Below are 42,614 nucleotides of genomic sequence, written 5' to 3' on the forward strand. Positions count from 1 at the left end.
CGCTGCGTTGCTCGCTGGAAGATTTATCCCAGTTGGCTTTCCACAGATGTTTGCGATGGTTGCCCTGATCGCGGGTTTCATGGGTTTCAGTCGCGGCGTTCACCAGCAGGTCGGCGCCGCTGTTGACACGTAAGGCATTGCCCGCTTCGACTTGGCTGGCCTTGATCTCGGCCTTGGCGCCGGAAGACAGCGTTGCATCCTGCTGCGCTACGACCTTGTTACCGTGCTGGCGCGAGTCTTTATCAGTGGTGGTGCGGTCGTAGGTTTCGTAGGTGAACAGGAAGTTGCTGTTGTCCCACTGTTCACGTTTTTCCTGGAGTTTGCGGCTTTCCAGGCTACTGAGGGTCAGGTTGCGACCGGCGTCGAGCTTGACGTTGCGCCCACTGACGTCGGTGGCGGCCAGGTTCAAATCCTTGGCGCTGTGCAAGTCCACATCGCCATGCTGGCTTCGCACGCCGGCACGGGTGGCGTCCAGGCTGTTGGCGTGGACCTGGCCGCTGATGTCGAGGTCGCCGGCCGAGCTGACGTTGACCCCGTCACGACCTTCCACCTGCACCGCGCCTACGCGCACGCCAGCACCTTCGGCCGTGCTGATGATGTTGATGCGTCCGGCCTGCATCGCCCCAAACAGGCTGGCGTCGATGCGCTGGTCCTGGGTCTTGCTGGCGGGGTCGACCTGGCGCACTTGCCCACTGGCGAAGTCGACCTGGTTGCGGCCTGCGGTGAGGTTCAGTTGATCGCGGGCACTCAAGCGCCCGTCGCTGTCGATGCGCGGCGCGATCAGGTTGATCGAGCCCGCGCGGTTTTGCAGGCCTTGGCCGTGCACCGTCAGTTGGCCGCTTGCGTCGCGGGTGTCCAAGGCTTGCAGCTTGCCGTCATTGAGTTCGGGGCGGCCCACCACCAGGTTGGCGTTCGGGGTGTTGATGAAGCTCCCGCCATTCACCGAAATACCGTTGGGGTTGGCCAACACATAATCGGCCGCCTTACCGAAAATCTCTTGGGCGCCGTTTAAGGTCGAGGCGTTGCGGCTGATCACTTCGTTGAGGATCACGCTCGCCGCCTGGCCCTGGAACTGCGGGTTCGCCGCCAGTTGCCCGGCGAGTTGCGACTGGCCGGCCTGCAGGGCGTTGTTCAGCACCACGCCCTGGCGGTCGACGTTGTAATCCAGGAACTGGTTATGGGACAGGCCGCCGGCATTCGGCGCGACGATATTGACGATGGGCACGCCCTGCTGGTTTTGCAGTTGCGGTATCCCGCCAGGCCCTTCGACCACGGTGATGCCGGCGGCCAGTACCAGTTGCGGCAGCAGGAACAGGCTGGCGATGGCCCAGCGCAGTTTGCCCTGGGGTGAAAGGTGAAACGTGTGGGTGTCAGTCGGCATAAGTAAGTTCGCTCTATGTTGGCTGAGCCGCCTCGTGCGTTGTTCGTTGCAACGCTACTGGGGTGGTCAGGTACGGCGGTTGTTTCAGGCTAATCGGGTGTTGGTTTAAATCTGCACGCTCATATCTGCACGCTCATATCTGCACACTCATATCTGCAAGCTAAGGCGCGTCAGCCAGACCTCCGGCTCCTGGCCAAAGCCTGTTGGCGTGTGCAAATTGCGTTGGTAATCGACGTCGAGCTGCACGTTCTTCCAGCTCAGGTTGAGCCCGGCACTCGCGCCGCTCAGGCGTTGGCCCGGGGCGCCGTGTTCGCGCTTGACCCAACCGTTGTCCAGGCCCAGGCGCGGGGTGATTTTTACCGGAAGGTCGCTGTTGAGCGGCAGGCGCAAGGTGTTGCGCCACACCGCACCGATGGCGCCCGAGGCACTGTTTTCGCGGTAGCCACGCACAGCCGAATCGTCGGTGCCCAGCAGTTGCTCAATGGCAGGCAAACGGTCCGGGCTGTATTGCGCAGACAGCTGGCTCTGCCACTGCCAGGGTTGCGTGCGCCATTGGCCGTTGCGCCATTGAGTGAGGTTGGCGCGGTATTTGTGAAACTGCGCCTGGGGCAGGTTTTTCTGCACTTGGTCAGCGTCGCGATCAGCGCCGAACCAGGTCAGGCCCTGGGCGTAATTGACGTCCAGGTTCCACACCGCGCTGTTGAGCCAGAACAGGTTCAAACCGGCCTCGGCCACGCTCAGCGTTGGGCTCTGGATGCCCAAGCGGACCTTTTGCAGGTAGCTGTCGACGTCCTTGTAGGCCAGTTGCAGGTTGGCGCTGAGTTGATGGCCCTGGTCGCGCCACAACACGCGGTCGGTGCGCAGGCTGATCTGATCGGTACGGCCGCTGTTGTACAGCGTGGTGTTGCTGACCTTGAGCGGTGAGCGGTATTCGGCATGGCTGGCGAACAGGCTGTAGGTCCAGTAGCCGTAGGGGATCGAATAAAACAGGCTGTTGCTGCGGCTGTAACGCGGGCCGTGGTTGAGCGTGTCGCTGAAGCTCAGGTTGAGTGAATCGTTGAGCTGCAGCGGGCTGTCCAGGCTCAGGCTGATGGCGTTGCGATCACGGCCGGTGCCGGCGCTGCCAAGGTTATCCACTCCCAGGCCCAGCCCCCAACGTGAGGCGCTACTGCGCGAACGCAGGATGATGCGCGAGGCACCAGGTTCACGGCCAGGGGCGATATCCGCGGTGAGGTCCACCGAGCGCAGGCGGTTGAGCTGGTCCAGGCCTTGCTCCAGGTCGCGCAGGTTCAGTGGCTTGCCGAGCAGCCCGGGGAAGGCGCCGGCCAGGGACACGGGCAAGCTTTGGTCGGCCAGTTCGATGGCTTCCAGGTAGCCTTCTTCGACATGGATATCCAGCGGTTGCCCGGCAGCCGGGGTGCTGATCAGGTACGGGCGGCTGGCGATATAACCGGCCTCGACGTACAGGCGAGTGATCTCGGCCAGCAGGCGGTTGATCTGGGTGACGCCCATGCACGGGGCGACATAGGGCTCGATGTGTTTATTTAGCTCGGCCCTGCTGAACAGCGTGACACCGGCCAGGCGTGTGCCGCTCAGCGGCCAGCAGCGTTCATCTTTGACATTGTCTGCTGGCACAGTGGGGGCGGCCGTCGGTGTGCCGAAGCTGCCTTTCTGGAGCTGGCGCTGGCGTTGCTCCAGCTGTAATTGCTGCAGGTCGCGCTGCTGCTGTTGCTGCAAACGCAGGGCTTCCTGGCCTGGCTGCGGGCCGTCGGCGGCGGACGCGGGCAGCGCGCACACGCAGAGCAGGGCGATACCCAATGGGTGGAGATGGCACAAGCGTTTGAGTGAGGGCAGGTTCGGCACTCGACATCCTTAACGTAGAAATACACACGATTCATGCCCCGGAGCCAAACCGTGAGCTCGGGGGGCTTGCCGCTCTTGAGTCATGATTAAACGGATTGTTACATCGTCTGTAGGATTTATTACATAAAACGTGAGGAATGCCGCGTTATTCAGCAAATAAATGCACAAAATCAGTGCAAATTGACTGATGGGGGCTATCAGGTCCCTGAATTTACGGGGTGGGTATGTGGATCAGGCGATGTGGGAGGGTTTTGATTGTTGCAGCAAGATGACTTAATCGGCGTGTTTATAGAGATGCACGCATCCCATGTCGTCAACGTGGCTATCCAGGGGTATTTGCGTTCAAATTGACAGCTTTACGACGATGAAACCAGGCAGTCACGATCCGGTTAAAAAGTCATAAAAAGACACGGAAAATCAGGCGAAGTCTTTGAAAATACTGAGATTGTCCGACAATCAAAAGCATGAAAAACTCTTCATAAACGCCTCGCTCGAACGTTGGTAGTTTCCCCAGCGCTGCCCAATAATTCGAGTCCTAATAATGAATAACAAAACTCTTAAAAGCGCCTTGGCGCTCTCCATTTCGCTCGCCTCCACACACCTGTTCGCCGGTGGTTTTGCCCTCAATGAGCAAAGTGTCAGCTCAATGGGTACAGGCTACGCCGGGCGTTCTTCCTCGGCGGATGACGCCAGCACGGTGTTCGGTAACCCGGCCGGCATGTCGCGCATCAAGCACAATGAAGTCAGCATCGGCGCCACCTACCTCGATGCCAAATCCAACATCAAGGACGCCAGTTCCTCTCAAGGCGGTGTCGACAACCCTGGCACCAACAAAGGCGACATGGTCCCCGGCATTGCCGTGCCGATGGGTTACCTGGTGACGCCGATCGATGAACACTGGGCCTTTGGCCTGGGGGTCTACGCGCCGTTCGGTCTGGTGACCGACTATGAACACGGGTTCCAGGGCAATGGCTTTGGTAACAAAAGCAAGATTCAGGTCATCACCGTGCAGCCGACGGTCAGCTATGCGTTCAACGACAAGGTCTCGGTAGGTTTCGGCCCGACCTTCAACAAAATCAGCGGCGAGCTGGACTCCAAAGTCCCGGCGTTTGGCTTGGGCACCGAGACGGCCAAGATCAAGGGTGACGACACCGCGATGGGCTTCAACGCCGGTATCCTGGTGCAGGCCCTGGACAGCACCCGCGTCGGCGTCACCTACCACTCGCAAGTGGTCTATCACCTGAGCGGCCATACCAACGCCTCCGGCGTGCTCTCCGATGTGCTGGACGGCGGGGCGCAGAAGTATGACGCCAAGCTGAATGTCACCACGCCGTCGTCCGTGGACTTCTCGGTCACGCACCAACTGACCGACGCCTTGACCCTCTACGTGGGTAGCACCTACACGCGCTGGAGCCAGTTGAAGAAGATCACGGTCAACAACGCCGGCGTGTCGGACATTACCGCTGAGCTGGCCGGCCTGGGCTCCATCACCGAAGAGCAGCATTGGCACGACACCTGGTCCCACGCGATAGGCCTGTCGTACCAGCTCAACAAGCAGCTGGTGCTGCGTACCGGCTTCTCGGTGGACCAGACGCCAACCAACAACACCGACCGTTCGGTGCGTATTCCGACGGGCGACCGCACCGTCTTCAGCCTCGGTGCCGGCTGGACGCCTGTGGATAACCTGACCTTTGACGTGGCCTATTCCTACCTGAAGGAAGAGCCCATCAAGGTGCGCGACAACAATCCTCAGTTGGCGCTGACCTACGACGCCAAGTATGAAAACAGTGCCAATGGTTTTGGTGGTTCGGTGACTTACCGCTTCTGACCTGTGGATAACGGCAAAGGGCCGGTTTTTTGGCGTGGTCCTTTGCCGTAAGTTTTGACCTCAATGCTGTCAATCGCGGCGTGTCTTGGTTAGATTGAAGGCTAATCAGCTTTTAGGACACGGACTGTCATGACTACGCTAACGCCGATCATCGCGACCAATCCCCTCATTCTTCGCGCCGCCACGACCTCACCGCCGGCAGCGCTTGCGAACACCCTCGACGTCTCACCGGCCCGGCCGTCTTCCGTGGTCAGCCTCGGAAATCCCGTGGCCGACGTTATCGATCTCTATTCCAAAAACGGGCAGCTCCCCGGCCGCGAAACCGTGTGGGCCTGGGAAAACGATAATCAGGACGCAGTCACCCAGGCGATCAGCCAACGCTTCGGTTCAATCTCCACGACCAGCCGTTACAGCGGCCTCGGTGCTGCGTTGGTGGATCAGTTCACCGGGGGCGGCGGGGCGGGGATTTCACAATCGGTACTCAACACCACGGCAGAGCGTGCCGGTGATACGGGCGGGATCAAGGCCGACCAGGCGGTGTTGCACAGCAAGGCCGACAACCAAATCAGCCTCAGCATCAAGACCGCCAGCGGTAAGACGGTGACGTTCAGCCTGTTCAGTCAGAAAGACGGCTTGGGCGTGCAGGCCACCGTCGACGGCGGCGATTTGACCGCGGATGAACTCAAAGCCGTCGGCCAATTGGGGAAGGCGTTCCAGGCTTCGGTCGATGGGTTGACCGCCGTACCGCCGAAACTCGACCTGAGCAAACTGACCCAGTTCGACACCAGCGTGTTGGCGTCGGTGGACCTCAACGCCAAAGTCAAAACCCAGGGGGGCGAGGACATGAGCCTGGCGTTCCACGCCGACAGCCAAAGCCGCACCACACGTATGAGTGGCCCGGCCGGCGACGTCGACCTGTCTGTGGACCTGAAAAACCGCGCAATCCTGGGTGACTCCAAACAGCAGGCCAATGCGATGAAAACCTACCTCGCCCAGTTCGACCGGGTGCAACAGCGCGGTAGTGCCAATGCTGATTTGATGGCGATATTCAAGGATGCGTTCAGCGCCATGAACAGCAACTATCCCCAAGGCGCTGGCGCAACGAATGCATTGAGCAACAACCCGACCGACAAAGGTTTGCTGACAGGGCTGGCGGACTTCAAGGCTTCGATCAAGCAGGCCGTCGGTGCGTTCAACGCAATGCGTCCTACGGAAGTCGACAGCTTCTCCTACACCGTGTCGCAGAAGACCCAGGTCAATGGCCGCAGCAGCGCGGACCGCAGCGTGACCCAGAACCAGCAGTCGGTGCTGTCGGCAAACTTCCACAAAAGCCTCAGCGGTGGCGAGCCACCGGTGTTGGATGGCACCCGCGAATCGCAGAACTACCTGTATGTGCAAGTGCAGGACAAGGCCAGCAGCACCGCGAGCTTCTCCTATAAGGATGGCCAACTGGCGAGTGCTTCTGTGTCGCAGTCGGCGGTGCAGAACACCCGGACCCAGAAGTACGAGATGGCCCAGTTGGTGTCAGACACGGTGGTGCCGAAAGAAGGCTCGTCCAAACGCGACTACCTGGCGTTGCTGGAGCACGCAGCCCAGGAGGTTAAAAAGTCCAAGGACGCGCTGGAGCAATCAACCTTGAAGGACGCCCTGGCGGCCATGCAGGATTCGGTGCTGCTAAAGGACTATCCCGCTGTACTGATGCGCTGAGGTTGCGCGCCATGAAAGCGGGAAGGCTCATCACGGGGCCTTCCCGTTTTTTTTGCCCGACAGGCGTGCGCCTGGATGCCAGATTAGGCTTTTGAATCGATTCGATATTCTGTAGCCTTGCGCAGCTTCAACCGTGCTTGATGAACACAATCACTTCGTCCGGCGGCGCCCGAAGGGCTCCAGAGCCGGTGGTACACTCGACTTTCGCGCTTACTGCGCTTGCAGGTCTTGCGAACATGACGCAAATTTCCGAACGCCTACTGGTTCAAGCCCACCTCGACGCCAAGCAGCCCAAGGCCCTGAGCGCCGATGAAGAGGCGAGCCTGCGCAGCGCCATCGCCGCCGAGCTCAAGGCTCAGGACGCGGTGCTGGTTGCCCACTTCTATTGCGACCCGGTGATTCAGGCCCTGGCCGAAGAAACCGGAGGCTGTGTCTCCGACTCCCTGGAAATGGCCCGCTTTGGCGCTGCCCACCCGGCCAAGACTGTGTTGGTGGCCGGTGTACGTTTCATGGGCGAGACCGCCAAAATCCTCACCCCCGAAAAACGCATCCTCATGCCCACCCTGGAAGCCACCTGCTCCCTGGACCTGGGCTGCCCGGTGGAGGAGTTTTCAGCGTTCTGCGACCAGCACCCCGAGCGCACGGTGGTGGTTTACGCCAACACTTCGGCGGCGGTCAAAGCCCGTGCCGACTGGGTTGTTACCTCCAGCTGCGCGCTGGAAATCGTCGAAAGCCTGATGGACAACGGCGAGACGATTATCTGGGGGCCGGACAAGCACCTGGGCACTTACATTCAGCGCCAGACCGGCGCAGACATGTTGCTCTGGGACGGCGCGTGCATCGTCCACGAAGAGTTCAAGTCCAAGCAGCTTGAAGACATGAAGGCGCTGTACCCGGACGCTGCGATCCTGGTGCACCCGGAGTCGCCGACGGCGGTGATTGAATTGGCTGACGCGGTGGGTTCCACCAGCCAACTGATTGCCGCAGCCCAGCGCTTGCCGAACAAGACCTTTATCGTCGCCACCGACCGCGGCATCTTCTACAAGATGCAGCAGTTGTGCCCGGATAAAGTCTTCGTTGAGGCACCGACCGCCGGCAACGGCGCGGCGTGCCGCAGTTGCGCGCACTGCCCGTGGATGGCGATGAATACGCTGGAGCGCACACTGCAGTGTTTGCGTGAGGGCAGTAATGAGATCTTCGTCGAGCCGTCGGTGATCCCGCACGCCGTGCGCCCGCTCAAACGCATGTTGGACTTTACCCAGGCTGCGCGCCTCAAGCTGGCTGGCAACGCCTGACCTGAAGTTGAACACATAAACAAAATGTGGGAGCTGGCTTGCCTGCGATAGCGGTCTATCAGTCAATGCTGCTGTGACTGAACGATCGCCATCGCAGACAAGCCAGCTCCCACACTTGATCTCTAGTGTTCTTGGGTTACTTTTTCTGCTTTGGAATGTGCACCAGCTGCGTATCCGAGTAGATGTCATGCCAGCTGCGCTTGCGCTTATCAAACACCGACCAGACAAACCCCAGCCCCACGCACAACCACGATGCAATCGCCACCACAAAGCGCAGCAGCGCCTGCCACAGGCTGATGCGCGAGCCGTCGGCGTTCTGCACGCGCACGCCCCACACCTGCATGCCCAATGTCTGCCCCGAATGGGTCCAGAACTTGGCGAAGAAACCAAACAGCACAAAAAACAGGATCGTCGACAGCAGCGGGTCGCCGTCCAGCGCGCCGGACTCGGTGAGCGTGCGCATCCTGGCTTCGCCGATAAACGCCATCCACACCAGCTTGTAGATAAACGCGGTGACGATCAGCAGCGCGGTGCACAACAGGAAGTCATAGAACATCGCTGCCAGACGACGGCCCAGGCCAACGGCGGGGAATTCGCCTTGGGGGCTCAACAAAGGTTTGGGCATGGCCGTCTCTCTTGAGAAAAAAGCCATTTTACGAGCAAACGCACATAAAAAAGCCCCTGATGTTACCATCAGGGGCTTTTTGTCGCAGTAAGGATCAGCCTTCTGCTTGTACTTCGTCAGCCTGCATGCCTTTCTGGCCTTGCACGGCGATGAAAGACACTTTCTGGCCTTCTTTCAGGCTCTTGAAGCCATTGCCCTGAATAGCGCGGAAATGCACGAACAGATCCGGACCGCTTTCTGGAGTGATAAAACCAAACCCTTTCTCGTCGTTAAACCACTTGACGGTACCGCTCTGACGATTCGACATTTCTTATTTCCTTTGACGCTAAAAATTAATGACAGCCCCTTTCACATGAAAGAGTACTGGGCTGGGTTGCAGGAAAGTAAGAGACGTCGAACGGGTTGTAGCAAACTTATGGCTACTGCCCAGGTCCAGGTTCAAAGCGACCCATGCAAACACAGTGGCTAAACTCTACGTCAACTAATATGGAAAAAACAAGCCCCGGAGAATCCCCAGGTTTTGCTCGGCCATATGACACTTCGTTGACTAAAAGTGGATCCCACATATTCGATAGCGTTGCTCACTTGTTATAGGTTTGCGCCTATTAAAATGACTATCGTCAATGCACTCTTTTATGGCGGTTGCGTTACAAATTAGTGCGCGTTAACGCAACCGCGTTACTTATAGGAACAGTCAATCAGCCACGGTAGTAACGTTGCGGTACAAATGGCATTTTACTTACACGTAGTGGCACCTTTTTCCCACGTACCAACGCAGACACTTCGGTGTCCAGTGCGACAAATGCGCTGTCCAGGTAACCCATGGCCAATGGGCCGCCCAGTGTCGGGCCAAAACCGCCGCTGCACACGCTGCCGATCACCGTGCCGTGTTCGTCGACGATTTCTGCGCCTTCACGCACCGGGGTCCGTTCCTGTGGCAGCAGGCCCACGCGCTTGCGGCTTACGCCGGCTTGTTGCTGGGTGAAGATGCGGTCAGCGCCCGGGAAGCCGCCAGCACGCGCGCCATCGGCACGACGGGCCTTGGAGATCGCCCAGAGCAGGCTGGCTTCGATCGGCGTGGTTTCGGTGTTCATGTCATGGCCATACAGGCACAGGCCGGCTTCCAGGCGCAGGGAATCGCGGGCGCCCAGGCCGATGGCTTGAACTTCGGTTTCGGCGAGCAGGCTGCGCGCCAGGCTCTCGGCATTGGCCGCCGGTACGGAGATCTCAAAACCGTCTTCGCCGGTGTAACCCGAGCGGCTCACGTAGCACTCCACGCCCAGCAGGCGCAGGGTGGCGAACTGCATGAAAGTCATCTTGGTCACTTCCGGCGCCAGGCGCGCCAGCACTTTCACTGCCTCCGGGCCTTGCAAGGCCAGCAGGGCGCGCTCTTCGAACAGCGGTTCGATGCTGCACTGCTCGCCAATGTGTTTGCGCAGGTGGGCCAGGTCCTGGTCCTTGCAAGCCGCGTTGACCACCAGGAACAGTTCGTCGTTGCCCAGGTTGGCCACCATCAGGTCGTCAAGGATGCCGCCCTGGTCATTGGTGAACATGGCGTAGCGCTGCATGCCCACGGGCAGGTCGATGATGTCGACCGGCACCAGGGTTTCCAGGGCCTTGGCGGCGTTGGCGCCGGTCAGGCGGATCTGGCCCATGTGGGACACGTCGAACAACCCGGCTTGATCACGGGTGTGCAGGTGTTCCTTCATCACACCCAGCGGGTATTGCACCGGCATGTCGTAGCCGGCGAAGGGCACCATGCGCGCGCCCAACTCGATGTGCAGCGCGTGCAATGGGGTTTTCAACAGGGTTTCGGTGGACATGTTCAGCTCCTGAAAAACGTGCGGACGCGCTTGTAGGCGTCAGCACTCGATAATGTTGACGGCCAAACCGCCACGGGCGGTTTCCTTGTATTTGCTTTTCATGTCGGCGCCAGTCTGGCGCATGGTGCGGATGACCTTGTCGAGTGAGACAAAGTGCTGCCCGTCACCACGCAAGGCCATGCGCACGGCATTGATCGCCTTGACCGAGCCCATGGCGTTGCGCTCGATGCACGGTACCTGCACCAGCCCGCCAATCGGGTCGCAGGTCAGGCCGAGGTTGTGTTCCATGCCGATCTCGGCAGCGTTTTCCACTTGGGACACGCTGCCGCCCAACACTTCGCACAAAGCGCCTGCGGCCATGGAACAGGCCACGCCGACTTCGCCCTGGCAGCCGACTTCGGCGCCGGAAATCGAGGCGTTTTCCTTGTACAAAATACCGATGGCGGCGGCGGTGAGCAGAAAGCGCACCACGCCGTCCTCGTTCGCGCCGGGGATAAAGCGCATGTAGTAATGCAGCACCGCTGGCACGATCCCGGCCGCACCGTTGGTGGGCGCGGTGACCACGCGCCCGCCGTTGGCGTTTTCTTCGTTGACCGCCAGCGCATACAGGTTGACCCAATCCAGCACCGACAACGGGTCGCGCAATGCCGATTCGGGGTTCTTGCACAGCTGCCGATGCAGCGCCGCTGCACGGCGCTTGACCTTCAAGCCGCCGGGCAAGATGCCTTCGTTGCGACAACCGGCATCCACGCAGTCCTGCATCACCTGCCAGATGTTCAGCAAGCCGGCGCGGGTTTCCGCCTCCGGGCGCCAGGCACTTTCATTGGTGAGCATCACCTGGCTGATGGACAGCCCGTAGGTGGCGCAATGGCCAAGCAAGTCCTTGGCGTGCTTGAAAGGGAAGGTCAGCGGCGTGGTGTCTTCGACAATCCGGTCAGCGCCGGCAGCGTCTTCATCCACCACAAACCCACCGCCGACCGAGTAATACTCGCGGCTGCGGATCTGGATACCGGCGGCGTCGAAGGCACGAAAAATCATACCGTTGGGGTGGTAGGCGAGAGGCTTGCGAATCATCGCCAGGTGCTCTTTCTCGTTGAACGCAATGCTGTGTTCACCGAGCAGGTTCAAGCGACCGTCACCGCGCATTTGCGCAAGGCGTGCGGCGACGGTTTCAGTATTCACGGTGTCTGGGTGTTCGCCTTCCAGGCCCAGCAACACGGCCTTGTCGCTGCCGTGACCTTTGCCGGTGGCGCCCAGCGAGCCATAGAGCTCCACCTTGATGCCGCTGGTGGCGCTCAGCAGGTTGTCACGCTTGAGGCCTTCGACGAATCGAGCGGCGGCGCGCATCGGGCCGACGGTATGGGAGCTGGAGGGGCCGATGCCAATCTTGAACAGGTCGAACACGCTAAGGGACATGGTTGTTCTCCGGTTTCTTATTATTTTGGAAGACTTGCTCGCTCAGTGTAGAAACCGGGCTTGTGTGGGAGCTGGCTTGCCTGCGATAGCATCACCCTGGTCTACCTGATAGACCGAGGTGCCTGCATCGCAGGCAAGCCAGCTCCCACAAAAACCAGCTCCCACATTGACCGAGTTCAGTCAGGGTTACGCGTAGCTCTCGATCGACGGGCACGCACACACCAGGTTACGGTCGCCAAACACGTTGTCGACCCGGCCAACCGGCGGCCAGTATTTGCCCTCGATCAACGACGCCACCGGGTACACCGCCTGTTCACGGCTGTACGGGTGGCTCCATTCACCGACGATTTCAGCCGCCGTGTGCGGGGCGTTTTTCAGTGGGTTGTCGTCTTTGTCCAAGGTGCCGTTTTCGACTGCGCGAATTTCCTCGCGGATGGCAATCATGGCGTCACAGAAGCGGTCCAGTTCTTCTTTGGATTCGCTTTCGGTCGGCTCGATCATCAAGGTGCCCGCTACCGGGAACGACATGGTCGGCGCATGGAAACCAAAATCGATCAGACGCTTGGCCACGTCATCCACGCTGATGCCGCTGCTGTCTTTCAAGGGGCGCAGGTCCAGGATGCACTCGTGTGCCACCAGGCCGTTGCTGCCGGTGTAGAGCACGGGGTAATGCTCTTCAAGGCGACGGGAAATGTAGTTGGCGTTCAGGATCGCCAGCTGCGAGGCGCGCTTGAGGCCCGCGCCGCCCATCATGCTGATGTACATCCAGGTGATCGGCAAAATGCTCGCGCTGCCAAATGGCGCCGCGCACACCGCGCCTTCCTTGCGCTCCATGGCCGCGTGGCCTGGCAGGAATGGCGTGAGGTGGGATTTAACCCCAATCGGGCCAACGCCCGGGCCGCCACCGCCGTGCGGAATGCAGAAGGTTTTGTGCAGGTTCAGGTGGGACACGTCGCCACCGAACTTGCCCGGTGCGCACAGGCCGACCATTGCGTTCATGTTGGCGCCGTCGATGTACACCTGGCCGCCGTTGTCATGAATGATCCCGCAGATTTCGCGGATGCCTTCTTCAAACACGCCGTGGGTGGACGGGTAGGTGATCATCAGCGCAGCGAGGTGCTCGCGGTGCTCGATGGCTTTGGCGCGCAGGTCTTCGATGTCGACGTTGCCGCGTGCGTCGCAGGCGGTCACCACCACGCGCATACCGGCCATGTTGGCGGTCGCAGGGTTGGTGCCGTGGGCCGAAGACGGGATCAGGCAGATGTCGCGGCGTTCTTCGCCACGGCTCTGGTGGTAAGCACGAATGGCCAAGAGGCCGGCGTATTCACCTTGGGAACCGGCGTTCGGCTGCAGGGAGATCGCGTCGTAGCCGGTGGCCGCGCAGAGCATGGCTTCCAGGTCGGAAGTCAGCTCCAGGTAGCCGGCGCTTTGTGCGGCCGGGGCGAAGGGGTGCAGGGCACCGAATTCGGCCCAGGTCACCGGGATCATTTCGCTGGCGGCGTTGAGTTTCATGGTGCACGAACCCAGCGGGATCATGGTGCGGTCCAGCGCCAGGTCCTTGTCGGCCAGCTTGCGCAGGTAGCGCATCAGCTCGGTTTCGGAGTGGTAACGGTTGAACACCGGGTGGCTGAGGATCGGCGACTGGCGCAACAGCGCGGCGGGCAAGGTGCTTTCAGTCGCAGCAAAGGCGGGCAGTGCCTTGCCGTCGGCGAAGATCGCCCACAGGGCTTCGATATCGGCCTGGGTGGTGGTTTCGTCGACCGACAGGCCAACGCGTTCAGCATCGACCACACGCAGGTTGATGCGCTGGGCGCGGGCCTTGTCGTGCAGGGCGGCGGTGTTGGCGCCCGTGTTGAGGGTGATCGTGTCGAAGAAGTTTGCCTGCTCAACCTTAAGGCCCAGGGCGGTCAAGCCTTTGGCCAGGATCGCGGTCAGTTGGTGAATGCGCTGGGCGATCTGGGTCAGGCCTTTAGGGCCGTGGTACACGGCGTACATGCTGGCGATGTTAGCCAGTAGCACTTGCGCGGTGCAGATGTTGCTGGTGGCTTTCTCGCGACGGATATGTTGCTCGCGGGTCTGCATGGCCAGGCGCAGGGCCGGCTTGCCGAAACGGTCGACCGACACACCGACCAGACGGCCGGGCATGTCGCGCTTGAACGCATCCTTGGTGGAGAAGTACGCCGCGTGCGGGCCACCAAAACCCAGCGGTACGCCGAAGCGTTGCGCGCTGCCGATGGCCACGTCGGCGCCGAACTCACCCGGCGGGGTCAGCAGGGTCAGGGCCAGCAGGTCTGCGGCCACGGCCACCAGTGCGTTGGCGGCGTGGAAGCGCTCGGTCAGTTCGCGGTAGTCGAACACGTCACCGTTGCTCGCCGGGTACTGCAGCAGAGCGCCGAAGAACGCGCTGACGTCAGTCAGTTCACGCTCATCGCCCACTACCACGTCGATGCCCAGCGGCTCGGCACGGGTGCGCAGCACGTCAAGGGTTTGCGGGTGGCTGTGGACCGAGGCGAAGAAGGCATTGCTGCCCTTGTTCTTGCTCAGGCGCTTGCAGAAGGTCATGGCTTCGGCGGCGGCGGTGGCTTCGTCGAGCAAGGAGGCGTTGGCGATCGGCAGGCCGGTAAGGTCGCTGATCAGGGTCTGGAAGTTCAACAGCGCTTCCAGGCGGCCTTGGGAAATTTCAGGTTGATACGGGGTGTAGGCGGTGTACCAGGCCGGGTTTTCCAGCAGGTTGCGCAGGATCGGCGACGGCGTGTGGCAGTTGTAATAGCCCTGGCCGATGTAGGTCTTGAACAGTTGGTTCTTGCCGGCGATGGCCTTGATCTTGGCCAGGGCCTGGGCTTCGCTCAGGCCGTCTTCCAGGCCGAGCACGCTGGTGCCCTTGATGCTTTCCGGGATCACGCTGGCGCTGAGGGCTTCGAGGGAATCAAAGCCCAGGCTTGCGAGCATGTGCTGCTCATCTTCCTGGCGAGGGCCGATGTGGCGGGCGATGAATTCATTGGCGGTGGTCAGATTAACGGTCATGGCGCGCTCCTCAGGCTTCAGCGTTGGCTTTGATCAGGCGGTCGTACGCATCCTGATCCAGCAGTTTAGCTACCGCCTCGGCGTCGGCCGGTTTAAAGCGGAAGAACCAACCTTCGCCCATCGGGTCTTCGTTGACCAGTTCCGGGCTGTCGCTGAGTGCTTCGTTCACTTCGAGCACTTCACCGGTCAGCGGCATGTACACGCCGCTGGCGGCTTTTACCGATTCCACGGTGGAGGCTTCGGCGCCCTTGTCGTAAGCCTGCAACTCCGGCAGTTGCACGAAAACCACATCACCCAGCGCATTCTGCGCGAAAGCGGTGATACCCACGGTGACGCTGCCATCGGCTTCGGCGCGCAGCCATTCGTGATCTTCAGTGAAACGCAACTCGCTCATGGAAACTCCTCAGGGCCAGATTCGTCTGGTGGACGGGATTGGAATAATGGGGAGTTGCTTAGCAATATTGCGGCCAATGTTATTAAGTCGTTATAAATCAGCTACTTAACGATTTTGGTTATGACGATATGATTTTCAGCTGTAGCGATTTCGCTACACTCGGGCACACCAAAAAAAGCCTATGCGGATCAAAGCCTTGCATGGCGCGCAAAAAACAGGGTTGTAGCGATATCGTTACGCTGTAGCGCTTTCAGTACAGCGGATGTCGTTCTCAGACCAAAACTTGGATGCCCTCCATGGGGGAGGGGGCTTGTGTGGGAGCTGGCTCCCACACAAGCCCCACATTTTGATCTCTACATTTTCAGGTTTTGTTTGGAATGCCGTACTTGCGCAAGCGATGGGCGATCGCCGTGTGGGACGTTTGCAAGCGGCTGGCCAGTTGGCGGGTCGAGGGATAACTGGTGTAAAGCGTTTCCAGCAGGTTGCGCTCGAAGTCTTCCACCGCTTGCTCCAGGCTGTCGACTTCACCGTCGCTCTGGCGCGCCACTGAGGTGCCGGCGATGTCGAGGTCACCGATGTCCACCAGGCTGCTTTCGCAGATGGCGGCGGCGCGGAAGATCACGTTCTGCAGCTGGCGCACATTACCCGGCCAGCGGTTGCCCAGCAGCGCCGGATAAGTGCCAGGCGCCAGGCGGCACACCGGGCGCTGGATCTGCGCACAGGCCTGCTGCATGAAGTAGCGCGCCAGCAGCAGAATGTCCTGGCCGCGCTCGCGCAGCGGCGGCACTTCGACGTTGAGCACATTAAGGCGGTAGAACAGGTCTTCGCGGAAGGTGCCCTCGCTGACCATCTTTTCCAGGTCGCGGTGAGTAGCGCTGAGAATACGCACATTGACCTTCACTTCGCGGTCGCCGCCCACCCGGCGAAAGCTGCCGTCGTTGAGAAACCGCAGCAGCTTGGCCTGCAAATACGGCGACATCTCACCGATCTCATCAAGGAACACCGTGCCCTGGTTGGCCAACTCCATCAGCCCCGGCTTGCCGCCACGCTGCGCGCCGGTAAAGGCGCCAGGCGCATAACCGAACAATTCACTTTCGGCGAGATTTTCCGGTAGCGCCGCGCAGTTCAACGCTAGAAACGGCGCACTGTGCCGCGCACTGATCGCATGGCAGGCGCGTGCGACCAGCTCTTTGCCGGTGCCGGTTTCGCCCTGGATCAACAGCGGTGCATCCAGCGCCGCCACCCGTTGCGCCCGCGCCTTGAGCGTGCGAATCACCGGCGACTCGCCCAGCAGCGCATCAAAACCTTCGGCATGGTCATGGTGCAGCGCCGACAGCTGTTCGCCGATGCGGTTGGGTTGGTACAGAGTGAGCAGGGCGCCGGCGTCAGTGATCGGCGTGGCGTCGAGCAAAAAGGTCTGGCCGTTGACGCTGATTTCGCGCAACGGCAAACGAAAGCCCTGTTCGAGCAAGGTTTCCAGCAACGCCGGGTCATTGAACAACGCGCTGATGCTTTCACCCGCCGGTTCGCGGCCATACAGCGCGATCAGCGCCGGGTTGGCCAGCAGGATCTTGCCCGCGCTGTCCAGGGCCAGCACCGGGTCGGTCATGGCCGCGAGCAACGCGTCGAGTTGCAGGTGGCGGCGTTGGCCGGGAAGGATATCCACCACGGTGACCGCCTGTACGCCGTGCACGCTGAACAGCGCATCGCGCAGCTCTTCGAGCACCTCGGCGCTCAGGGTCGGCGCGTCGATGTACACGTTGGGCGGCACCATCTCCACCGCATCCAGGTTGAGATTGCGCCCACCGAGCAGGGCCAGGACTTCCTGGGTAATGCCGACGCGGTCGATGAAGCTGACGTGGATACGCATGGGGCTGGCAATTCTGGGGAACTGGAGGCGGCAAGTATGCCTTGGAGCGCAGGGAGATCAAAATGTGGGAGCTGGCTTGCCTGCGATAGCATCACCTTGGTCTACCTGATACACCGAGGTGACCGCATCGCAGGCAAGCCAGCTCCCACACAAGCCAGCTCCCACATTGGACTTACGGTGTTGTTACTCCAGGTGTTCCGGTTTGACCGGATCGCCGGATTTCACATCCAACTGATGCCGCACATCCTCAAACATCAAGTCGTACTGCTTGTGCATCTGGCCGTTAAGCGTCGCAGCCTTCGGCATTCCATATTTCTGCGCGATGTTCATCGCATGCCGGGCAAAGTCGAAGGCCTGATCCTTGGGTAAAAAGAATTCCTCCTTGAGGTCCTTGCCCTGCACCGAGCCGTGCAGCTTGAAGAGCATTCCCTTGCCTTCCTTTGGATCCTGGCTGACCTCGTAGTCGATGCACAGGTTGTAGCTGTAGTCATCCTTGTTGAGCGCGTGACGTTCGATGTGCAGGTGACCGGGTTCAAAGGTGGCCATAGGCGTTTCTCCTCTACTTCACAGGTAGGTGATGCCAGGTTTAGCCGTGCTGATACGCGTGCCGGCGCTGCCCTGGACGATGGCTTCGATATCCGAGAGTGAACCGATGACGGCAGTTTTGCCAGTCTGGCGGGCGAACTCGCAGGCCGCTTGTACCTTCGGCCCCATGGAGCCGGCGGCGAAGCCGAGTTTCTCCATGTCATCGGGATGGGCCTGGCCGATGGCCTTTTGGGTCGGCTTGCCGAAGTCGATAAAAGCCGCATTGACGTCGGTGGCAATCACCAGCAAATCCGCGTCCAGTTGTGATGCCAGCAAGGATGAGCACAGGTCTTTGTCGATCACCGCTTCAATGCCGCGCAGCGTGCCGTCGTCGCCATACATGGTCGGGATGCCGCCACCACCGGCGCAGATCACAATGGCGCGTTTTTCCAGCAGCCACTTGATCGGGCGGATTTCGAAGATGCGTTTCGGGCGTGGGCTGGCCACCACACGGCGGTATTTATCGCCATCGGGCGCGATGGCCCAGCCTTTTTCGGCGGCGAGTTTTTCGGCTTCGGCTTTGGAGTACACCGGGCCGATGGGCTTGGTCGGGTTCTGGAAGGCCGGGTCTTTGGCGTCGACTTCCACTTGGGTGAGCAAGGTGGCGAACGGCACCTCGAAGTCCAGCAGGTTGCCCAGTTCCTGTTCGATGATGTAGCCGATCATGCCTTCGGTCTCGGCACCGAGCACGTCCAGCGGGTACGGCGAAACCTGGGTGTAAGCCGCTGCCTGCAACGACAGCAGGCCGACTTGCGGGCCATTGCCGTGGGCGATCACCAATTCGTTGCTGGGGTGGATTTTGGCGATCTGTTCGGTGGCGATACGGATATTGGCGCGTTGGTTGTCCGCCGTCATGGGTTCACCACGGCGGAGCAGGGCGTTACCGCCCAGGGCTACGACGATGCGCATAATGCATTCCTTTTAGAAGGATCGTTCCCACGCTCTGCGTGGGAATGCCTCACTGGACGCTCTGCGTCCGCTCTTGTGACGCAGAGCGTCACTGGCTGCATTCCCACGCAGAGCGTGGGAACGATCAGAGTGGGGTTAGATATCCGCCAGCGCCGACACCAGAATTGCCTTGATGGTATGCATGCGGTTTTCCGCCTGCTCAAACGCGATGTTGGCTGGCGACTCGAACACTTCCTCAGTCACTTCCACACCATTGGCCAGGTTCGGATAGCGCGCGGCGATGTCCTTGCCCACCTTGGTCTCGCTGTTATGGAACGCCGGCAGGCAGTGCATGAACTTCACGCGTGGGTTGCCCGAGGCTTTCATCATCTTGGCGTTGACCTGGTACGGCAGCAGTTGCTCGATACGCTCGTCCCACGCTTCCACCGGCTCACCCATCGACACCCAGATATCGGTGTGGATGAAGTCGACGCCTTTGACCGCTTCTTTCGGGTCTTCGGTGATGGTGATGCGCGCGCCGCTTTCTTCGGCAAACGCCTGGCACTGCTTGATGAAGTCTTCGTGTGGCCACAGCGCTTTCGGCGCGCCGATGCGCACGTCCATGCCCAGTTTGGCGCCGATCATCAGCAACGAGTTGCCCATGTTGTAACGTGCGTCGCCCAGGTACGCGTAGCTGATGTCATGCAGCGGCTTGTCGCTGTGCTCGCGCATGGTCAGGGTGTCGGCGATCATTTGGGTTGGGTGGAATTCGGCGGTGAGGCCGTTGAATACCGGCACACCAGCGAACTTGGCCAGCTCTTCGACGATTTCCTGTTCAAAGCCACGGTACTCGATGGCATCGAACATGCGGCCCAGGACGCGGGCGGTGTCTTTCATGCTTTCTTTGTGGCCGATCTGCGACGACACTGGGTCGATATAGGTGACGTGGGCGCCCTGGTCATGGGCCGCCACTTCGAACGCGCAACGGGTGCGAGTCGAGGTTTTTTCGAAGATCAGCGCGATGTTCTTGCCTTGCAGGTGCGGACGCTCGGTGCCGGTGTACTTGGCGCGTTTGAGGTCGCGGGACAGGTCCAGCAGGTAGTTCAGCTCGCGGGTAGTGTGGTGCATCAGCGAGAGCAGGCTGCGGTTGCGCATATTAAAAGCCATGATGGATCTCCTTAGGTTTCGGTTATCCCCCTGGTCGCTGCTGGATAAGCAGCGGCCAAGGCCAAAAAATTAATAGTCGATGGGGTCGCGGATGATCGGGCAGGTCATGCAGTGGCCACCGCCACGGCCTCGGCCGAGTTCACCGGCGCTGATGGTGATGACTTCCACACCGGCCTTGCGTAGCAAGGTGTTGGTGTAGGTGTTGCGGTCGTAGCCGATCACCACGCCGGGCTCCACGGCCACCACGTTGTTGCCGTCATCCCATTGCTCGCGTTCGGCGGCGAAGCTGTTGCCGCCGGTCTCGACCACTCGCAGCGTCTTGAGGTTGAGGGCTGCAGCCACGGTTTCGAGGAAGTTGGTTTTCTCGCGCTGGATGTCGATGCCGTGTGGTTTGCTTTCATCCGGGCGCAGGGTGAAGGGCACGATCTGGTTGACCACTTCGGGGAAGATCGTCACCAGGTCGCGGTCGCAGAAGCTGAACACCGTATCCAGGTGCATCGCCGCGCGGGACTTCGGCAGGCCGGCAACGATCACGCGTTCCACGGCTTTGTTTTTGAACAGGTTGCGCGCCAGTTGGCCAATCGCCTGGTGCGAAGAACGCTCGCCCATGCCGATCAACACCACGCCATTGCCAATCGGCATCACGTCGCCGCCTTCCAGTGTGGCGGCCCCGTGTTCCTGGTCGGGGTCGCCGTACCAGATCTGGAAGTCGGCGTTGGTGAACTCGGGGTGGAATTTATAGATGGCGCTGGCCAGCAGGGTTTCCTGACGTCGCGCCGGCCAGTACATCGGGTTGAGCGTCACACCGCCGTAGATCCAGCAGGTGGTGTCGCGGGTGAACTGAGTGTTGGGCAGCGGCGGCAGGATGAAGCTTGAGTGGCCGAGGAAGTCGCGGAACATCTCGATGGTCCGGCCGCCGAAGCTGCTCGGCAGGTCATCGGCCGACACGCCGCCAATCAGGAACTCGCTGATTTTGCGCGGCTCCAGGCTGCGCAGCCACGAGCCGACTTCATCGACCAGGCCCAGGCCCACCGTATTGGCGGTGATCTTGCGCTCCAGAATCCAGTCCAGCGCTTCGGGGATGGCGACGATATCGGTCAGCAGGTTGTGCATTTCCAGCACATCAATGTCCCGCTCGCGCATCTTGGTTACGAAGTCGAAGTGGTCGCGCTTGGCCTGGGCCACCCACAACACGTCATCGAACAGCAGTTCATCGCAGTTGTTGGGGGTCAGCCGCTGGTGGGCCAAACCTGGGGAGCACACCATGACTTTACGCAGTTTGCCGGCTTCGGAATGTACGCCGTACTTCACTTTTTCCGTGGTCATTACAGATCCTCCAGTGAACAAAAGTTACAGAGTCAGGAAGCCGGCGTAGAGGCCATAAGCAGCCACCAGGGCGCCAATGACTACCGCGGCGAAAATCAGCTTCTCGACGTTGGTGAAAATCGGTTTGCCCAGTTCATGCTTGGCCTTGGCGAACAGGATCACGCCGGGGGCATACAGCAGGGCGGAGAGCAGCAGGTACTTGGTGCCACCGGCGTAGAGCAGCCACACCGCGTAGATCAACGCGATGGCGCCGATGAACAGGTCTTTCTTGCGCTCGCGCAGGGCGTTTTCGTAGGTCTCGCCGCGCACCGCCAGCAGCAGTGCATAGGCCGCCGACCACAGGTAAGGCACCAGGATCATCGAGGTGGCGAGGTAGATCAGCGACAGGTAAGTGCTGGCCGAAAACAGCGTGATGACCAGGAATACCTGCACCATCGCATTGGTCAGCCACAGGGCATTGACCGGCACGTGGTTGGCGTTTTCCTTACGCAGGAACTCCGGCATGGTGTGGTCCTTGGCGGCGGCGAACATGATCTCCGCACACAGCAGCACCCACGACAGCAGCGCACCCAACAGCGAGATGATCAAGCCGACGCTGATCAACACCGCGCCCCAGTGGCCCACCACATGCTCCAGCACGGCAGCCATCGAAGGGTTCTGCAGTTTGGCCAGTTCCGGTTGGGTCATGATGCCCAGGGACAGCACGTTCACCAGCATCAAAAACAGCAGCACGGTGATAAAACCGATTACGGTGGCCTTGCCGACGTCGCTGCGTTTTTCCGCACGGGACGAGAAGATGCTCGCGCCTTCGATGCCGATAAACACCCACACGGTGACCAGCATCATGTTGCGCACCTGGTTCATCACGCTGCCCAGGTCGGGGTTTTTCACGCCCCAGATGTCAGCGGTGAAAATGTCCAGCTTGAACGCGAACACAGCGATCAACACGAACAGCACCAGCGGCACCACTTTGGCGACGGTGGTCACCAGGTTGATGAACGCCGCTTCCTTGATGCCGCGCAGTACCAGAAAGTGCACGGCCCACAGCAGCACCGAGGCGCCAATCACCGCAGCGGGTGTGTTGCCTTCGCCAAAGATCGGGAAGAAGTAACCGAGGGTGCTGAACAGCAACACGAAGTATCCGACGTTGCCCAGCCAGGCGCTGATCCAGTAGCCCCAGGCCGACGAGAAGCCCATGTAGTCGCCGAAGCCGGCTTTGGCGTAGGCGTATACGCCGCCGTCGAGGTCAGGTTTGCGGTTGGCCAGGGTCTGGAACACGAAAGCCAGGGTGAGCATGCCGATGGCGGTAATGACCCAGCCGATCAACACCGCGCCGACATCGGCGCTGGCGGCCATGTTTTGCGGCAGTGAGAAGATCCCGCCGCCAATCATTGAGCCCACGACCAGCGCAACCAGGGCGCCGAGTCGAAGTTTTCCGGGAGTGTCAGACATTGCATGACTCCAATGCAGGAGAAGAGAGAGCACAGAATAATTCCGTGCGCTGATCAAACAGCTGACTTAGATCACGTCATTGGCACATTCCATTGTGAATTAATGACTTAGGGGTAAGATCCCGGGGCAATAGTTTGCCCCGCAAAGGCGCTTTCCAGAGCGGCTCCTGCGTTTTGATCAAGCATTTAGTCCGAGGTGTGGACGTTTGACCCTGGCCCGCTTTGTCGAATGTGCAAACTTTTCTCAATTAACGGGTTAAGTCTGCAAAAACTGGCCAAGTGCCTGCTCTATTTAAAATCTAAATAAGCTTAAACTTTATAAACTGTCATGCCGTTGCGTTATGAGCGTGACGGTTTTATCGCTGTCTTTAATAAACGCTGCACTCGCTGATTTAATTAGTTGAGTGCGCGCTTGTTCTCTCAAACTATTTTATTTCAGGAGTTTGCATGTCCCAACCGGCCGAGAAACTACGTCTCAGCGCGCTGATTGCCCTGGTGGTGGGGTCGATGATCGGCGGCGGGATTTTCTCTTTGCCGCAGAACATGGCCGCACGCGCCGAAGTGGGCGCGGTGTTGATCGGCTGGGCCATCACCGCCGTCGGCATGCTCACCCTGGCGTTTGTGTTCCAGACCCTGGCCAATCGCAAACCTGAACTGGATTCCGGCGTGTACGCCTACGCCAAGGCCGGGTTCGGTGACTACATGGGGTTTTCGTCGGCCTGGGGCTACTGGATCAGTGCGTGGATGGGCAACGTCGGTTACTTCGTGTTGCTGTTCAGCACCCTCGGCTACTTTTTCCCGGTGTTCGGCCAGGGCAATACACCAGTCGCCATCGGCTGCGCCTCACTGCTGCTGTGGGCCGTGCATTTTCTGGTGCTGCGCGGCATCAAGGAGGCGGCGTTCATCAACCAGATCACCACAGTGGCGAAGATCGTGCCGTTGCTGATGTTTATCGTGATCGCCGCCGTGGCGTTCAAGGCGGATATTTTCACCCGTGATATCTGGGGCCTGGGCAACCCGCAATTTGGCAGCGTGGTCGATCAGGTGCGCAACATGATGCTGGTCACCGTGTTCGTGTTTATCGGCATCGAGGGCGCCAGCGTGTATTCGGCGCGCGCCGAGAAGCGCTCGGACGTGGGCCGCGCCACCGTGATCGGCTTTCTCGGCGTGCTGGCACTGCTGGTGCTGGTGAATGTGCTGTCCCTGGGCATCATGAGCCAGCCGGAGCTGGCGCAATTGCAAAACCCGTCCCTGGCAGGTGTGCTGGAACATATCGTCGGGCCGTGGGGCGCGATGGCGATCAGCATCGGGTTGGCCGTGTCACTGCTCGGCGCCTTGCTCTCATGGGCGCTGCTGTGTGCGGAAATCCTCTACGCCACTGCCCATGACAAGACCATGCCGGCCTTCCTGAAAAAGGAAAACCCCAACCGGGTGCCGGTCAACGCGCTGTGGCTGACCAACCTGATGATCCAGGTGTTCCTGGTGATCACGCTGTTTTCCCACAGCACTTACACCACCCTGATTTACCTGGCCTCGTCGATGATCCTGGTGCCCTACCTGTGGTCGGCGGCCTACGCGGTGCTGTTGAGCGGGCGCGGTGAAACCTATGCCGGTGCCCAGCGCCAGCGCTATAAGGATTTGCTGGTCGGCCTGATCGCTCTTGGCTATGCCGTCTGGCTGCTGTACGCCGGCGGCTTGAAGTACCTGCTGCTCTCGGCGCTGTTGTATGCGCCCGGCGTGATCCTGTTTGCCCTGGCCAAGCGCGAGCAGGGCCAGCCCTTGTTTACGCACATGGAAAAGGGCATTTTCAGCTGCGTGATCGCGGGCGCGGGGCTGGCGGCTTATGGGCTGTATAGCGGGGTGTTGTCGTTGTGAGATTGGCGTATGAGCCGCCCTATGACTGGGCGGCAATGCTGGGTTTTTTATCGGCGCGGGCGATCACCGGGCTGGAGACCGTTGAGGCCGGCGTGTATCGGCGCAGCATCAGCGTGAACGGGCAGCACGGCTGCCTCAGCGTGGCACCGGGTGCGGGCGATTGGCTGGAAGTGGGTGTTGAGTTCCCCGACGCGGCGGCGCTGCCCGAGATCGAGCGGCGCCTGCGGGCCATGTTCGATCTGGACGCCCGGCCTGGGTTGATCAATGCGCAGCTGGCCGCCGACCCGTTGATGGCACAACTGGTGGCTGCGCGCCCTGGCCTGCGTGTACCGGGGACGTGGGACGGTTTGGAACTGGCGATTCGTGCGGTGCTGGGCCAGCAGATCACGGTGGTCGCGGCCATTCGCCTGGCGGGTAAATTGGTGGCGCAGTATGGCCAGCCGCTGCAAACGCCCTATGCCGGTATTACCCATGTGTTTCCTGTTGCCGAAGTCTTGGCGGCGGCGGACCTCGCGACCTTGGGCATGCCCAAGGCGCGGGGCCGTACTTTGTCAGGTGTGGCTCAGGCGTTGCTGGAAGATCCGCAGTTATTTGCACCCAAGGCCAACCTCAAGGACGGCGTGGCGCGGCTGGTGGCCTTGCCGGGAATCGGCGACTGGACCGCGCAGTACATCGCCATGCGTCAGTTGCGTGAGCCGGATGCGTTTGCGTCGGGGGATATTGGCTTGATCAATGCGCTGGCGGCGCTGGAAGGCGGGCCGGTGTCGGCGCGGCAGTTGTTGGCGCGTGCCGAGGCGTGGCGGCCTTTAAGGGCGTATGCGGCGCAGCATTTGTGGACGTCGTTGAGTCGGGGGGATTGAGGGTGGCTGTCAGGGCCTCATCGCAGGCAAGCCAGCTCCCACATTTGACTGTGGCCACACGTTCAATGTGTGAGAGCCAGCTTCCACATTTGACTGTGACCACACTTTCAATGTGTGAGAGCCAGCTTCCACATTTGACTGTGACCACACTTTCAATGTGTGAGAGCCAGGTCCCACATTTGACTGTGTTCACACATCCAATGTGGGAGCTGGCTTGCCTGCGATAGCGATCTCAAGTCACCACTGAGCCCGATGTGAGCCCAATTCGCCGGCGGGCAAATCCCACTGCAACGGCGTGCCACTGATGGTCACCGGCGCCAGCAAACGATGCGCCTGGCCCCACGCCGTTTGCTCCACCACCAAGCCCTGATCGCCCGGTTCTTCAGCCCGCAACGCCGGCTGCTCCGGCACGTGCCCGGCCTCCACCAGCAATTTCGCCGTGCGCGCCAATGACAATTGCGCCGAACCACCGCGCCCGGTTTCAAACCGCTCACTCAACGCTTGAATCGCACTGGCCGCCATCAAATACCCGGTCGCATGATCCAGTGCCTGCAACGGCAGCGGCACCGGTTTATCTGCCTGTTTCCACGCCATGCCAGCGTCGGCAATCCCGCTGCTCATCTGTACCAAACTGTCGAAGCCGCGACGGTTACGCCACGGGCCGCTCCAGCCGTAGGCGTTGAGGCTCACGTCGATCAGGCCGGGGGCGAGGTTTTGCAGTTCAGTGGCGGTGTAGCCCAACTGCTCCAGTGCGTCGGCGCGGTAGCCGTGGAACAGGATGTCGGCGTCCTTGAGCAAGCTTTCGAACACCTGGCGGTCTTCAGCACTTTTAAGGTCCAGGCGTGCGCAGCGTTTGCCCAGGGTCATTTCCGGTACTACGCCGGGCTCGTTCCAGGTCGGCGAGTCGATGCGCAGTACATCTGCGCCCAAACCTGCGAGAAAACGGCTGGCCACGGGGCCGGCCAACACGCGGGTCAAATCCAGCACCTTGATGCCGGCCAGTGGGCGTGCCACCGAGCCGAGCCAAGGTTTGTCGCAGGGGGTGTCGAAGGCCTGGCGCTGCACCAATGCCTCGGCGTTCACCGCCAACCCTTGCGGATGGGTTTGCCAGGCCTGCCATGTACGCATCTGCGCCGCGCAACCGCCGGCATCGACGATCGCCTGTTCCAGTTCGGCGGCGTTCCAGGTCGCGACTTTACTGGCCATCTCGGCGCGGTCCTTGACCTTGCCCAGCACGCGCTCGGCAGCGGCACGGTGGTGGGGCGCATTGGTATGCAAACGGATCCAGCCGTCGGCGCTGGCGTAGTCGCCGGCTACCGGGTCCCACAGCGGCGGTACTTGCCAGCCCACCGGGCGAATCGAGGAGGAGAACCAGAAGGAAGCGAGGCGCCGGTCCACGCTTACGCTGGGCAAGCGTCCGGTCTGTTGCTGGATAAGTTGAGCAACCGCCTGGCCGGCAGCGCCGAGGCTGGCGCTGGCCAGTTCGGTTACGGCAAAGGTCGAGGGCAGGGCGCCGGCCTCGGTAAACGTCAGCGGGGTTTGCGGTAGATCGAGTGCGGCTTGGATGGATGTCAGCAGGTCAGTCATCAAAGGCCCTCCGTTAGAGAAGGGCCACTATAGAAGATCCTCACACGGCTGTGACCACTCCCGGCTCCAACGGCAAGTCGATGCTGGCGATAAAACCGCCGTCCGGGTGATTGCCCAGGATCAGGCTGCCGCCATGGCGTTCGGCGGCGCGACGGGCAATCGCCAGGCCCAGCCCGTGGCCTTGTGCGGCCTGGCCAGGCGCGCGATAAAACGGCTCGCCCAACTGGCTCAGGTGTTCGGCTTCAACGCCGGGGCCGTGGTCGCGCACGCTGATCAGGATGCGCTCGCCCTGGTGCCGGGCGCTTAGCTCGATCGGCTGGCCCACGGGGTTAAAGCGCTGGGCGTTACGCAGCAGGTTGTCCACGGCGCGCTCGATCATGGTCGGCCAGCCCTTGAGGTGCAGCTCGGGCTCGGCGCTCAGTTGCACCATCTGTTCCGGCGCACTGAGTTGGGCATCCTTTTGCAAGGTCCTGAGCAGTGGGGTGAGGTCGACGTCTTCGGCGCTGGCGTTGTCGGCATCCACGCGGGCCAGCACCAGAATCTCGCTGATCAGCGCTTCCAGGCGGTCGCACTCGCGGGTCAGGCGCGGCCACAGCCGTTCGCGTTCTTCCGGGCTGGCGCGTTCGGCCAGGGCCAGGGCAATACGCAGGCGGGCCAGCGGTGAGCGCAGTTCGTGGGACACATCGCGCAGCAACTGGCGCTGGCTGCCGATCAGGCTTTGCAGGCGCGCGCCCATGCGGTTGAAGTCGGTGGCGAGCACGCCGAACTCATCGCGGCGGTTGGCCAGTTGCGCCAGGCTGTTTTGCTGATAGGTGGTCTGGCCCAGGTCATGCACCGCACCGCGCAGGCGGCTGAGTGGGCGGGTGATGGACAAGGTCACCAGCAGGCTGAACAACGTCAGTACCACCAGGGCAATCGCCAGCGCGCTAAACGGCCACAGCAGGCTGCTGCGGTGCCAGGCGTCCAGTTCCGGGTTGGGGATGCGGTAGATCAGCAGGTACGTGTCCCCGGTTTTTTCACTGGTGTACTCGGCGGTCAGGCGGCGCCAGGGCAAGTGGCTGTCCTGGTTGTCATTCTGGCGGGCTTCGAAGGCGGCGGCGCGACGTGGGAACGTGCCGCGTACCACCGGGTCGCCGCTTTCGTTGAGTACCTGCACGTCGATGTGGTACTGGCGTTTGCGTTGTTGCAGCAAATCCTGGGCGGCGTCCTCACCTTGGGCTTCGTAGAGTTGCGTCCACTCTTGCGCCAGGTTGTTGAGGCCGGGATGGCGGCTGAGAATCCAGGCGTCCTGGTTGAGCATGTGCCCAAGCAGGATCGACAGCCCGGCAACCAAGGCGATGGCCAGCCAGAAACTGGCCAGGATGCGCCAGAACAATGAACGCACAGGAAACCCTCAAGCAGGAAAAGCCCAGCGGCGTGAGCCACTGGGCTGGGGAGGTAACGCTAGAGCATTATTGCGCTTTTTGCGGCTGTTGCGCTTTCCAGGCCTGGAATTCCTTCCACTCGGCGCGGCGCTCGGCTTGCTTCTTGACGATCTCGTCGAATTTCTTCTGTTGATCGGGTTTTAGCACGGCACGGATGTCAGCCTGGGTTTTCTGTTTGCCGGCGGCGATTTCATCCTGCATGGCTTTCTGGTCAGCAGCCGGCAGCTTGTCCAGGTACTTTTTGACCAGGTCTTTGCGGGCGTGCCATTGGTCACCCATCAATTTGCCGATTTGCTGGCGCTGTTCCTTGGTCAGGTCCAGCTGGCTGAAGGGGCCGCCTTTGCCACGCGGACCGTGTTCACCGCCGTGGCCCGGGCCACCCATCATGTGGCCTTCTGGGCCGCCCATCGGGCCTGGGCCTTCTGGCATTGCGGCCATGGCAACGGTCGGCAGGGCAGCGGCGAACATCAGAGCGATAAGGGTCTTGCGCATGGTGTTTCTCCTGTCTCTATTCCGGTGAGTCCGGATGTGAGTAGGTTACGCAGCGCAAGGTCAGCGGCGGTCAGGGGAGGGTAAAGCTTGGGTAAAGAGGGTTTTGATGTGAACTGACAAAACTGTCGGATTGATGCGATCAAGTGTGGGAGCTGGCTTGCCTGCGAATGCGGCGGGTCAGCTACATAGATGCAAGCTGACCCTGCGCTATCGCAGGCAAGCCAGCTCCCACAGGGCAATTGATCGTTCCCACGCTCTGCGTGGGAATGCATACCGTGACGCTCTGCGTCACCGGCGTACACAGCGGGACGCAGAGCGTCCCCGGCGGCATTACCACGCGGAGCGTGGGAACGATCTTTAAACGATCATTAAAGGCTGTAGTAGTAGCCGCGGCTGCGCAGCGCCACGATCCGTGGCCGACCATCCGGGTGTGGGCCGATCTTTTTGCGCAGGTTGCTCACGTGCATGTCCAGGCTGCGGTCGTACAGAGTGAGCTTGCGGCCCAGGGCGATCTGCGCCAGTTCCTGCTTGTCCAGCGGCTCGCCGGGCTGGCGCAGCAAGGCTTCGAGCAGGCGGCTTTCGGACACGGTGAGGGTGAATTCCTGCTCGTCGATGCTGACCACACCGCGCACCGGGCTGAAGCACAAATCGCCCAGTTCCATCTGCGTCGACACGGCGGCCGGGTGGCTGCGGCGCAGCACGGCGCGCAGGCGCGCAGTCAGCTCGCGCGGGTCACAGGGCTTGGCCAGGTAATCGTCGGCACCCAGTTCCAGGCCGAGGATACGGTCCAGCGGTTCGCCACGGGCCGAGAGCATCACCACCGGCAATTCCGGGTGGTCATTGCGCAATTGCTTGAGCAACTCCAGGCCACTGCCATCCGGCAGCATCACGTCAAGCACGACGGCGGCGGGTGCGGCTTCGGCCAGGGCTTTGCGCGCGCTCACGCCGTCGTGGCAGGCGCGCACCTGGAAACCTTCCTGGCTCAGCCAACTGGTCAGCAGCTCACAGAGCTCCTGGTCATCATCTATCAGTAACAGCTCGCTCATGACTCACTCAATTTAGCCATTGTCGACGGCGACGGTGCCCACCACTGGCGAAGATCCCGCACAGCAGGGCGATCAGTGCGACGGCCGCGCCCGTGACAAACCACTGTTGTTGCTCGGTCAGCCAGCGGGTCAAGGCGCCGCCTTGTGTCTCTTTGAGTTGCTGTACCAGGCGTTGGTTCTCCTGGCGCAAGCGACTCAGTTGGGCGCTTTCGCGAGCAGTATCTGCACTTTGCAGTTGTTTGCTCAGTTCTTCACGCAGCCGTTCGCTTTCTTTCAAGCGTTGCTGCAACTCGGTGATCTGGCTGCCGACACTCAGGGACAAGGGCGTGGAGCTGCCGGTGTTTGAGGTTTCTTCCGCATGGGCGCTCGCCCCGATCATTAACACTGCCAACAGACACAACGGACGTAAGCGCATCGGAACTCCTGATTCCACACGAATATTCAGAACGTTGTCGGCAGGTTACCGAGAATAATGAGCAATTAGGAGCGCGCCGAACCGATTAGGTTCAGCGCAGCCGGGCTTAAGGCAGGACTTGCTTGAACGGCTTGATCACTACATCAGCGTAGACGCCCGCGGCGATGTACGGGTCGGCGTTGGCCCAGGCCTTTGCGTCGGCAAGGGAGGCGAACTCGGCAATGATCAGGCTGCCGGTGAAGCCGGCGGCGCCTGGGTCATTGCTATCGACGGCCGGGTGCGGGCCTGCGATCACCAGGCGACCTTCGGCTTGCAGGGTTTTCAGGCGCTCAACGTGCGCCGGGCGTACGCTCAGGCGTTTTTCCAGCGAATCGGCAACGTCGGTGGCAATGATGGCGTAGAGCATGTCAGTCCTCGGTTTTCGGCGTGGTAGGGGCGGTGTCATGCAGATGGCGCGACAGGTAGATACCTTGGCCGATCAGGAACAATACGGTCATGCCCAGGCTACCGAAGACTTTGAAGTCGACCCAGTAATCCTGGAAGGTAAAGGCCACGAACAGGTTGGCGGCGCCGCAGAACAGGAAAAACACGATCCAGGCCACGTTCAAACGCGTCCATACCGGCTCCGGCAGGGTCAGCGCGTGGCCCATGATGCGCTTGATCAACAAGCGGTCACCAATGAAGTGGCTGCCGATAAACACCAGCGCGAACAGCCAGTTCACTACCGGGGCTTTCCATTTAAGGAAGGTTTCGCTGTGAAAGGCCAGGGTCAGGCCGCCGAACACCAGGCAGGCAACCAGGGTGAGCCATTGGCTTTTTTCCAGTTTGCGCTGGGAAATGAAAATGGCGCCGTAGACTACGATAGAACTGACGATCAGCACGGCAGTGGCGCTGTAGATGCCCCCGAACGAGAGCGGATGACCGGCGATATCGATGACCCTGGGGTCGAGTTTGGTAACGATGAAAAACAGCAACAGCGGGATGAAGTCGATGAATTGTTTCACAGTAAGAGCCAGAAGCTGGATGTGGCGGCATAATAACAAACATCCTTGGTAGCGAAAGCGCCAGCTGACTTGAGGTTACACACTCCCGTGAATGTTGATTTGCACTGCCACAGCACGGCCTCCGATGGCGCCCTGGCGCCCGCGGTACTGGTTGCGCGTGCGTTTGAAAAAGGCGTGCGAGTCTTGTCGTTGACCGACCACGACACCCTCGAAGGCCTCGACGAGGCCCGCACGGCGGCGCATGCCTTGGGCATGCAACTGGTCAACGGCGTGGAATTGTCCTGTACCTGGGGCGGCGCCACCATTCATGTGCTCGGCTACGGCTTCGATCAAAACGCCGCGCCTTTGGTGGCGGCCATCGCCCAATTGCACGATGGCCGTTGGCTGAGGTCCGAAGAAATAAGCCGCAAGCTCAGCCTTAAAGGCATGCCCAATGCGCTCGACGGCGCCCGCGCCATCCAGCAAGAGCTGGGCGACAGCGGCAACGCACCGGCCCGCCCGCACTTTGCCGACTGGATGGTGCGTGAAGGTTTCGTCAAGGACCGCGCCGAAGCGTTTCGCAAATGGCTGGGCGCCGGCAAGTTGGGTGATGTGAAGCAACACTGGCCGACGCTGGAAGATACAGTCGGCACATTGCGTGCCTCCGGAGCCTGGGTGAGCCTGGCGCATCCCTGGCATTACGATTTCACCCGCAGCAAGCGCCGCAAGCTGATTGCCGACTATATTGGAGCGGGCGGCCACGCAATCGAAGTGGTCAACGGGCATCAACCCGCTGAGCAGGTGGGCAGCCTGGCGATTCTTGCTCGCGAATTTGGTCTGCTGGTCAGCGCCGGCAGTGATTTTCATGGCCCAGGCGGCTGGTCCGAGATTGGCGAGTACCGCCAGGTCCCGGAAGACTTGCCGCTGTTGTGGGGGCGATTCAAGCATGACCCCATTATTGCCACCGTCTGAACAGGTAGAACACGTGAGTCAATTCTTCCAGATTCATCCGGAAAACCCTCAAGCGCGCCTGATTAAACAGGCCGTGGAGATCATTCGCGCCGGTGGCGTGGTGATCTACCCAACGGATTCGTCCTACGCCATTGGTTGCCAGATCGGCGACAAGAGCGCAGTTGAACGGGTCAGACGCCTGCGTGACCTGGACAAAAACCACAACTTTGCGCTGATCTGCAGCGACTTGTCGCAACTAGGGCTGTTCGCCAAAGTCGACACCGGCACCTTCCGCCTGCTCAAGGCGCACACGCCGGGGCCGTACACCTTTATTCTGAATGCCACCCGCGAAGTGCCGCGCCTGTTGCTGCACCCCAAAAAGCGCACCATCGGCCTGCGTGTGCCCGAGCACCCGATTGCCCTGGCGTTGCTGGCAGAACTGGGTGAGCCGTTGATGAGCGTGTCGCTGATTTTGCCCGGTGAAGAAGAGCCGCTGTACGACCCTTACGAGATGCGCCGCCTGCTGGAAAAACACGTCGATCTGATCATTGACGGCGGTTACGGCGGCAACAAGGCGTCCACTGTGATCAACCTGGCCGATGGCGAGCCGGAAGTGGTGCGCGTGGGCTGCGGCGACCCGACGCCGTTTATGGTCGAGGCCTGAATGTCGGCCGTGGAAACCGCTGATCCCCAGGCGGGCGCCCAGCAGGAACTGCCATTTGCCATGGTGTATGGCCAGGCGGTCATGGAAATGCCGCTGGACCTGTATATTCCGCCGGATGCGCTGGAGGTCTTTCTTGAGGCCTTCGAAGGCCCGCTGGATTTGCTGCTGTACCTGATTCGCAAGCAGAACATCAATATCCTCGACATCCCGGTGGCAGAAATCACTCGCCAGTACATGGGGTATGTCGAGTTGATGCAGTCGGTACGCCTGGAATTGGCCGCCGAGTACCTGGTGATGGCCGCCATGCTCGCCGAGATCAAGTCGCGCATGCTGTTGCCGCGTTCCGAGACCATTGAGGCCGAAGAAGACGACCCGCGGGCCGAGCTGATCCGCCGTCTGCAAGAATATGAACGCTTCAAGGCCGCCGCCGAAGGCATCGACGGCTTGAGCCGCGTGGGCCGTGATGTGGTGGTGCCCAAGCTCGATGCCCCGGAAGCCCGGGCGCGCAAGCTGTTGCCGGATGTGAGCCTGGAAGAATTGCTGATGTCCATGGCCGAGGTGCTGCGCCGGGGTGACATGTTTGAAAGCCACCAGGTCAGCCGCGAAGCGCTGTCGACCCGCGAGCGCATGAGCGATGTGCTGGAGCGCCTCAAGGGCGGCGGCTTTGTGCCGTTTGTCGAGCTGTTTACCAAAGAGGAAGGGCGCCTGGGGGTGGTGGTGACCTTTATGGCCATCCTCGAACTGGTCAAGGAATCCTTGGTCGAGCTGGTCCAGAATGAGCCTTTTGCGGCTATCCACGTGCGGGCGCGAGCCGAATAAAGAGCTGAATCGATGAATCTGACTGAACCCCGCGAACTGGCGCCCTTGCTGGAAGCCTTTCTCCTGGCCTCGGGTAAACCGCAATCCCTGGAACGCTTGTTCGAGTTGTTTGAAGAGGCCGAGCGCCCTGAACCACCGGTGTTCAAGAAGGCGCTGGAGATTCTGCGCAAGTCCTGCGACGGCCGCGCCTTTGAACTGCGCGAAGTGGCGTCAGGTTATCGCTTGCAGATCCGTGAGAAATTTTCCCCGTGGGTCGGCCGCTTGTGGGAAGAGCGCCCGCAGCGTTATTCCCGCGCGATGCTGGAGACCATGGCACTGATTGCCTACCGCCAGCCCATCACGCGGGGCGAGATTGAGGATGTGCGGGGTGTGGCGATCAACAGCCATATCGTCAAGACACTGCTGGAGCGCGAGTGGATCCGCATTGTCGGCTACCGCGACGTGCCCGGCAAACCGGCGATGTTTGCCACCACCAAGGTGTTTCTCGACCACTTCAACCTGAAAAACCTCGACGACCTGCCGCCGCTTGCCGAACTTCGCGAGATGGAAGCCGAGCCGGTGCTCGACTTCGACGACGCGCCGGTGCCGGCCAGCTTGCAGGAGCTGGCCGACGCCACCGCCGAGCCGGAAGAGCCGAAGGACGAAACCAGTTTCCATACCTTGCTGCTTGAACTGGATGATATGGAGCAGGGCATCAAGACTGACTTTGATGACTTGCTGCGTGATGGCGCGGCTGAGCCTGAAACCCAGGTGAACGTTGAGGGTGAGCCGCAAGTCGAACCGGAACCTGAGCCTGAACCCGAAGAAGACATCCTCGGCGTGGCCGAAGCCCGTGAAAAGCTCCTGGCCGCTGTTGCCGCCCTTGAACAGCCGCCTTTGAGCGATGAAGAAGACGAAGCCCGGGCGCTGGCTGAAGCCATCGAAGCCGAACGGCGCCAGTTTGAGGACTGACCCGGTCTGCCAGACACATGGAAACCCTGTGGGAGCTGGCTTGCCTGCGATGCGGGCGCCCCGGTCTGTCGGTTGTACCGAGGTGATGCCATCGCAGGCAAGCCAGCTCCCACAGAAAAGCCAGCTTACTGGGAGGATTCAAATGAGTTCCACCAAAGACCCTTGCATCAGCATCTGCAAATTCGCCGATGACATCTGCGTCGGCTGTGGCCGCAGCAAGCGCGAAATCCGCGCCTGGAAGAAGCTCGACAAAGCCGACAAACGCACCGTTCTGGCCGAAGCCGAACTGCGCCTGCTGGCCCTGGGCGCCACCGGTCGGCGGAAAAGCAGATGACTTGGGCCTTATCGACTAGTCTGTGATGCGAAACCCGCGCCATGCGCGTATGATTCGCGACCCTTTGCCGATCTATTCGGCCAAAGCCCCGCTTTCAATACTCTTCAGGCCACGCCTGAATCGACCCACCGGGAGGTGCTTAAGATGAACGACCAAGACCAGAACGACAGCCAGGAAATCGGCCCAGCAGGCGAAAAACTGCAAAAGGTGCTGGCGCGTATCGGCGTGGGCTCACGCCGCGACGTCGAAGCCTGGATCACCCAGAAGCGCATCAAGGTCAATGGCGTCGAGGCTACCCTCGGCCAGCGCGTCGACCTGCACGATGCAATCACCATTGATGGCAAAGTCATCAAGCGTGAAGAGGCCGCCGAATCGGTGCGCCGCGTGATCATGTACAACAAGCCCGACGGCGAGATCTGCACCCGTGACGACCCGGAAGGCCGTCCGACCGTGTTCGACAAGATGCCCAAGCCCAAAGAAGGCCGCTGGATCAACATCGGCCGCCTGGACATCAACACCACTGGCTTGCTGATGTTCACCACCGACGGTGAGCTGGCCAACCGCTTGATGCACCCGTCCTACGAGATGGACCGTGAGTACGCTGTACGTGTACGCGGCGAAGTCGATGACGAGATGATCGAACGCCTGAAGGCTGGCGTGGTGCTGGAAGACGGCCCGGCCAAGTTCACCGACATCAAGCAGGCGCCCGGTGGCGAAGGTTTCAACCACTGGTACCACTGCGTGGTGATGGAAGGCCGTAACCGTGAAGTACGTCGCCTGTGGGAATCCCAGGGCCTGGTGGTCAGCCGCCTGAAGCGCGTGCGTTTCGGCCCGGTGTTCCTCAACTCCGACCTGCCGATGGGCCGCTGGCGCGAAATGAGCCAGTACGAAGTCGACATCCTCAGTGCCGAAGTCGGCCTGACGCCGGTGGCCATGCCGCAGATGAACGCCAAGAGCAAAGACAAGCTTGAGCGTATGCAGCGTAAATCCTCGCGTCCTGTGGCGCGTACCGAGCGTGTTGCACGCACCTTGCGCCCTGCGCTGAATGCACCGGCGACCGGTGGGCGTATCTCCCGTGAGCCGCACATCGAAGGCGAGCGTCGCCCAACCGCGCCATCGCGTCAGGAAGGCGAGCGTGCGCCACGCACTCCGCGCCCTGCCCGTGGTGAAGCGCCAAGCGGCGGCCGTAGCAACCGTGGTGAAGCGGACCGCCCAGCGGACAACGCCAGCACCAAGCGCCCAGCCAAGCCCGCGGCGAACAAGCGCCCTGGTCCGAAACTGGTCGCCGACGAGCCGTCGGGCAAGCGCCGTGGCGCGCCGGCCGGTTCCGGTCAGCGTCCGGGTTTTGGTCGCAAGAAGCCGCAGTGATTTAACCGCTGTATAAAAAAACGCCAACCTTAGGGTTGGCGTTTTTTTTTGCTCTGAAAGTTGGTAACCCAATCAAGTGTGGGAGCTGGCTTGCCTGCGATGCGGGCACCTCGGTTTACCAGGCAAACCGCAGTGATGCTATCGCAGGCAAGCCAGCTCCCACAGGGATCCGCTTTGTTTCAACGAGGTGTGTTTAGAACGCAAATCTGCCATCAAACACCGGCTTGTCATCCAGTGCCAACACGCCACTGGCGAAGATCAGGTCCAGGTGATGGCTGCCTTTCTGCCCGCCACCCAAGCCCAGGTGCAGGCCGCAATGGCGCTCCTCGAAGCCGGCATTGCGTGCATACAAGTCTTTTACGCCCTCGTTGGTGCCAATCCCCAATTCCTCCACACGGCGGTTGGACGGGTTGGCATTCAGGTATTTGTTGAAATCATCCGCCAGCCCTGGCACCTCGCTGGCCACGCTGCAAACCGTCGAGTTCTCGATCCACAGCTCCAGCGGTGATTGCAGCACGCCGTATTTGCGCGCAAACGGTATGGTGCTGAGGAAGGTGCCAACAAACCGCACCTGGCCATTGATGGCTTCGCTGTGGGTGGCGATTTCGCCTGGTGCCAGGTCGTGGTTGCCGACCCCGTTGATATTGGTCCACTTCTTGATGCTGCTCAGCGGCGCCTCAAGGCGGGAGCCGTGTTTGTCGGTAAAGCTCAGCACGTTGGCCTGGGACATGCGCCGGATCAGCGTAGCGTTGAGGTCGGCGATGCGCTGCGGCTCGACGCTGAAGGTGTCGTAGAAATAGTCGCCATAATCCTTGAACAGCAGGGATTTCTTCCAGTGTTCGGCCATCACGCCTTGCAGGGCGCGAATAAAATCCGGGCCTTCGGCACGTGGGTTGGGCAGGGTCGAAGAGTCATACAGAAACAGGTACAGGTCGCAGGCTTCGATGGCGTGGGCCAGGGTGTCGCTGGGCGTGAGGTCCAGGCGCTGGCATTGGAAGTTGAAGCGTGCGGCGCTGCTGTGGGTGATTGCTTCGGCGATGGCGTCGTAGCGCTCGGTATGGCCCAGCAACACCGTCGGGCGGCTCAGGCCGTTGAGTGCCGGGTGGTGTGCGAGGTAGTAGAGGAAGTGTTCGACGGCGCGGGCCTTGTCCATGACGGGTGTCCTTCTGTGCCTTGGGTAAGGGGGCAGGTGCCGTGCACAGCACCTGCCGGATGCCTGCCGGGTGTTAGAAAGGCCACATCGCAGTGCCAAAGGGCACAACGGCATCGGCTTGCATCATTTCAACGGCGGCCTCATGGGTCGGCGCTTCAAACCAATCGTCGAGTTGCAGTTCGGTTTCCAGGTCGTTTTCCAGTGCTTGCATGGTATTTCTCCTAGAGGACGTTGTTTGAGAACGGCTTGCCAACGGGCTTCGCTGGCAAGTGAAAGAACCTAGGAGAGAGTGTTTGGAAATGCAAAATATTTATTGACACGGTCTCATTTGAATTTTTTCTTCTGTTTTTTCAGTGTGTTTTTTTATCCAGAAAAAACAGCAAATTGGCTGAACCGATTTTTCAAAAACTTCCCACTGACAGTTTTCCGTTAGCTGACGAAAAAGTCTGCCTGTAACGCTGGTTTTCCGGGGTGTAACGTTTAATTTACGAGTTTGTCCGGGTGTTACTGAGTGCCGTCCAGCTGTAAGGATTAGCTTACAGTTTGGTGTGTGCACTCTGTTGGGGCGTGCTGAAGCTGTCGAGCGGTGTACAATGCGCCGCGTTTTACTGTGACCCCCTTGCGTATCCACGCAAAAGGCCAAGACCTCAGGGTTTACCCACCCTGATCACTCCGTGCGGCCACGAGTCGGACGGGTTCGATTTCGTCACAGATAAAAACAAACAGGTGACGCATGACCGTTAGAAAGACGCTGTACTCCTGGTGCCTGCGCTGGGGTTTGAGCGGCGCTGCTTGAGTCGGTAATTCAAGGCAGCAACCTGCATTCGACATTCTCAAACCTTGCGTGAGACCCTTTTCATGAGTGGACCCCAATCTTCTTCAGGCGAGCTGAAACGCGGCCTGAAAAATCGGCATATCCAGTTGATCGCCCTCGGTGGCGCCATCGGCACCGGCCTGTTCCTGGGCTCGGCCGGCGTGCTCAAATCCGCCGGCCCTTCGATGATCCTGGGTTATGCCATCTGCGGCTTCATCGCCTTCATGATCATGCGCCAGCTCGGCGAAATGATCGTCGAAGAGCCGGTCGCCGGTTCCTTCAGCCACTTTGCCCATAAGTACTGGGGCGGTTTCGCCGGCTTCCTGTCGGGCTGGAACTGCTGGATTTTGTACATCCTGGTAGGCATGTCGGAGCTGACTGCGGTCGGCAAGTATGTGCACTACTGGTGGCCAGAGATCCCGACCTGGGTCTCGGCGGCGGCGTTCTTCGTATTGATCAACCTGATCAACCTGGCCAACGTCAAAGTCTTCGGTGAGGCCGAATTCTGGTTCGCCATCATCAAAGTCGTGGCTATCGTCGGCATGATTGCCCTGGGCAGCTATTTGCTGGTCAGCGGCAGCGGCGGTCCGCAAGCGTCGGTGAGCAACCTGTGGGACCACGGTGGGTTCTTCCCCCATGGCGTCGGCGGTTTGGTGATGGCCATGGCGATCATCATGTTCTCGTTCGGTGGTCTGGAAATGCTCGGTTTTACCGCTGCTGAGGCCGATCAGCCACGTACGGTGATCCCCAAGGCGATCAATCAGGTGATCTACCGCATCCTGATTTTCTACATCGGCGCCCTGGTGGTGCTGTTGTCGCTGACGCCGTGGGACAGCCTGCTGGCGACCCTTAACGCGTCCGGCGATGCCTACAGCGGCAGCCCATTCGTGCAGGTGTTCTCGATGCTGGGCAGCAACACCGCCGCGCACATCCTCAACTTTGTGGTGCTGACGGCGGCATTGTCGGTGTACAACAGTGGCACCTACTGCAACAGCCGCATGCTGCTGGGCATGGCTGAACAGGGTGATGCGCCCAAGGCATTGGCCAAAATCGACAAGCGCGGCGTGCCGGTGCGCTCGATCCTCGCCTCGGCAGCGGTCACTCTGGTGGCGGTGTTGATGAACTACTTCATCCCGCAACACGCGCTGGAGTTGTTGATGTCGCTGGTGGTTGCCACCCTGGTAATCAACTGGGCGATGATCAGCTTTTCGCACTTCAAGTTCCGCCAACACATGAACCGCACCGGCCAGGTGCCGCTGTTCAAGGCGCTGTGGTATCCGTATGGCAATTACATCTGCCTGGCGTTCGTGGTGTTTATCCTGGTGATCATGCTGATGATTCCGGGGATTCAGGTGTCGGTATACGCAATCCCGGTGTGGGTAGCGTTCATGGCGGTGTGTTACTGGATCAAGAACAAGCGCAGTGCTGAAGCCGCATTGACCACGGCAAATGCAGCGCTGAAGTAAGCGACGCTCCATCGGCGATTAATACCCCTCTATTGAGGGGTATTTTTTTGCGATGCGATTCATCGGCTGTTTGCAATAACGCCACTCATGTAGGCGTTCAAGTCGCGAAAATCCTTGACGCTCCAGGCATGCGGCGCAATCTTCACGCCATTGTCTTGCAGGGTTTTTGGGATCAGGTTGCCATTCGGGCGAAGGATCACCGAAGACACAATAACGCCCGGATAATCCGCCAGCCGTTTTTTGAAAGCAGGCGTTGTGAGGTCCGGCGTGGGCGGGCTGCTTTTCCTGGCCAATGGCCCGGAGGCCTTGAGGTCCGGGCCGTGGCACATGGCGCATCGCTGTGAATACAGGTTTTTGCCGTTGGCAGTGTCCGCGACGGACAGTGGCGTTTGAATGAGTGATAAAGTGCCGAGCACAGTGATGAATAGCCTTTTCATATTGCTGCGTCCTTGTTGTTTATGTTGTTGTGGCCCGTTGCCTAAGGTTTTTGATTGATGCTGGTAATTTCCAACAACGTGCACTTGCCCGATGCCGAGATCGAGTTGACCGCCATTCGCGCCCAGGGCGCCGGTGGGCAGAACGTCAACAAGGTGTCGAGCGCGGTGCACCTGCGGTTTGATATCCCGGCTTCATCGTTGCCGGCGTTCTATAAGGAGCGTTTGCTGGCGCTGCGTGACAGTCGTATCACCAGTGAAGGTGTGTTGGTGCTCAAGGCTCAGCAATACCGCACTCAGGAACAGAACCGTGCCGATGCGCTGGAGCGCCTGGTGGAGTTGATCCTCAGCGCCACCAAGGTCGAAAAAAAGCGCCGCCCGACCAAACCCACCCTGGGTTCGAAAAAGCGTCGCCTGGAATCCAAGACCAAGCGCGGCAGCATCAAGGCCGGGCGCGGCAAGGTCGACTTCTAGGCGCCTCTCGCCTCGCGGGCCTTGGGGGCTTGCCGGTACAGGTAAACACTCAGCAGCAGACCACCGACCGACGCGAGGGCGGCAAACAGGAATATCGACGCAAAGCCGAAGCCTGCCGCCACCGCCCCGGCCAGTGGGCCGGTGATACCCAATGACAAGTCGATAAACAGCGAATAAGCCCCCACCGCCGCGCCACGGCTGGAGGCCGGCACCAGGTTGACGGCTTCTACGCCCAGTGCTGGAAACACCAGCGAAAAGCCAAACCCACTCAACGCCGCACCGGCCAGCGCCCATTGCGCGTCGGGTGCCAGCCATAGCAACAACAGGCCAAGGGCTTCTACCGACAGGCAGGCAATCGCCACACGAAAGCCGCCGATCCGGTTGATCAAATTGCCGAACAACAGGCGCGCGCCGATAAAACTGGCGCCGAACAGGCTCAATGCCCACACCGCGTTGTCCCAATGCTGGGTGGTGTAATACAGGGTGATAAAGGTGGCGATGGTGCCAAAACCAATCGAACCCAACGCCAGGGCACAGCCGTGTGGCAACACGCGGCCCAGCACATTCATGAAGGGCAGGCGCACGCCGGCCACAATTGGCGCGGCTTCCTTGTTCCAGGCCAACAGCACGCCGAGCACCGCCAGCAGGATGATGCTGACGCCCATGCTCCACAGCCCCAAGTGGCTGACCAGCAGCACACCCAGCGGCGCACCGATGGCCAGCGCGCCGTAGCTGGCGATGCCATTCCACGAGATGACCTTGGCCGTGTTGGCGGCGCCGACCCGGCCGATGCCCCAGCCGATGGCGCCAGAGCCCACCAGGCTTTCCGCGCTGCCCAGCACCAGTCGGCCAATCAGCAGGCTGATCAGGCTGATGCCCGGCAGGCTGGAAAACCACGCCGCCAGCAACATGAACACGCCGCTCAGGCCGCAACCGACCAAGCCGATCAGCACCGCGCGCTTGCTGCCCAGGTTATCGATGATTTTGCCTGCATACGGACGGCTCAGCAGGGTGGCCAGGTATTGCACGCTGATTACCAAGCCCGCGATAACTGCGCCGTAGCCCAGTTGGCTGTGCACATAGCCCGGCAATACGGCCAGGGGAATACCGATGTTGAGGTAGCCGATAAAGGTAAACAGCACGATGGAAACGACTTGCAGCGTGACCGCCATGGGGCGCTGGGTATCTGGCATGGGGGAGGTCCACCGTCGCAGCAGGTAAAGATAGGCTGCTAATGATACCGATGCTTTGGCTTGTGCAGGGCGGTAAAAAGCAAAACGTCAGCTCAAAAAGACATCAGGCTTGAGGCGGGGCCAGCATTTGCGTGGTCACCAGGGCGGCCAAGGCGTTTTCCTGGGTGCCAAAACGCTTGAGCAGCAGGGCTTGTTTGTCGGCGCTGAGGCGGTTCCAGACTTCGATCATCTGCAAGGCAGCGTCCAGTACTGCGGCGTCGGGGGTGTCGGGGAGGGTGTCGGTCATGGCGGGGGTCTCGATGATTCAGGCAGTGTGGAAAGCGCTTGAAGTGCGCTTTCCACACGGTCTGGTACGGCGTCAGTCCTGGCGTTTGCTGTCGACTGGTTTTGCTTCTTTGGCTTCAGGCTGTTTGTCACTGGCCTGCTGCGGTGTTGGCTGCTCAGTTGGGTGCAGGCTTGGGAAGGGGAGATTAGGTATCTCGTGCATCGTCGTCGCTCCTCGCAAGATCTGTTTTATCAATCGCAGGTGATTCCGCGCTCTCAAAAAGCCTTGGCAGGATACAGCACTGAAAATGACAAAAAGAATTTTATGTCGGCGGATGTGCGAATTTTTATTTTTTTGCGCAAGTGGCATGGGGTCGCAGGCTGGGTGGCTGGGTGGCTGGGTG

The 42,614-nt window shown here is 60.5% G+C and carries 40 protein-coding genes (1 of these 40 only partly in view); 14 read left to right on the forward strand and 26 right to left on the reverse strand.

From position 1 onward, the window contains the following. Together AOA62_RS18715 and AOA62_RS18720 are read right to left on the reverse strand one after the other, a co-directional pair. Positions 1 to 1,381 carry the beginning of a hemagglutinin repeat-containing protein gene (locus AOA62_RS18715; RefSeq protein WP_099549397.1) on the reverse strand. 3,539 nt of this gene lie to the left of the window's left edge, so 1,381 of the gene's 4,920 nt are visible here — the first part of the coding sequence; the start codon lies at positions 1,379 to 1,381; its stop codon lies off the left edge, out of view. A 147-nt stretch (positions 1,382 to 1,528) separates the two neighbouring features. Continuing rightward, positions 1,529 to 3,217 carry a ShlB/FhaC/HecB family hemolysin secretion/activation protein gene (locus AOA62_RS18720; protein WP_256592412.1) on the reverse strand — a complete coding sequence of 563 codons (1,689 nt, stop codon included), beginning with the start codon at positions 3,215 to 3,217 and terminating at the stop codon, positions 1,529 to 1,531. Between the two features lie 568 nt (positions 3,218 to 3,785). Here AOA62_RS18720 and AOA62_RS18725 point away from each other — a divergent pair. From AOA62_RS18725 to nadA, 3 genes are all read left to right on the forward strand, one after another. After that, on the forward strand, positions 3,786 to 5,072 hold the full coding sequence (locus AOA62_RS18725) for an OmpP1/FadL family transporter (protein WP_017139139.1): 1,287 nt from the start codon (positions 3,786 to 3,788) through the stop codon (positions 5,070 to 5,072). Between the two features lie 267 nt (positions 5,073 to 5,339). Further along, on the forward strand, positions 5,340 to 6,779 hold the full coding sequence (locus tag AOA62_RS18730; protein ID WP_099549399.1) for a lactate dehydrogenase: 1,440 nt from the start codon (positions 5,340 to 5,342) through the stop codon (positions 6,777 to 6,779). A gap of 236 nt (positions 6,780 to 7,015) precedes the next feature. Further along, the gene (nadA, locus tag AOA62_RS18735; protein WP_017139141.1) at positions 7,016 to 8,074 is read left to right on the forward strand and encodes a quinolinate synthase NadA; all 1,059 of its coding nucleotides are present in this window, start codon (positions 7,016 to 7,018) and stop codon (positions 8,072 to 8,074) included. 136 nt (positions 8,075 to 8,210) lie between these two features. On the opposite strand, the gene AOA62_RS18740 is transcribed toward nadA, so the two are convergent. The 12 genes from AOA62_RS18740 to arcD (AOA62_RS18795) form a co-directional block, all read right to left on the reverse strand. Further along, a complete protein-coding gene (locus AOA62_RS18740) occupies positions 8,211 to 8,699 on the reverse strand; it encodes an RDD family protein (protein ID WP_099549400.1) in 489 nt (162 codons plus the stop codon). A 94-nt stretch (positions 8,700 to 8,793) separates the two neighbouring features. Then, a complete protein-coding gene (locus AOA62_RS18745) occupies positions 8,794 to 9,006 on the reverse strand; it encodes a cold-shock protein (protein WP_017139143.1) in 213 nt (70 codons plus the stop codon). A 391-nt stretch (positions 9,007 to 9,397) separates the two neighbouring features. After that, complete coding sequence (gcvT, locus tag AOA62_RS18750) at positions 9,398 to 10,522, reverse strand: glycine cleavage system aminomethyltransferase GcvT (protein ID WP_099549401.1); 1,125 nt, start codon at positions 10,520 to 10,522, stop codon at positions 9,398 to 9,400. A gap of 39 nt (positions 10,523 to 10,561) precedes the next feature. After that, the gene (locus AOA62_RS18755; RefSeq protein WP_017139145.1) at positions 10,562 to 11,938 is read right to left on the reverse strand and encodes an L-serine ammonia-lyase; all 1,377 of its coding nucleotides are present in this window, start codon (positions 11,936 to 11,938) and stop codon (positions 10,562 to 10,564) included. 186 nt (positions 11,939 to 12,124) lie between these two features. Continuing rightward, the gene (gene gcvP / locus AOA62_RS18760) at positions 12,125 to 14,962 is read right to left on the reverse strand and encodes an aminomethyl-transferring glycine dehydrogenase (protein WP_099549402.1); all 2,838 of its coding nucleotides are present in this window, start codon (positions 14,960 to 14,962) and stop codon (positions 12,125 to 12,127) included. A gap of 10 nt (positions 14,963 to 14,972) precedes the next feature. Further along, positions 14,973 to 15,356: a glycine cleavage system protein GcvH gene (gene gcvH / locus AOA62_RS18765; RefSeq protein WP_099549403.1), complete on the reverse strand. Its 384-nt coding sequence runs from the start codon at positions 15,354 to 15,356 to the stop codon at positions 14,973 to 14,975. A gap of 361 nt (positions 15,357 to 15,717) precedes the next feature. Further along, complete coding sequence (locus tag AOA62_RS18770) at positions 15,718 to 17,226, reverse strand: sigma-54-dependent transcriptional regulator (protein WP_099549404.1); 1,509 nt, start codon at positions 17,224 to 17,226, stop codon at positions 15,718 to 15,720. Between the two features lie 183 nt (positions 17,227 to 17,409). Next, complete coding sequence (locus AOA62_RS18775; RefSeq protein ID WP_099549405.1) at positions 17,410 to 17,772, reverse strand: DUF5064 family protein; 363 nt, start codon at positions 17,770 to 17,772, stop codon at positions 17,410 to 17,412. A gap of 18 nt (positions 17,773 to 17,790) precedes the next feature. Further along, complete coding sequence (arcC, locus tag AOA62_RS18780; RefSeq protein ID WP_099549406.1) at positions 17,791 to 18,720, reverse strand: carbamate kinase; 930 nt, start codon at positions 18,718 to 18,720, stop codon at positions 17,791 to 17,793. Between the two features lie 135 nt (positions 18,721 to 18,855). After that, positions 18,856 to 19,866 (reverse strand): ornithine carbamoyltransferase, encoded by a 1,011-nt coding sequence (locus tag AOA62_RS18785; protein WP_015885593.1) that lies wholly within the window; start codon positions 19,864 to 19,866, stop codon positions 18,856 to 18,858. Between the two features lie 69 nt (positions 19,867 to 19,935). After that, a complete protein-coding gene (gene arcA / locus AOA62_RS18790; protein ID WP_017139151.1) occupies positions 19,936 to 21,192 on the reverse strand; it encodes an arginine deiminase in 1,257 nt (418 codons plus the stop codon). A 24-nt stretch (positions 21,193 to 21,216) separates the two neighbouring features. Next, positions 21,217 to 22,644, reverse strand: coding sequence for an arginine-ornithine antiporter (gene arcD, locus AOA62_RS18795; protein ID WP_017139152.1), 1,428 nt, complete (start codon positions 22,642 to 22,644; stop codon positions 21,217 to 21,219). A gap of 446 nt (positions 22,645 to 23,090) precedes the next feature. Here arcD (AOA62_RS18795) and arcD (AOA62_RS18800) point away from each other — a divergent pair, with 446 nt between their 5' ends. Beyond that, a complete protein-coding gene (gene arcD, locus AOA62_RS18800) occupies positions 23,091 to 24,518 on the forward strand; it encodes an arginine-ornithine antiporter (protein ID WP_056858596.1) in 1,428 nt (475 codons plus the stop codon). Next, entirely contained in the window at positions 24,515 to 25,378 is an 864-nt protein-coding gene (locus AOA62_RS18805; protein WP_099549407.1) for a DNA-3-methyladenine glycosylase, read from the forward strand. The genes arcD (AOA62_RS18800) and AOA62_RS18805 overlap by 4 nt, the downstream gene beginning before the upstream one ends. 237 nt (positions 25,379 to 25,615) lie before the next feature. Here the strand turns inward: AOA62_RS18805 and AOA62_RS18810 are convergent, their stop codons facing one another. The 7 genes from AOA62_RS18810 to AOA62_RS18840 form a co-directional block, all read right to left on the reverse strand. Next, a complete protein-coding gene (locus AOA62_RS18810; protein WP_099549408.1) occupies positions 25,616 to 26,965 on the reverse strand; it encodes a CoA transferase in 1,350 nt (449 codons plus the stop codon). A gap of 40 nt (positions 26,966 to 27,005) precedes the next feature. Then, entirely contained in the window at positions 27,006 to 28,349 is a 1,344-nt protein-coding gene (locus tag AOA62_RS18815; RefSeq protein WP_017139155.1) for a HAMP domain-containing sensor histidine kinase, read from the reverse strand. A 67-nt stretch (positions 28,350 to 28,416) separates the two neighbouring features. Then, a complete protein-coding gene (locus AOA62_RS18820; RefSeq protein ID WP_017139156.1) occupies positions 28,417 to 28,881 on the reverse strand; it encodes an LTXXQ domain-containing protein in 465 nt (154 codons plus the stop codon). 368 nt (positions 28,882 to 29,249) lie between these two features. After that, positions 29,250 to 29,927 (reverse strand): response regulator transcription factor, encoded by a 678-nt coding sequence (locus AOA62_RS18825; RefSeq protein ID WP_017139157.1) that lies wholly within the window; start codon positions 29,925 to 29,927, stop codon positions 29,250 to 29,252. 7 nt (positions 29,928 to 29,934) lie between these two features. Then, complete coding sequence (locus tag AOA62_RS18830) at positions 29,935 to 30,342, reverse strand: translation initiation factor 2 (RefSeq protein WP_099549409.1); 408 nt, start codon at positions 30,340 to 30,342, stop codon at positions 29,935 to 29,937. Between the two features lie 106 nt (positions 30,343 to 30,448). After that, on the reverse strand, positions 30,449 to 30,748 hold the full coding sequence (locus AOA62_RS18835) for a YciI family protein (RefSeq protein WP_017139159.1): 300 nt from the start codon (positions 30,746 to 30,748) through the stop codon (positions 30,449 to 30,451). A 1-nt stretch (position 30,749) separates the two neighbouring features. Then, on the reverse strand, positions 30,750 to 31,346 hold the full coding sequence (locus AOA62_RS18840; protein WP_099549410.1) for a septation protein A: 597 nt from the start codon (positions 31,344 to 31,346) through the stop codon (positions 30,750 to 30,752). 87 nt (positions 31,347 to 31,433) lie between these two features. Between AOA62_RS18840 and AOA62_RS18845 the strand changes: the two genes are divergently transcribed. The 6 genes from AOA62_RS18845 (at position 31,434) to rluB (ending at position 36,412) form a co-directional block, all read left to right on the forward strand. Next, positions 31,434 to 32,297, forward strand: a complete 864-nt coding sequence (locus tag AOA62_RS18845; protein ID WP_099549411.1) for a PHP domain-containing protein — start codon at positions 31,434 to 31,436, stop codon at positions 32,295 to 32,297. 13 nt (positions 32,298 to 32,310) lie between these two features. Continuing rightward, complete coding sequence (locus AOA62_RS18850; RefSeq protein ID WP_017139161.1) at positions 32,311 to 32,940, forward strand: L-threonylcarbamoyladenylate synthase; 630 nt, start codon at positions 32,311 to 32,313, stop codon at positions 32,938 to 32,940. 120 nt (positions 32,941 to 33,060) lie between these two features. Continuing rightward, entirely contained in the window at positions 33,061 to 33,759 is a 699-nt protein-coding gene (locus tag AOA62_RS18855) for a ScpA family protein (RefSeq protein WP_169875663.1), read from the forward strand. 12 nt (positions 33,760 to 33,771) lie between these two features. After that, entirely contained in the window at positions 33,772 to 34,710 is a 939-nt protein-coding gene (gene scpB, locus AOA62_RS18860; protein ID WP_099549413.1) for an SMC-Scp complex subunit ScpB, read from the forward strand. Between the two features lie 142 nt (positions 34,711 to 34,852). Further along, complete coding sequence (locus AOA62_RS18865; RefSeq protein ID WP_099549414.1) at positions 34,853 to 35,044, forward strand: DUF1289 domain-containing protein; 192 nt, start codon at positions 34,853 to 34,855, stop codon at positions 35,042 to 35,044. A 144-nt stretch (positions 35,045 to 35,188) separates the two neighbouring features. Beyond that, entirely contained in the window at positions 35,189 to 36,412 is a 1,224-nt protein-coding gene (gene rluB, locus AOA62_RS18870) for a 23S rRNA pseudouridine(2605) synthase RluB (RefSeq protein ID WP_017139164.1), read from the forward strand. Between the two features lie 193 nt (positions 36,413 to 36,605). Here the strand turns inward: rluB and AOA62_RS18875 are convergent, their stop codons facing one another. Beyond that, entirely contained in the window at positions 36,606 to 37,565 is a 960-nt protein-coding gene (locus AOA62_RS18875) for a hypothetical protein (protein WP_017139165.1), read from the reverse strand. Positions 37,566 to 37,638: 73 nt separating this feature from the next. Then, the gene (locus AOA62_RS32055) at positions 37,639 to 37,776 is read right to left on the reverse strand and encodes a hypothetical protein (protein WP_003175756.1); all 138 of its coding nucleotides are present in this window, start codon (positions 37,774 to 37,776) and stop codon (positions 37,639 to 37,641) included. Between the two features lie 647 nt (positions 37,777 to 38,423). Between AOA62_RS32055 and AOA62_RS18885 the strand changes: the two genes are divergently transcribed. Then, positions 38,424 to 39,845 (forward strand): amino acid permease, encoded by a 1,422-nt coding sequence (locus tag AOA62_RS18885; RefSeq protein WP_017139166.1) that lies wholly within the window; start codon positions 38,424 to 38,426, stop codon positions 39,843 to 39,845. Between the two features lie 59 nt (positions 39,846 to 39,904). On the opposite strand, the gene AOA62_RS18890 is transcribed toward AOA62_RS18885, so the two are convergent. Beyond that, positions 39,905 to 40,282, reverse strand: coding sequence for a cytochrome c (locus AOA62_RS18890; RefSeq protein WP_099549415.1), 378 nt, complete (start codon positions 40,280 to 40,282; stop codon positions 39,905 to 39,907). 57 nt (positions 40,283 to 40,339) lie between these two features. Here AOA62_RS18890 and arfB point away from each other — a divergent pair, with 57 nt between their 5' ends. Then, a complete protein-coding gene (gene arfB, locus AOA62_RS18895; protein ID WP_017139168.1) occupies positions 40,340 to 40,753 on the forward strand; it encodes an alternative ribosome rescue aminoacyl-tRNA hydrolase ArfB in 414 nt (137 codons plus the stop codon). Here the strand turns inward: arfB and AOA62_RS18900 are convergent. Then, positions 40,750 to 41,946 (reverse strand): MFS transporter, encoded by a 1,197-nt coding sequence (locus AOA62_RS18900; protein WP_099549416.1) that lies wholly within the window; start codon positions 41,944 to 41,946, stop codon positions 40,750 to 40,752. The genes arfB and AOA62_RS18900 overlap by 4 nt on opposite strands. Before the next feature lie 103 nt (positions 41,947 to 42,049). Beyond that, positions 42,050 to 42,232: a hypothetical protein gene (locus AOA62_RS18905; protein WP_017139170.1), complete on the reverse strand. Its 183-nt coding sequence runs from the start codon at positions 42,230 to 42,232 to the stop codon at positions 42,050 to 42,052. Between the two features lie 195 nt (positions 42,233 to 42,427). Here AOA62_RS18905 and AOA62_RS32235 point away from each other — a divergent pair. Next, a partial coding sequence (locus AOA62_RS32235) for a hypothetical protein (protein ID WP_218244145.1) occupies positions 42,428 to 42,614 on the forward strand: 187 nt, incomplete at its 3' end.

The sequence above is a fragment of the Pseudomonas sp. 2995-3 genome, from assembly GCF_002742565.1.
Taxonomy (GTDB): Bacteria; Pseudomonadota; Gammaproteobacteria; order Pseudomonadales; family Pseudomonadaceae; genus Aquipseudomonas; species Aquipseudomonas edaphica.

Excerpts from the sequence above, each read along its gene's own strand:
- AOA62_RS18725 (WP_017139139.1), top strand. The coding sequence starts at position 3,786 with ATGAATAACAAAACTCTTAAAAGCGCCTTGGCGCTCTCCATTTCGCTC.
- nadA (WP_017139141.1), top strand. The coding sequence starts at position 7,016 with ATGACGCAAATTTCCGAACGCCTACTGGTTCAAGCCCACCTCGACGCC.
- AOA62_RS18740 (WP_099549400.1), bottom strand. The coding sequence starts at position 8,699 with ATGCCCAAACCTTTGTTGAGCCCCCAAGGCGAATTCCCCGCCGTTGGC.
- AOA62_RS18745 (WP_017139143.1), bottom strand. The coding sequence starts at position 9,006 with ATGTCGAATCGTCAGAGCGGTACCGTCAAGTGGTTTAACGACGAGAAA.
- gcvT (WP_099549401.1), bottom strand. The coding sequence starts at position 10,522 with ATGTCCACCGAAACCCTGTTGAAAACCCCATTGCACGCGCTGCACATC.
- AOA62_RS18755 (WP_017139145.1), bottom strand. The coding sequence starts at position 11,938 with ATGTCCCTTAGCGTGTTCGACCTGTTCAAGATTGGCATCGGCCCCTCC.
- gcvP (WP_099549402.1), bottom strand. The coding sequence starts at position 14,962 with ATGACCGTTAATCTGACCACCGCCAATGAATTCATCGCCCGCCACATC.
- gcvH (WP_099549403.1), bottom strand. The coding sequence starts at position 15,356 with ATGAGCGAGTTGCGTTTCACTGAAGATCACGAATGGCTGCGCGCCGAA.
- AOA62_RS18770 (WP_099549404.1), bottom strand. The coding sequence starts at position 17,226 with ATGCGTATCCACGTCAGCTTCATCGACCGCGTCGGCATTACCCAGGAA.
- AOA62_RS18775 (WP_099549405.1), bottom strand. The coding sequence starts at position 17,772 with ATGGCCACCTTTGAACCCGGTCACCTGCACATCGAACGTCACGCGCTC.
- arcC (WP_099549406.1), bottom strand. The coding sequence starts at position 18,720 with ATGCGCATCGTCGTAGCCCTGGGCGGTAACGCCCTGCTCCGCCGTGGT.
- AOA62_RS18785 (WP_015885593.1), bottom strand. The coding sequence starts at position 19,866 with ATGGCTTTTAATATGCGCAACCGCAGCCTGCTCTCGCTGATGCACCAC.
- arcA (WP_017139151.1), bottom strand. The coding sequence starts at position 21,192 with ATGACCACGGAAAAAGTGAAGTACGGCGTACATTCCGAAGCCGGCAAA.
- arcD (WP_017139152.1), bottom strand. The coding sequence starts at position 22,644 with ATGTCTGACACTCCCGGAAAACTTCGACTCGGCGCCCTGGTTGCGCTG.
- arcD (WP_056858596.1), top strand. The coding sequence starts at position 23,091 with ATGTCCCAACCGGCCGAGAAACTACGTCTCAGCGCGCTGATTGCCCTG.
- AOA62_RS18810 (WP_099549408.1), bottom strand. The coding sequence starts at position 26,965 with ATGACTGACCTGCTGACATCCATCCAAGCCGCACTCGATCTACCGCAA.
- AOA62_RS18820 (WP_017139156.1), bottom strand. The coding sequence starts at position 28,881 with ATGCGCAAGACCCTTATCGCTCTGATGTTCGCCGCTGCCCTGCCGACC.
- AOA62_RS18825 (WP_017139157.1), bottom strand. The coding sequence starts at position 29,927 with ATGAGCGAGCTGTTACTGATAGATGATGACCAGGAGCTCTGTGAGCTG.
- AOA62_RS18830 (WP_099549409.1), bottom strand. The coding sequence starts at position 30,342 with ATGCGCTTACGTCCGTTGTGTCTGTTGGCAGTGTTAATGATCGGGGCG.
- AOA62_RS18835 (WP_017139159.1), bottom strand. The coding sequence starts at position 30,748 with ATGCTCTACGCCATCATTGCCACCGACGTTGCCGATTCGCTGGAAAAA.
- scpB (WP_099549413.1), top strand. The coding sequence starts at position 33,772 with ATGAATCTGACTGAACCCCGCGAACTGGCGCCCTTGCTGGAAGCCTTT.
- AOA62_RS18865 (WP_099549414.1), top strand. The coding sequence starts at position 34,853 with ATGAGTTCCACCAAAGACCCTTGCATCAGCATCTGCAAATTCGCCGAT.
- rluB (WP_017139164.1), top strand. The coding sequence starts at position 35,189 with ATGAACGACCAAGACCAGAACGACAGCCAGGAAATCGGCCCAGCAGGC.
- AOA62_RS18875 (WP_017139165.1), bottom strand. The coding sequence starts at position 37,565 with ATGGACAAGGCCCGCGCCGTCGAACACTTCCTCTACTACCTCGCACAC.
- AOA62_RS32055 (WP_003175756.1), bottom strand. The coding sequence starts at position 37,776 with ATGCAAGCACTGGAAAACGACCTGGAAACCGAACTGCAACTCGACGAT.
- AOA62_RS18885 (WP_017139166.1), top strand. The coding sequence starts at position 38,424 with ATGAGTGGACCCCAATCTTCTTCAGGCGAGCTGAAACGCGGCCTGAAA.
- AOA62_RS18890 (WP_099549415.1), bottom strand. The coding sequence starts at position 40,282 with ATGAAAAGGCTATTCATCACTGTGCTCGGCACTTTATCACTCATTCAA.
- arfB (WP_017139168.1), top strand. The coding sequence starts at position 40,340 with ATGCTGGTAATTTCCAACAACGTGCACTTGCCCGATGCCGAGATCGAG.
- AOA62_RS18900 (WP_099549416.1), bottom strand. The coding sequence starts at position 41,946 with ATGCCAGATACCCAGCGCCCCATGGCGGTCACGCTGCAAGTCGTTTCC.
- AOA62_RS18905 (WP_017139170.1), bottom strand. The coding sequence starts at position 42,232 with ATGACCGACACCCTCCCCGACACCCCCGACGCCGCAGTACTGGACGCT.